The 57671-nt window shown below is 55.5% G+C and carries 48 protein-coding genes and 1 riboswitch (1 of these 49 running past the window's edge); of the genes, 28 read left to right on the plus strand and 20 right to left on the minus strand.

Features of this window, described 5'->3' with window-relative positions; translation table 11 throughout:
- The first annotated feature begins 379 nt into the window (after nt 1–379).
- The 3 genes from dapB to carB all read left to right on the plus strand — a co-directional run bounded on the left by dapB (nt 380) and on the right by carB (nt 6049).
- Nucleotides 380–1201: a 4-hydroxy-tetrahydrodipicolinate reductase gene (dapB, locus tag ACFL9S_RS20950; protein ID WP_405263784.1), complete on the plus strand. Its 822-nt coding sequence runs from the start codon at nt 380–382 to the stop codon at nt 1199–1201.
- A 468-nt stretch (nt 1202–1669) separates the two neighbouring features.
- Nucleotides 1670–2806 carry a glutamine-hydrolyzing carbamoyl-phosphate synthase small subunit gene (carA, locus tag ACFL9S_RS20955; RefSeq protein WP_405263785.1) on the plus strand — a complete coding sequence of 379 codons (1137 nt, stop codon included), beginning with the start codon at nt 1670–1672 and terminating at the stop codon, nt 2804–2806.
- Nucleotides 2807–2824: 18 nt separating this feature from the next.
- Nucleotides 2825–6049, plus strand: a complete 3225-nt coding sequence (gene carB / locus ACFL9S_RS20960; RefSeq protein ID WP_405263786.1) for a carbamoyl-phosphate synthase large subunit — start codon at nt 2825–2827, stop codon at nt 6047–6049.
- A 227-nt stretch (nt 6050–6276) separates the two neighbouring features.
- Here carB and ACFL9S_RS20965 read toward each other — a convergent pair whose 3' ends face one another.
- Complete coding sequence (locus ACFL9S_RS20965; protein ID WP_405263787.1) at nt 6277–6891, minus strand: LysE family translocator; 615 nt, start codon at nt 6889–6891, stop codon at nt 6277–6279.
- 190 nt (nt 6892–7081) lie between these two features.
- On the opposite strand from ACFL9S_RS20965, the gene folA reads away from it, so the two are divergent.
- On the plus strand, nt 7082–7564 hold the full coding sequence (folA, locus tag ACFL9S_RS20970) for a type 3 dihydrofolate reductase (RefSeq protein ID WP_405263788.1): 483 nt from the start codon (nt 7082–7084) through the stop codon (nt 7562–7564).
- A 45-nt stretch (nt 7565–7609) separates the two neighbouring features.
- Here folA and apaH read toward each other — a convergent pair whose 3' ends face one another.
- From apaH to lptD, 6 genes are read right to left on the minus strand one after another with little or no spacing between them, the layout of a single operon-like run.
- The gene (gene apaH, locus ACFL9S_RS20975; RefSeq protein WP_405263789.1) at nt 7610–8434 is read right to left on the minus strand and encodes a bis(5'-nucleosyl)-tetraphosphatase (symmetrical) ApaH; all 825 of its coding nucleotides are present in this window, start codon (nt 8432–8434) and stop codon (nt 7610–7612) included.
- Between the two features lie 14 nt (nt 8435–8448).
- A complete protein-coding gene (gene apaG, locus ACFL9S_RS20980) occupies nt 8449–8826 on the minus strand; it encodes a Co2+/Mg2+ efflux protein ApaG (RefSeq protein ID WP_405263791.1) in 378 nt (125 codons plus the stop codon).
- A gap of 2 nt (nt 8827–8828) precedes the next feature.
- The gene (rsmA, locus tag ACFL9S_RS20985; RefSeq protein WP_133842331.1) at nt 8829–9650 is read right to left on the minus strand and encodes a 16S rRNA (adenine(1518)-N(6)/adenine(1519)-N(6))-dimethyltransferase RsmA; all 822 of its coding nucleotides are present in this window, start codon (nt 9648–9650) and stop codon (nt 8829–8831) included.
- On the minus strand, nt 9643–10635 hold the full coding sequence (gene pdxA / locus ACFL9S_RS20990; RefSeq protein ID WP_405263792.1) for a 4-hydroxythreonine-4-phosphate dehydrogenase PdxA: 993 nt from the start codon (nt 10633–10635) through the stop codon (nt 9643–9645). The genes rsmA and pdxA overlap by 8 nt, the downstream gene beginning before the upstream one ends.
- Nucleotides 10625–11920 carry a peptidylprolyl isomerase SurA gene (surA, locus tag ACFL9S_RS20995; protein ID WP_405263793.1) on the minus strand — a complete coding sequence of 432 codons (1296 nt, stop codon included), beginning with the start codon at nt 11918–11920 and terminating at the stop codon, nt 10625–10627. Before surA ends, pdxA begins: the two co-directional genes overlap by 11 nt.
- Nucleotides 11921–11974: 54 nt before the next feature.
- Nucleotides 11975–14347, minus strand: coding sequence for an LPS assembly protein LptD (gene lptD, locus ACFL9S_RS21000; RefSeq protein ID WP_405263794.1), 2373 nt, complete (start codon nt 14345–14347; stop codon nt 11975–11977).
- Nucleotides 14348–14519: 172 nt separating this feature from the next.
- Here lptD and djlA point away from each other — a divergent pair, with 172 nt between their 5' ends.
- A complete protein-coding gene (gene djlA, locus ACFL9S_RS21005; protein WP_405263795.1) occupies nt 14520–15341 on the plus strand; it encodes a co-chaperone DjlA in 822 nt (273 codons plus the stop codon).
- 119 nt (nt 15342–15460) lie between these two features.
- Here djlA and rluA read toward each other — a convergent pair whose 3' ends face one another.
- The 3 genes from rluA to polB form a co-directional block, all read right to left on the minus strand.
- The gene (gene rluA / locus ACFL9S_RS21010; protein WP_405263796.1) at nt 15461–16114 is read right to left on the minus strand and encodes a bifunctional tRNA pseudouridine(32) synthase/23S rRNA pseudouridine(746) synthase RluA; all 654 of its coding nucleotides are present in this window, start codon (nt 16112–16114) and stop codon (nt 15461–15463) included.
- Nucleotides 16115–16154: 40 nt separating this feature from the next.
- Nucleotides 16155–19061, minus strand: coding sequence for an RNA polymerase-associated protein RapA (rapA, locus tag ACFL9S_RS21015; protein WP_405263797.1), 2907 nt, complete (start codon nt 19059–19061; stop codon nt 16155–16157).
- Nucleotides 19062–19202: 141 nt separating this feature from the next.
- Nucleotides 19203–21566 (minus strand): DNA polymerase II, encoded by a 2364-nt coding sequence (polB, locus tag ACFL9S_RS21020; RefSeq protein ID WP_405263799.1) that lies wholly within the window; start codon nt 21564–21566, stop codon nt 19203–19205.
- 170 nt (nt 21567–21736) lie between these two features.
- On the opposite strand from polB, the gene ACFL9S_RS21025 reads away from it, so the two are divergent.
- Complete coding sequence (locus tag ACFL9S_RS21025; RefSeq protein ID WP_405263801.1) at nt 21737–22498, plus strand: DedA family protein; 762 nt, start codon at nt 21737–21739, stop codon at nt 22496–22498.
- On the opposite strand, the gene thiQ is transcribed toward ACFL9S_RS21025, so the two are convergent.
- The 4 genes from thiQ to sgrR form a co-directional block, all read right to left on the minus strand.
- A complete protein-coding gene (gene thiQ, locus ACFL9S_RS21030) occupies nt 22475–23191 on the minus strand; it encodes a thiamine ABC transporter ATP-binding protein ThiQ (protein WP_339457050.1) in 717 nt (238 codons plus the stop codon). The two genes, ACFL9S_RS21025 and thiQ, sit on opposite strands and share 24 nt — an antisense overlap.
- On the minus strand, nt 23175–24785 hold the full coding sequence (gene thiP, locus ACFL9S_RS21035) for a thiamine/thiamine pyrophosphate ABC transporter permease ThiP (protein WP_405263802.1): 1611 nt from the start codon (nt 24783–24785) through the stop codon (nt 23175–23177). Before thiP ends, thiQ begins: the two co-directional genes overlap by 17 nt.
- Nucleotides 24761–25747: a thiamine ABC transporter substrate binding subunit gene (thiB, locus tag ACFL9S_RS21040; protein ID WP_405263803.1), complete on the minus strand. Its 987-nt coding sequence runs from the start codon at nt 25745–25747 to the stop codon at nt 24761–24763. The genes thiP and thiB overlap by 25 nt, the downstream gene beginning before the upstream one ends.
- Nucleotides 25748–25782: 35 nt before the next feature.
- A riboswitch (TPP riboswitch) is annotated at nt 25783–25911 on the minus strand.
- A 35-nt stretch (nt 25912–25946) separates the two neighbouring features.
- Nucleotides 25947–27608 (minus strand): HTH-type transcriptional regulator SgrR, encoded by a 1662-nt coding sequence (sgrR, locus tag ACFL9S_RS21045; RefSeq protein WP_405263804.1) that lies wholly within the window; start codon nt 27606–27608, stop codon nt 25947–25949.
- Between the two features lie 244 nt (nt 27609–27852).
- Here sgrR and ACFL9S_RS21050 point away from each other — a divergent pair, with 244 nt between their 5' ends.
- Nucleotides 27853–29037, plus strand: coding sequence for an MFS transporter (locus ACFL9S_RS21050; protein WP_405263805.1), 1185 nt, complete (start codon nt 27853–27855; stop codon nt 29035–29037).
- Between the two features lie 49 nt (nt 29038–29086).
- Here ACFL9S_RS21050 and leuD read toward each other — a convergent pair whose 3' ends face one another.
- The 5 genes from leuD to leuL form a co-directional block, all read right to left on the minus strand.
- Nucleotides 29087–29692 (minus strand): 3-isopropylmalate dehydratase small subunit, encoded by a 606-nt coding sequence (leuD, locus tag ACFL9S_RS21055; protein ID WP_405263806.1) that lies wholly within the window; start codon nt 29690–29692, stop codon nt 29087–29089.
- A 9-nt stretch (nt 29693–29701) separates the two neighbouring features.
- Nucleotides 29702–31099 carry a 3-isopropylmalate dehydratase large subunit gene (leuC, locus tag ACFL9S_RS21060; protein WP_405263808.1) on the minus strand — a complete coding sequence of 466 codons (1398 nt, stop codon included), beginning with the start codon at nt 31097–31099 and terminating at the stop codon, nt 29702–29704.
- A 4-nt stretch (nt 31100–31103) separates the two neighbouring features.
- Nucleotides 31104–32192, minus strand: coding sequence for a 3-isopropylmalate dehydrogenase (gene leuB / locus ACFL9S_RS21065; protein WP_405263809.1), 1089 nt, complete (start codon nt 32190–32192; stop codon nt 31104–31106).
- A gap of 1 nt (nt 32193) precedes the next feature.
- Entirely contained in the window at nt 32194–33762 is a 1569-nt protein-coding gene (gene leuA, locus ACFL9S_RS21070; RefSeq protein ID WP_405263810.1) for a 2-isopropylmalate synthase, read from the minus strand.
- A gap of 94 nt (nt 33763–33856) precedes the next feature.
- A complete protein-coding gene (leuL, locus tag ACFL9S_RS21075; protein ID WP_197931253.1) occupies nt 33857–33955 on the minus strand; it encodes a leu operon leader peptide in 99 nt (32 codons plus the stop codon).
- 458 nt (nt 33956–34413) lie between these two features.
- Here leuL and ilvI point away from each other — a divergent pair, with 458 nt between their 5' ends.
- The 19 genes from ilvI (at nt 34414) to lpxC (ending at nt 56174) form a co-directional block, all read left to right on the plus strand.
- A complete protein-coding gene (gene ilvI, locus ACFL9S_RS21080) occupies nt 34414–36138 on the plus strand; it encodes an acetolactate synthase 3 large subunit (protein WP_405263811.1) in 1725 nt (574 codons plus the stop codon).
- A gap of 2 nt (nt 36139–36140) precedes the next feature.
- Complete coding sequence (gene ilvN / locus ACFL9S_RS21085) at nt 36141–36632, plus strand: acetolactate synthase small subunit (RefSeq protein ID WP_405263812.1); 492 nt, start codon at nt 36141–36143, stop codon at nt 36630–36632.
- A 161-nt stretch (nt 36633–36793) separates the two neighbouring features.
- Nucleotides 36794–37804: a catabolite repressor/activator gene (gene cra, locus ACFL9S_RS21090; protein WP_405263813.1), complete on the plus strand. Its 1011-nt coding sequence runs from the start codon at nt 36794–36796 to the stop codon at nt 37802–37804.
- Nucleotides 37805–38320: 516 nt separating this feature from the next.
- A complete protein-coding gene (gene mraZ / locus ACFL9S_RS21095) occupies nt 38321–38779 on the plus strand; it encodes a division/cell wall cluster transcriptional repressor MraZ (RefSeq protein WP_405263814.1) in 459 nt (152 codons plus the stop codon).
- A 2-nt stretch (nt 38780–38781) separates the two neighbouring features.
- Nucleotides 38782–39723 (plus strand): 16S rRNA (cytosine(1402)-N(4))-methyltransferase RsmH, encoded by a 942-nt coding sequence (rsmH, locus tag ACFL9S_RS21100; RefSeq protein ID WP_405263815.1) that lies wholly within the window; start codon nt 38782–38784, stop codon nt 39721–39723.
- Nucleotides 39720–40040, plus strand: coding sequence for a cell division protein FtsL (ftsL, locus tag ACFL9S_RS21105; protein WP_133842308.1), 321 nt, complete (start codon nt 39720–39722; stop codon nt 40038–40040). The genes rsmH and ftsL overlap by 4 nt, the downstream gene beginning before the upstream one ends.
- Before the next feature lie 15 nt (nt 40041–40055).
- Nucleotides 40056–41822: a peptidoglycan glycosyltransferase FtsI gene (locus tag ACFL9S_RS21110; RefSeq protein ID WP_405263816.1), complete on the plus strand. Its 1767-nt coding sequence runs from the start codon at nt 40056–40058 to the stop codon at nt 41820–41822.
- Nucleotides 41809–43296 carry a UDP-N-acetylmuramoyl-L-alanyl-D-glutamate--2,6-diaminopimelate ligase gene (gene murE, locus ACFL9S_RS21115; protein WP_405263817.1) on the plus strand — a complete coding sequence of 496 codons (1488 nt, stop codon included), beginning with the start codon at nt 41809–41811 and terminating at the stop codon, nt 43294–43296. The genes ACFL9S_RS21110 and murE overlap by 14 nt, the downstream gene beginning before the upstream one ends.
- A complete protein-coding gene (gene murF, locus ACFL9S_RS21120; protein WP_405263818.1) occupies nt 43293–44654 on the plus strand; it encodes a UDP-N-acetylmuramoyl-tripeptide--D-alanyl-D-alanine ligase in 1362 nt (453 codons plus the stop codon). Before murE ends, murF begins: the two co-directional genes overlap by 4 nt.
- Nucleotides 44648–45730: a phospho-N-acetylmuramoyl-pentapeptide-transferase gene (mraY, locus tag ACFL9S_RS21125; RefSeq protein WP_405263819.1), complete on the plus strand. Its 1083-nt coding sequence runs from the start codon at nt 44648–44650 to the stop codon at nt 45728–45730. The genes murF and mraY overlap by 7 nt, the downstream gene beginning before the upstream one ends.
- Nucleotides 45731–45732: 2 nt before the next feature.
- Nucleotides 45733–47049, plus strand: coding sequence for a UDP-N-acetylmuramoyl-L-alanine--D-glutamate ligase (murD, locus tag ACFL9S_RS21130; protein ID WP_405263820.1), 1317 nt, complete (start codon nt 45733–45735; stop codon nt 47047–47049).
- Nucleotides 47049–48257, plus strand: coding sequence for a cell division protein FtsW (gene ftsW, locus ACFL9S_RS21135; protein WP_405263821.1), 1209 nt, complete (start codon nt 47049–47051; stop codon nt 48255–48257). The genes murD and ftsW overlap by 1 nt, the downstream gene beginning before the upstream one ends.
- A 3-nt stretch (nt 48258–48260) precedes the next feature.
- Nucleotides 48261–49319, plus strand: coding sequence for an undecaprenyldiphospho-muramoylpentapeptide beta-N-acetylglucosaminyltransferase (gene murG / locus ACFL9S_RS21140; protein WP_405263822.1), 1059 nt, complete (start codon nt 48261–48263; stop codon nt 49317–49319).
- A gap of 76 nt (nt 49320–49395) precedes the next feature.
- Nucleotides 49396–50871 carry a UDP-N-acetylmuramate--L-alanine ligase gene (murC, locus tag ACFL9S_RS21145; RefSeq protein ID WP_133842300.1) on the plus strand — a complete coding sequence of 492 codons (1476 nt, stop codon included), beginning with the start codon at nt 49396–49398 and terminating at the stop codon, nt 50869–50871.
- The gene (locus tag ACFL9S_RS21150; RefSeq protein WP_405263823.1) at nt 50864–51784 is read left to right on the plus strand and encodes a D-alanine--D-alanine ligase; all 921 of its coding nucleotides are present in this window, start codon (nt 50864–50866) and stop codon (nt 51782–51784) included. Before murC ends, ACFL9S_RS21150 begins: the two co-directional genes overlap by 8 nt.
- A gap of 1 nt (nt 51785) precedes the next feature.
- Nucleotides 51786–52643, plus strand: a complete 858-nt coding sequence (gene ftsQ / locus ACFL9S_RS21155) for a cell division protein FtsQ (RefSeq protein ID WP_405263824.1) — start codon at nt 51786–51788, stop codon at nt 52641–52643.
- Nucleotides 52640–53896, plus strand: a complete 1257-nt coding sequence (ftsA, locus tag ACFL9S_RS21160; protein ID WP_048914885.1) for a cell division protein FtsA — start codon at nt 52640–52642, stop codon at nt 53894–53896. The genes ftsQ and ftsA overlap by 4 nt, the downstream gene beginning before the upstream one ends.
- A gap of 102 nt (nt 53897–53998) precedes the next feature.
- Nucleotides 53999–55153, plus strand: a complete 1155-nt coding sequence (gene ftsZ, locus ACFL9S_RS21165; RefSeq protein ID WP_405263825.1) for a cell division protein FtsZ — start codon at nt 53999–54001, stop codon at nt 55151–55153.
- Between the two features lie 103 nt (nt 55154–55256).
- Nucleotides 55257–56174 carry a UDP-3-O-acyl-N-acetylglucosamine deacetylase gene (gene lpxC, locus ACFL9S_RS21170; RefSeq protein WP_405263826.1) on the plus strand — a complete coding sequence of 306 codons (918 nt, stop codon included), beginning with the start codon at nt 55257–55259 and terminating at the stop codon, nt 56172–56174.
- An 8-nt stretch (nt 56175–56182) separates the two neighbouring features.
- On the opposite strand, the gene ACFL9S_RS21175 is transcribed toward lpxC, so the two are convergent.
- Nucleotides 56183–56698, minus strand: a complete 516-nt coding sequence (locus tag ACFL9S_RS21175; RefSeq protein ID WP_405263827.1) for a DUF721 domain-containing protein — start codon at nt 56696–56698, stop codon at nt 56183–56185.
- A 21-nt stretch (nt 56699–56719) separates the two neighbouring features.
- On the opposite strand from ACFL9S_RS21175, the gene secM reads away from it, so the two are divergent.
- Nucleotides 56720–57217 (plus strand): secA translation cis-regulator SecM, encoded by a 498-nt coding sequence (gene secM / locus ACFL9S_RS21180; RefSeq protein ID WP_405263828.1) that lies wholly within the window; start codon nt 56720–56722, stop codon nt 57215–57217.
- 78 nt (nt 57218–57295) lie between these two features.
- On the plus strand, nt 57296–57671 hold the 5' portion of the coding sequence (gene secA, locus ACFL9S_RS21185; protein WP_405263829.1) for a preprotein translocase subunit SecA. The gene runs 2330 nt beyond the window's last position; only the first 376 of its 2706 coding nucleotides appear in the window; the start codon lies at nt 57296–57298; the stop codon falls past the right edge of the window.

Raw genomic sequence — 57671 nt, forward strand, 5'->3', positions numbered from 1 at the left:
TTAACATTCACAGCGAGCAACCGTTCTGTGGGGATGGGGCCAGTTTGAGGTAAGCCGGGCGGCACGCGACAGGACGTCGCGTGCCGAGGCCCGCATATATGCGGCCGTTGCCGTTCCGGCGTGCTCAAACTGGCCCCGGACCTGAAGCCAGACTGCCAGCCATTCATTTTTGTGGGTGTCCCTCAGAGGGCGACCCTTTTTTCACTCACCGCCCATCCCATTTTCCCTTCCCCAATCCTTACAAAATCTGTTTTACTGATAATCCTCACGCGCTGGCGTAAAATTCTTATTATCTGGTTTTAATTGTGGCGCAGACGTTAACCGGTGGTTAATCTGTATGCGGCTTGAATGAATAGAAATCTGTCAGGAATGAATAATTATGAGTAATGCAGAAATCCGTATCGCCATTGTGGGAGCCGCAGGGCGTATGGGGCGTCAGCTGATTCAGGCAACGGTTCAGGCTGAAGGTACGCGTTTGGGCGCAGCGCTGGTGCGTTCAGGTTCGTCGCTGACGGGCGCAGATGCCGGAGAACTGGCAGGTTGTGGTGTACTGGGCATTAAAGTGACGGATAACCTTGATGCAGTGGTGAATGATTTCGATGTCTTGATCGATTTCACCCGCCCGGAAGGCACGCTGCACTATCTGGAGTTTTGCCGTCAGCATAAAAAAGCGATGGTTATTGGTACCACCGGTTTCGATGAAGAAGGTAAAGCCGCCATCAAAGCCGCTTCTGCCGATATCGGCATCGTGTTTGCCGCCAACTTTAGCGTAGGTGTTAACCTGGTGCTGAAGCTGCTGGAGAAAGCCGCCAAAGTGATGGGTGACTACGCGGATATCGAGATCATCGAAGCGCATCACCGTCATAAAGTGGATGCACCATCGGGTACCGCGCTGGCGATGGGTGAAGCCATTGCTGATGCGATGAACTGGAACCTGAATGAGCATGCGGTCTATAGCCGCGAAGGTTACACCGGTGAGCGTGAAGCACAGACCATCGGTTTTGCCACTGTACGTGCCGGGGATATCGTTGGTGAGCACACGGCGATGTTTGCAGATATTGGCGAGCGGGTAGAGATAACCCACAAGGCTTCAAGCCGCATGACCTTCGCTAATGGCGCAGTTCGTGCAGCAGTATGGTTGAAAGCGCATAAAACAGGCCTTCATGATATGCGTAGCGTTCTTAATCTTGATGATTTATAAGTGTTGTGTACCATCGTGATGTGGTTATTTCAATCATAAGGTTCTGATTGGGTGGGCAATAATTTTATTGCCCTTTTTGTTTTTGTAATAATGACGGGTTAATCATTAATCTTTCGTGTTGTTGTTATATTTTGGTGTTATCACTGTTTTTATTCCTCGATAAACGCTATTTTTGACCATTTGGTCCACTTTTTCACTCTCTACCCCCTAAAATTATGCACAATCGTTCAGGCAACCGATTTTATGGCCAGGATGTGTCATGCTTTCAGGGTAAATCTTCCGGTTTTACGCTCAGTTAGTTAAAAAACGCAGAAAAACCTCCTCGCAGGGTAGACAATAGCGAGGGCTATCATTAGAATGCGCGCAATTTGCCAAAAACTGAGCAGTCAGGCAGTTTTTGCATTGATTTTGGGGTCATTCCTGAATTAATATGCAGATATTGTGACTGTTTATTCCCTGGAGGATGTTTTGATTAAGTCAGCGCTATTGGTTCTGGAAGACGGAACCCAATTCCACGGTCGGGCCATCGGGGCAATCGGTTCGGCAGTGGGAGAAGTTGTTTTCAACACGTCAATGACCGGTTATCAAGAAATCCTCACTGATCCCTCCTATTCCCGCCAGATCGTCACTCTTACTTATCCCCATATCGGCAATGTCGGCACCAACTCCGCTGACGCAGAATCTTCTCAGGTACATGCATCGGGTCTGGTTATCCGTGATTTACCGCTGATTGCCAGCAACTACCGCAATGAAGAAGGCCTGTCTGATTACCTGACTCGCCACAACATTGTCGCTATTGCCGATATCGATACGCGTAAGCTGACTCGTTTGCTGCGCGAAAAAGGGGCACAGAATGGCTGTATCATTGCGGGCGATGCGCTGGACGCCGCCGTGGCACTGGAAAAAGCCAAAGCCTTCCCTGGCCTGAAAGGCATGGACCTGGCGAAAGAAGTGACCACCCCGGATGCCTACCCATGGCAGCAGGGAAGCTGGACGCTGGAAGGTGAACTGCCTGCGCCGAAGACTGATGCAGAACTGCCGTTCCATGTTGTCGCTTACGACTACGGCGTGAAGCGTAACATTCTGCGTATGCTGGTTGATCGCGGCTGCCGCCTGACCGTTGTTCCGGCGCAGACTTCCGCTGAAGATGTGCTGAAGCTGAACCCGGACGGTGTGTTCCTCTCTAACGGCCCTGGTGACCCGGAACCGTGTGACTATGCGATTACGGCGATTAAACGCCTGCTGGAAACCGACATTCCGGTATTCGGTATCTGCCTTGGCCACCAGTTACTGGCGCTGGCCAGCGGTGCTAAAACCGTGAAGATGAAGCTGGGTCACCACGGTGGTAACCACCCGGTGAAAGATCACGATAACAATACTGTGATGATTACCGCCCAGAACCACGGTTTTGCCGTCGACGATAGCCAGCTGCCTTCAAATCTGCGTGTGACCCATACCTCTCTGTTTGACCATACGGTACAGGGTATTCACCGCACCGATAAAGCAGCCTTCAGCTTCCAGGGTCACCCGGAAGCCAGCCCAGGCCCGCACGATGCTGCCCCATTGTTCGATCACTTTATCGAACTGATTAAAGCTGCTAAATAAGATCGGGAGAGAAAGAAAATGCCAAAACGTACAGACATAAAAAGTATCCTGATCCTTGGTGCTGGCCCGATTGTAATCGGCCAGGCCTGCGAATTTGACTACTCGGGTGCCCAGGCGTGTAAAGCGCTGCGTGAAGAGGGCTACCGCGTTATCCTGGTGAACTCCAACCCTGCCACCATCATGACCGACCCGGATATGGCCGATGCGACCTACATCGAACCTATCCACTGGGAAGTGGTGCGCAAAATCATTGAGAAAGAGCGCCCGGATGCCGTGCTGCCAACGATGGGCGGCCAGACTGCGCTGAACTGTGCGCTGGAGCTGGAACGTCAGGGCGTGTTGGCTGAATTTGGTGTCACGATGATCGGCGCCACTGCGGATGCCATCGATAAAGCCGAAGACCGTCGTCGTTTCGACGTCGCGATGAAGAAAATCGGCCTCGACACCGCGCGTTCCGGTATCGCCCACACCATGGAAGAAGCGCTGGCGGTTGCCGCTGACGTGGGCTTCCCGTGCATTATCCGTCCGTCATTCACCATGGGTGGCACGGGCGGCGGTATCGCTTACAACCGCGAAGAGTTTGAAGAGATTTGCGAGCGCGGCCTCGACCTGTCGCCCACCAATGAGCTGCTGATTGATGAGTCGCTGATTGGCTGGAAAGAGTACGAGATGGAAGTGGTGCGTGATAAAAACGACAACTGCATCATCGTCTGCTCGATTGAAAACTTCGATGCGATGGGGATTCACACCGGTGACTCCATCACGGTTGCGCCAGCACAGACGCTGACCGACAAAGAGTACCAGATCATGCGTAACGCCTCGCTGGCGGTACTGCGTGAAATCGGTGTGGAAACCGGCGGTTCAAACGTACAGTTCTCGGTTAACCCGGAAAACGGTCGTCTGATTGTCATTGAGATGAACCCGCGCGTATCGCGTTCTTCCGCGCTGGCATCCAAAGCGACCGGTTTCCCGATTGCAAAAATCGCCGCCAAGCTGGCCGTCGGCTTTACGCTGGATGAGCTGACCAACGACATCACCGGTGGTTTGACTCCTGCCTCCTTCGAACCGTCCATCGACTACGTTGTGACGAAGATCCCGCGCTTTAACTTCGAGAAGTTTGCCGGTGCCAATGACCGTCTGACCACGCAGATGAAATCTGTCGGTGAAGTGATGGCGATTGGCCGCACCTTCCAGGAATCAATGCAGAAAGCTCTGCGCGGTCTGGAAGTGGGTGCCAACGGCTTTGACCCGAAAGTGAGCCTTGATGACCCGGAAGCGCTGACCACCATTCGTCGCGAGCTGAAAGATGCTGGCTGCGACCGTATCTGGTACATCGCTGACGCCTTCCGTGCTGCGATGAGTGTGGACGATGTGTTCGCGCTGACCAACGTTGACCGCTGGTTCCTGGTGCAGATTGAAGAGCTGGTGAAGCTGGAGCAGCAGGTTGCCGAGCAGGGCGTTAACGGCCTGAACTATGATTTCCTGCGCGCCCTGAAGCGTAAAGGGTTTGCCGATGCACGCCTGGCCGATGTGGCGGGTGTGCCTGAAGCAGAAATCCGTGCGCTGCGTGAGCAGCATAACCTGCACCCGGTCTACAAACGTGTTGATACCTGTGCGGCAGAATTCTCCACCAACACTGCCTACATGTACTCCACCTATGAAGAAGAGTGCGAAGCGAATCCTAACCAGGACCGTGACAAAATCATGGTGCTGGGCGGCGGTCCAAACCGTATCGGCCAGGGCATCGAGTTCGACTACTGCTGCGTACATGCCTCGCTGGCGCTGCGCGAAGACGGGTTCGAGACCATCATGGTCAACTGTAACCCGGAAACCGTCTCTACCGATTACGACACCTCAGACCGCCTCTACTTTGAGCCGGTGACCCTGGAAGACGTGCTGGAAATCGTGCGTATCGAGAAGCCTAAAGGCGTGATCGTGCAGTACGGTGGCCAGACGCCACTGAAGCTGGCGCGTGCGCTGGAAGCCGCAGGCGTGCCGGTAATCGGCACCAGCCCGGATGCCATTGACCGTGCAGAAGATCGTGAGCGTTTCCAGCAGGCGGTTGATCGCCTGGGCCTGAAACAGCCTGCAAACGCCACCGTGACCGCCATTGAAATGGCGGTCGAAAAAGCCGCGCTGATCGGCTATCCGCTGGTGGTGCGTCCGTCTTATGTGCTGGGCGGCCGTGCGATGGAAATCGTCTATGACGAAATCGACCTGAAGCGTTACTTCAACACGGCGGTGTCTGTGTCGAATGATGCGCCGGTTCTGCTGGACCGTTTCCTGGATGACGCCGTTGAAGTCGACGTGGATGCCATCTGTGACGGTGAGCAGGTACTGATTGGCGGCATTATGGAGCACATTGAGCAGGCGGGCGTTCACTCCGGTGACTCAGCCTGTTCACTGCCAGCGTATACGCTGAGCCAGGAAATCCAGGATGTGATGCGCGACCAGGTGAAAAAGCTGGCCTTTGAACTGGGCGTACGCGGCCTGATGAACGTGCAGTTTGCGGTGAAAGACAACGAAGTTTACCTGATTGAGGTGAACCCACGTGCTGCGCGTACCGTACCGTTTGTCTCCAAAGCGACCGGGATGCCGCTGGCGAAGGTTGCCGCACGCGTAATGGCGGGCAAAACGCTGGCTGCTCAGGGTGTGACGAAAGAGATCATCCCACCGTATTACTCGGTGAAAGAAGTGGTGCTGCCGTTTAACAAGTTCCAGGGTGTTGACCCTATCCTTGGCCCGGAAATGCGTTCGACCGGTGAAGTGATGGGCGTGGGCCGTAACTTTGCAGAAGCCTTCTGTAAAGCGATGCTGGGCGCACAGAGCAACATGAAGAAAAGTGGCCGTGCGCTGCTGTCAGTGCGCGAAGGCGATAAGAAACGCATCGTTGAGCTGGCACGCCGTCTGCTGGACTTTGGTTTCGAACTGGATGCCACCGCAGGTACTGCCGCTGTGCTGAAAGCGGCCGGAATTGAGGTGCGCCAGGTGAACAAGGTTCACGAAGGTCGCCCGCATATTCAGGATCGGGTGAAAAATGGTGAGTACGTTTATATCGTTAACACCACCGCAGGCCGCCAGGCGATTGAGGATTCCAAGCTGATCCGTCGCAGCGCGCTGCAGTACAAGGTGCATTACGACACCACGCTGAATGGTGCGTTCGCCACCACCACTTCACTGAATGCCAGCGCTATCGAGCAGGTGATCTCCGTGCAGGAAATGCACGCGCAGATCAACGCTTAACGCCGGTTTAGGTGACAGCAACAGACCCCGCTTCGGCGGGGTTTTTTTTTGGTTACGACTGGCAGAACGATGTCACCTGCGCTGTTGGGGGCGATCATTTCTCCGAACGCCCCGTGCTGACAGTGCGCACCAAGGGTAAGACCCGCGTCACTGACCGACTGAAAAAGAGGGGCGGCTACTACCGTTCTATTGTTCTGCCAGGGCCGAAGACTGGGCGTTCCTGACCCCTACGACAACGCCACCTTAATACCGAGCGCAATCAGCACGCCGCCCAGCAGTTTATCCACAATGCGTTGCGCTTTTGTCAGGCCACGACGTACCGGTGCGCTCTGGATCAGCACCACCAATAGCGGCCACCACAGCGTCGACAGGCCGAGGATAATACCTGCATACAACAGCTTTTCATGCACGCTGGAGTCAACGCTCAGTACCTGGGTAAAGATCGACAGGAAAAACAGCGTGGCTTTAGGGTTCAGCAGGTTGCACAGGTAACCCTGCATAAAGGCTTTCTTCAGCGAGGTCTGCTCAGGTGCTACGTTACTGAGATCCATTTTGCTGCTGCCACGGGAACGTAACGCCTGGATACCGATGTAGATCAGGTAACCGGCTCCGGCATATTTCAGCAGCATAAACAGCCACGGCGTGGTGGTGATCACCACCGCCAGCCCGGCAACGCAGTAAGCCATATGCGTGGCAACGGCGCAGTTCACGCCCATTGCGGTCATCATGGCCGCGCTGCGTCGGTAGCGGGCCGCATTTTTGATAATCAGGAAAAAGTCAGGGCCGGGAGAAAGCATCCCGAGCGCTGCAATAGTGGCGACAAATAAACTGGTTTCTAACATAACGACGGTCTGTAGCTGAGCGAGCCGCGGATTCTATCATGCCTCCTGGTTTAATGTGGGGAAAAAACAAGCAGAAGGTGACGCAACCGATAACCTGTAAAACCTTTACCGAATATCCTCCGGTTAGCTATCGACGAAAGTTTCGCCTTTCCGTATGATGGCGCCAATTTTACCCCCTGCTGAGTTTTATATGATGATTAGCCTGATTGCGGCCCTGGCGGCCGACCGTGTGATTGGGATGGAAAATGCCATGCCCTGGCATCTGCCGGCCGACCTGGCATGGTTTAAAAAGCATACCCTGAATAAACCCGTGATCATGGGCCGCCGTACCTGGGAGTCCATTGGACGTCCGTTGCCGGGCCGCCTGAATATCGTGATCAGCAGCCGTCCTGGTGATGCCGAAGGTGTGACCTGGGTGACCTCAATTGATGAGGCGCTAAACACTGCAGGTGATGTGGAAGAGCTTATGGTGATTGGCGGTGGGCGTATTTATGAGCAGATGCTGGCACGTGCTGACCGTCTGTATCTGACGCACATTGATGCGGAAGTGGAAGGGGATACGCATTTCCCGGACTACGAGCCGGATGAGTGGCAGTCAACCTTCAGCGAGTTCCACGACGCTGACGACAAGAACTCGCACAGTTTCTGCTTTGAGATTTTAGACCGCAGATAATCCGTAGGGGTCGATCATTTTTTCCGATCGACCCTTTCAATCAAGCTACATCTCTTTTTCGCGGTTCGATACCTGCACAAACACCCGCTTATCTTCCCAGCGCAACATCGTCAAGGTTCCTCCCCAGCAACAACCGGTATCCAGGGCGAGGATCCCGTCCGGCGTGCCTTTTCCTTCCAGCGATGCCCAGTGACCAAACGCGATGGTGTAATCATTCGACACCGGCCCGGGGATGGTGAACCAGGGTTTTAGCGGTGGGGGAGCGCTGTCCGGTGCTTCTTTTGCGATCATATCCAGCTGGCCGTTCGGAAAGCAAAAACGCATTCGCGTCAGGGCATTGGTACTGAAGCGTAAACGCGCCAGGCCGCTGAGTTCCGGCGTCCAGTTGTTGGGCATATCACCGTACATCGCATCCAGAAACAGCGGATAAGTATCGCTGCTGAGGACCGCTTCCACTTCACGCGCACAGCTTTTTGCCGTCTCGATATCCCACTGCGGGGTGATCCCGGCGTGGGCCATGACCAGCTTTTTTTCTTCATCAACCTGTAACAGCGGCTGGCGACGTAGCCAGTTGATCAGCAGATCAGCGTCAGGGGCTTCCAGCAATGGCGTAATGCGATCTTTGGGTTTGTTGCGGCTGATACCGGCGTAGACCGCCAGCAGATGCAGGTCATGATTGCCCAGCACCATTTTTACACAGTCGCCGAGGTAACGCACAAAACGCAGAACCTCAAGCGAAGCAGGCCCGCGCGCAACCAGATCGCCCGTCAGCCAGAGCTGATCAACCTGAGGGTCGAAGGCCACCTGGTTCAGAAGCGATCGCAATTCGTCGTAGCAACCGTGGACATCGCCGATTAAATAAGTGCTCATGCAAAAAGGCCGGATTAGTGAATATGGGTGGCAATCGCCAGGCGGAAGACCGGGATATCAACGGTGAACGGTTCGCCGTTGACATCGATCATCTGATAGTGACCTTGCATGGTGCCCATCGGGGTTTCGAGAACGGCCCCGCTGGTGTACTGAAACTCGTCGCCAGGCTCGATGTGCGGCTGTTCACCGACTACACCTTCGCCCTGAACTTCGGTTTCCCGGCCGTTACCGTTAGTGATGAGCCAGTAACGGCCAATGAGCTGAACCGGGATACGCCCCAGATTACGTATCGTGATGGTGTAAGCAAACACATAACGTTCTTCTTCAGGTGCAGACTGTGACGCAATATAGGCACTTTGTACCTGAACACAGACTTTGGGCGTATCGTTCATACTCAGTTCTCCTGCGGCTGAGGATGCGCAGTCAACCAGTTCGCCATACGGCAATATTGTGCAACGCTGATATTCTCTGCACGCAACGTCGGGTCAATCTCCATTTCTGCCAGTGCTTCTGCAGAGAAAAGATGGCCGAGGCTGTTGCGCAGAGTTTTACGGCGTTTACCGAAGGCTTCCGTGGTGATGCGGCTCAGGGCACGAATATCGTCAACCGGGTGTGGGATCTGTGCATATGGCATCAGACGCACCACGGCAGAGTCGACTTTCGGTGCCGGGGTAAAGGATTCAGGTGGGACTTCCAGCACCGGGATCACCTGGCAGTAATACTGCGCCATGACGGTCAGACGGCCGTAGGCTTTGCTGCCCGGCCCGGCAACCAGGCGGTTAACCACTTCTTTTTGCAGCATAAAGTGCATGTCCTGAATGGCACCGGTATAGCTAAACAGGTGGAACATCAGGGGCGTCGAGATGTTATACGGCAGATTACCAAATACGCGCAGCTTCTGGCCTTTTTCCTGCGCATACGCGGCGAAGTCAAAAGCCATCGCATCCTGCTGGAAAATGGTCAGCTTAGGGCCAAGGAACGGATGAGTTTGCAGACGCGCGGCAAGATCGCGGTCAATCTCAATCACTGTCATGGCATCCAGACGTTCGCCTACCGGCTCGGTAAGCGCAGCAAGGCCTGGACCGATTTCGACAACCGCCTCGCCCTTTTGAGGGTGGATGGCGTTGACAATGCTTTCGATAATGTACGGATCGTTAAGGAAGTTCTGTCCAAAACGTTTGCGGGCGAAGTGGCCCTGGTGAACGCGACTATTCATTACTGCTCTTAATCATGGTAATGGCGAGGTTAAGCGCCGTCATAAAGCTGCCCGCATCAGCCTGACCGCTTCCAGCCAGCTCGAGAGCTGTGCCGTGGTCAACAGACGTGCGGATAAATGGCAGACCGAGGGTGATATTCACCGCCCGACCAAAGCCCTGATATTTTAGCACCGGAAGCCCCTGATCGTGATACATCGCCAGCACCGCATCAGCATGTTGCAGATACTTGGGCTGGAACAGTGTATCCGCTGGCAGTGGCCCAGTCAGCTGTATACCGCGCTGGCGGAGTTCATCCAGCGCCGGGATAATCACATCGATCTCTTCACGGCCCATATGGCCGCCTTCCCCGGCATGCGGGTTCAGACCGCAAACAAAGATATGCGGTGACGCCAGACCAAACTTGCTTTGCAGGTCGGCGTGCAGGATCGTGATGACTTCATGCAGGCTGTCGCGGGTAATGGCGGCAGCGACATCTTTCAGCGGCAAATGGGTGGTCGCCAGCGCAACGCGCAGCTCCTCCGTTGCCAGCATCATCACCACGCGCTCACAGTCCGCGCGCTCGGCGAAGAACTCGGTATGCCCGCTAAACGGGATACCGGCGTCGTTGATGACACCTTTGTGTACCGGTCCGGTGATCAGGGCGGCGAATTCACCGCTCAGACAGCCGTCACAGGCACGGGCGAGGGTTGCCAGCACATAATGACCGTTATCGACGCAAAGCTCACCCGCCACCACCGGCTGTGCCAGCAGCACAGGTAGCACGGTGAGCGTCCCGGCCAGCTGAGGTTGCGCCGGGCTGCCCGGCAGATACTCGCGCAGGGTAAGGGGTAAATGCAAAGCTGCCGCGCGGGTGCGCAGCAGCTCGGGGTCAGCACAGACAACCAGTTCAACGGGCCAGGCAAGCTGTGCCAGTTGAACGAGTAAATCGGGACCAATCCCGGCGGGTTCGCCGGGGGTGATCACCACACGTTGATTACTGAGCATTCGCATCCAGAATTTTCACGTAGGCAGCAGCACGTTGTTCCTGCATCCAGGTTTGTGCTTCTTCCGAGAATTTACGGTTGAACAGCAGACGATAAGCACGCTCTTTTTTCGCCGCGTCGGTTTTATCCACCTTGCGGGTATCCAGCAACTGGATCAGATGCCAGCCGAAGGAAGAGTGAACCGGGCCGCTCACCTGGCCTTTTTGCAGACGCAGCAGGGCATCACGGAAAGCAGGATCGTACACTTCCGGTGAGCTCCAGCCCAGATCGCCACCCTGGTTCGCTGAACCCGGGTCCTGCGACAGCTGTTTAGCCGCGTCGGCAAAGGTCAGCTTGCCACTTTTGATCTCAGCAGCCACTTCCTGCAATTTCTGACGCGCCTGATCGTCAGTCATGATCGGTGATGGCTTCAGCAGGATATGACGTGCGTGAACTTCGGTTACCGAAATGCTCTGGTTATCACCGCGCATATCATTAACTTTCAGAATATGGAAACCCACGCCAGAACGGATTGGACCAATGATATCGCCTTTTTTCGCCGTCACCAGCGCCTGAGCAAACAGGGATGGCAGCTCCTGAATACGGCCCCAGCCCATGTTACCGCCCTTCAGTGCCTGCGGGTCAGCAGAGTAGGTGATGGCCAGTTTACCGAAATCGGCACCGGACTTGGCTTCACCTGCCAGCTGTTTCGCCAGACTTTCCTGATCGTCAACCTGCTGCTGCGTCGGGTTTTCCGGCAGCGGCAACAGGATGTGGCTGATGTTCAATTCAGTGCCTGCATCGTTCTGCGACGCCATCTGGGTTGACAGCTGATCCACTTCCTGCGGCAGGATGGTGACACGACGACGCACTTCGTTGTTACGCACTTCCGAGGTGGTCATCTCTTTGCGGATCTGCTCGCGGTAGGTGGCATAGTTCATGCCATCGTACGCCAGGCGGCTACGCAACTGGTCAACACTCATTTTGTTCTGCGCGGCGATGTTACCAATCGCCTGATCCAGCTGCGCATCACTCACCTGAATACCGGCCTGTTTGGCCATCTGTAGCAGGATATTGTCCATCACCAGACGTTCAACGATCTGGTGACGCAGGGTTTTATCATCCGGTAACTGCTGGCCGGCTTGCTGCGACTGGCCTTTAACGGACTGCATCATGCCGTCCACGTCACTTTCTAGCACTACACCGTTATTAACGATGGCGGCAACTTTATCAACAACTTGCGGGGCTGCGAACGCAGTGTTGGCTGTCAGGGCTGCACCGAGGATCAGCATTCTCCAGTTCTTCATACTTTTTCCATTCTTCTATCCGCACTGCGGGTTTGCATACCAAACATTACAACATCAGAAAGCGCGTTGATAAGGCAGGATGCCCTGACGCAGCATTTGACCGGTACCTAAGCCATAGCTTGGGCTGAGGCCACGCAGTTCAATGTTGAACGAGATTTTATTGTCATATTTACTGCTGTCGTTTTCCCAACTGGTGATTTTGCGTTCATAGCCCAGTCGGAGTGCATAACAACAAGAGCTGTACTGTACACCGAGCAGTTGATCGGCAGCCTGGTTAGCCTTGGTATCGTAATACCATGCACCGACGACTGACCATGCATCAGCGATAGGCCAGCTTGCTGTCGCGCCCACCTGCGAAATGCCTTTCTGGTATAACGCATTGTTGTACTGTGTCAGCGTCTGCTGAACATATTCCTCACTGGTATAGCGGTAGTTCAGCTGCACCATACGGTCAGCATCACGACGCCATTCCAGCACGGCATTACCCTGAGAAACGTTATTCAGTCGAGTGTCGTATTGCAGTCCACCGCGCGCTGACCAGTTGTCACTCACCCTCCAGTAGGTGTCGCCAGCCCACACCAGGCTGCCGCGATCGTCATCATCCGTGTTGTTCAACCCGGTACGAGCGGGGGTGAACGAGTAGATTTGACCAATGGAAGCATTAAAACGTTCAACCAGATCGTTATCAAAAATTCGCGAGGTCACGCCGGTGGTCACCTGGTTAGCTGAAGCGATGCGATCCAGGCCGCTATATGTCCGGTCACGGAACAGGCCCGTGTAGTCACTTTGCAGCAGCGTAGAGTCGTAGGCGCGGATGTCGCTTTGATCACGATAAGGGGTGTAAAGGTACTGCACACGCGGTTCCAACGTCTGCGTGTAGCCCGGTGACCAGTTCATATTCCGGTCGAACACCATCTTGCCGTCGACTTTAAACTGCGGCATCACGCGATTTACCGAGTTCTTTAACTGGTTATCACTGTTGCGCGCGTTGTAATAATCAATATCGTTCTGTTCGTAATGCGTGGCCAGCAGCTTGGCTTCGGTGTTGATACTGCCCCAGCCATTGGATACTGGCAGGCCAATGGTTGGCTCAAGATGCAGACGCGTAGCATCTGGCAGACGCTCGTTCACGTTGGTGAATTTCACTGCCTGCGCATAGAGATGCGTATCGAACGGTCCAACATCATTGTTGTAATAATTGACGTCGAGCTGTGGCTCGGCGCGATAGACATCGTTATTCGCATTGGTGGAGAAAATCTGGAACTGTTTGGTCGACAGGGTGGCATCCCAGTTTTGTTCCGAATAACCCACGCTGAACTTCTGCGTCACGTAGCCGTCGGTGGTCGAACCATACACCGAGTCGAGATCGGTGAAATAGTAAGGATCGCTGACCTTGGTGTAATCGGCGTTGAAACGCCAGTGCTGATCGTAAACGCCAGAATGCTTCCAGTAGAACAGCCAGCGATTGGCGTCTTTATCATCCGGGTGGTCACTGTTATAGACGCTGTCGGAATTCAGATAGTCGAACTCCATCAGGCCAGTGCCTGCGCCGGTCAGATAACGGAACTCATTCTGCCACTGCACGCCACGGCGGCTGATATAGTGCGGCGTCAGCGTAGCATCGGCCTGCGGTGCAATGTTCCAGTAGTACGGCAGCATAAATTCGAAGCCGCTGTTACTGCCGTATTTTGCATTCGGGATCAGGAAACCGGAGCGACGTTTATCACCCACCGGGAGCTGTAAATAAGGGCTGTAGAATATTGGCACCGGGCCCAGTTTAAAGCGGGCGTTCCAGATCTCAGCCAGCTGTTCATCGCGGTCATGAATGATTTCAGAGCCGACAACGCTCCAGCTGTTCTGCCCCGGAAGACATGAGGTAAAGGTACCGTTTTCCAGAATGGTATAACGGTTATCATCACGCAGTTTCATCTGGTCAGCCTCACCGCGCCCCTGGCGGCCGACCATCTGGTAATTACCATTCCACACGTTGGTGTCTTTAGTATTCAGGTTGGACCAGGCTTTCGGACCTTTCAGGATGACCTGGTTATCGTCATAGTGCACATTACCCAGAGCATCGACAGTACGCGTTGGCGTCGTCTGTCCATTGAGCATTTTCTGATGCAGCTGAACTTCATCAGATTGCAGACGGCCATTGCCCTGACGAACATCCACATTACCGGTAAAGACTGCGTCATCGGGATAATTGCCTTTGGCACTATCTGCATCAATCGTTACGGGTAATTGGTTTGTTGCCTTTCCCTGTACCAGCGGACGGTCGTAACTGGGCACCCCAAGCATACATTGGGATGCGAGGTCATCAGCCAGCCCTTGATGGCTGTAGAGTGCTGAACCAATCAAGGTGGCCAGCAACGTAGGTAGTCTTTTATTCATACGCGGTATCGAGAATTCCGTAATCACTGGCATCATGCCGACAAACGGTCAGAGACTAACGTACTGAACTGCATTGCGCTAGTCATACCCTGCATCTTTTATGACAGGTATACTTCTGGTTGTCTGGCCGCGTACCAATAGGCTATGAGAGAAATGACAGGTATGATAATGCAATTTTTAGCCTTCAGCATGGCGAATTGAGGAGTATATGCGCTATTGGGGAAAAGTATTGGGTCTTGTGTTGGGTTTATTGTCCGGCGCAGGCTTCTGGGGTGCACTTTTTGGCCTTCTGGCCGGGCACCTGATTGATAAAGCGCGTTCGCCTGCCCGTCAGGGGTATTTCGCCAACCAGCAAACCCGTCAGGCGCTGTTTTTCCGCACCACCTTCCAGGTGATGGGACATCTGACAAAGTCAAAAGGCCGCGTCACGGATGCTGATATTCAGATGGCGTCGTTGCTGATGGATCGCATGCAGTTGGACAGCGATGGCCGTATTGCCGCGCAGCAGGCTTTCCGCGAAGGCAAAGAGGGCGATTATCCTCTGCGTGACAAACTGCGTGAGCTGCGGAGCGCTTGTTTTGGTCGTTTCGACCTGATCCGTATGTTCCTGGAAATTCAGATTCAGGCGGCGTTTGCCGACGGTTCGTTGCACCCCAATGAGCGTCAGGTGCTGTATGTGATTGCCGAAGAACTGGGTATTTCGCGTGCGCAGTTCGATCAGTTCCTGCGCATGATGGCGAGCGGCCAGCAGTTTGGCGGTGGTTCCCAATACAGCGGATCGTCGCAGGGCGGGTTTGCTGGCGCGCAGCGTGGACCAACGCTGGAAGACGCCTGTAGCGTGCTGGGGGTGAAAAGCACCGATGATGGCACCACCATTAAACGCGCCTATCGCAAGCTGATGGGAGAACATCACCCGGATAAACTGGTGGCAAAAGGGTTACCGCCAGAGATGATGGAGATGGCGAAGCAGAAAGCGCAGGAGATTCAGGGAGCTTACGACCTGATCAAACGCGAAAAAGGATTCAAATAGTCGGTGAAAGCGGGCTGATCGAAAAAGAAGGTCAGCCCCTTATATCTTGATCGTTACCCAGTATCGCGTAGGGGGCGACCATTTTTTCCGGTCGCCCCGTGTCGATGATGGGCAATAAATCAAAAATCCGCTGGTTGCCGGAACGTCATCGGCGTACCGAACTGTGGATGGGTAATGCTCAGGCTTTCCGCGTGCAGCTGCAGGCGAGGTGCCATCGCTTTTGCTTCGTCGTGCGCATAGAAGTTATCACCGAGGATCGGATGGCCGAGCGCCAGCATATGCACACGCAGCTGGTGAGAGCGCCCGGTAATCGGTTTTAACTGTATGCGGGCGCTGTTATCACTGGCGTAATCCAGCACCTGATATTCTGTTTGCGCAGACTTACCGGTTTCAAAACAGACCTTCTGCTTCGGCCGGTTCGGCCAGTCACAAATTAACGGTAAATCGACCAACCCTTTCTCTGGCAGCGGGTGCCCGAAGACGCGCGCCACATAAGTTTTCTGCGGTTCACGCTCGCGGAACTGCCGCTTCAGCTCACGCTCGGCGGCCTTAGTCAGCGCCACCACAATCACACCGCTGGTCGCCATATCCAGGCGATGCACCGATTCTGCCGCCGGATAATCACGCTGAACGCGCGTCATCACGCTGTCTTTGTGTTCTTCCAGGCGACCGGGAACGGAAAGCAGTCCACTGGGTTTATTCACCACCATGATGTGATCATCCTGATAGAGAATATGCAGCCAGGGTTCTTGTGGTGGGTTGTAGGGTTCCATAACTCTCTCGTAAGGGCCGGCGAGCGCCGGCCCTGTCTCATTACTGATGTGTGACAACGATCAGACGCAGCGCATCCAGGCGCCAGCCTGCTTCGTCCAGATTAGCCAGAACCTGCTCGCGGTTGTTTTCCAGCGCATCCATTTCATCCTGACGGATGTTCGGGTTAACGGCGCTTAGCGCTTGCAGACGTGACAGCTCGGCACTCAGTTTTTCATTGGCTTCCACGCGTGCTGCATCGATCAGCTTGCGGGCTTCAACGGCCGCCTCATCTTCCGACAGCTTGATGATCTCATGGACATCCTGCTGTACGGCATTGACCAGCTTGCTGCCGGTGTGGCGGTTCACTGCGTTAAGCTGACGGTTGAAGCTTTCGAACTCCACTTTCGCGGCCAGGTTGGTGCCTTTGCGGTCAACCAGCATGCGCACCGGCGTAGGCGGCAGGAAGCGCGTCAGTTGCAGATGCTTCGGCGCCTGAGCTTCCACCACGTAGATCAACTCCAGCAGCAGTGTCCCCACCGGCAGCGCTTTGTTTTTCAGCAGTGAAATGGCGCAGCTTCCGGTATCACCGGAGAGGATCAGATCCAGACCGTTACGGATGATCGGGTGCTCCCAACTGACATACTGGGCATCTTCACGCGACAGCGCCTGGTTGCGGTCGAAGGTGATGGTGCAACCATCTTCCGGCAGGCCTGGGAAGTCCGGCACCAGCATATGATCGCCCGGCGTCAGGATAATCAGGTTATCACTGCGATCTTCCTGATTAATACCAACGATATCGAACAGGTTGAGTGCGAAGTTCACCAGTTCAATGTCGTTATCCTGCTCGGAAATCAGGTTGGCCAGCGCCTGGGCTTTCTCGCCGCCGTTAGAGTTCAGTTCCAGCAGGCGGTCGCGGCCCTGTTCCAGCTGTATTTTCAGGGCATCATGCTGTTTACGGCACTGATGGATAAAGTCATCCAGCCCTTCGGTATTTTCTGGCGCGGCCAGGTACTCAATCAGTGGCGCATAAACGCTGTCGTAAACGGTACGACCGGTCGGGCAGGTGTGTTCAAACGCATCCAGCCCTTCGTGATACCACTGCACCAGCACCGACTGCGCCGTTTTTTCCAGGTAAGGAACATGGATCTGAATATCGTGCGCCTGACCAATACGGTCAAGACGGCCGATACGCTGCTCCAGCAGGTCCGGGTTAAACGGCAGGTCAAACATCACCATCTGGCTGGCGAACTGGAAGTTACGGCCTTCTGAACCGATTTCCGAGCACAGCAGCACCTGAGCGCCGTCTTCTTCCGAAGCAAACCAGGCTGCCGCGCGGTCGCGTTCGATGATTGACAGACCTTCGTGGAACACGGCGGCACGGATGCCTTCGCGCTCACGCAGCACCTGCTCCAGTTGCAGGGCGGTGGCTGCCTTGGCGCAGATCACCAGCACTTTTTTGTCGCGGTTGCTGGTCAGGAAGCCCATCAGCCAGTCGACACGCGGGTCGAAGTTCCACCAGGTGCCGCTGTCGCCTTCAAATTCCTGATAAATCTGCTCCGGGTAGAGCATGTCGCGTGCGCGCTCATCCGCTGATTTACGGGCGCTCATAATGCCGGAGACTTTGATCGCCGTCTGATACTGCGTTGGCAGCGGCAGGCGGATCTGATGCAGTTCGCGTTTCGGGAAGCCTTTTACACCGTTACGGGTGTTACGGAACAGCACGCGGCTGGTGCCGTGGCGGTCCATCAGCATGCTGATCAGCTCCTGACGGGCTTCCAGCTTGCCTTCGCGATCGCTGTTGGCGGTTTGCAGCAGCGGCTCAATATCCTGTTCACCCATCAAATCGTTGAGCAGATTCAGCTCATCGTTACCGATGGTTTTGTCGGCCAGCAGCATCGCAACGGCATCGGCAATCGGACGGAAGTGCTTCTGTTCTTCAACAAACTGGGCGAAGTCGTGGAAACGGTTGGAGTCCAGCAGGCGCAGACGCGCAAAGTGACTTTCCATCCCCAGCTGTTCCGGGGTAGCGGTCAGCAGCAGAATGCCCGGGATCTGCTCGGCCAGTTGTTCAATCACCTGATACTCACGGCTTGGCGCGTCTTCGGACCAGACGAGGTGATGAGCTTCATCCACCACCATCAGATCCCACTCGGCGTCGGCCAGTTTTTCCAGGCGCTGCTTGTTACGGCGGACAAAGTCGAGCGAACAGATAATCATCTGCTCGGTTTCAAACGGGTTATCGCTGTCGTGCTGGGCTTCGGCGTAGCGGTCATCATCAAACAGGGCAAAGCGCAGGTTGAAGCGACGCAGCATTTCGACCAGCCACTGATGCTGCAACGTTTCGGGTACCACGATCAGAATACGCTCGGCACGACCCGCCAGCAGCTGCTGGTGGATGATCATCCCGGCTTCAATGGTTTTCCCTAAGCCCACTTCATCGGCCAGCAGCACGCGCGGCGCATGACGGCGGCCGACATCGTGAGCGATATGCAACTGGTGAGGGATCAGGCTGGTACGCATACCGCGCAGGCCGCTGGTGGCCAGGCGATACTGCTCACTCTGATATTTACGCGCGCGAAAACGCAGGGCGAAACGGTCCATGCGGTCCAGTTGTCCGGCAAACAGGCGATCCTGTGGTTTGCCAAACACCAGTTTGCTGTCGAGCATCACTTCACGCAGGACGACGTTTGCTTCTTCGGTATCAAGCCGGGTTCCGACATAGCTGACCACGCCATTGTCGGTTTTTACTTCGCCAACTTCCATTTGCCAGCCTTCATGGCTGGTAATGGTGTCGCCAGGATTGAACACCACACGAGTGATGGGAGAATCGTTTCTGGCGTAGAGACGGTTTTCGCCCGTGGCAGGAAAGAGCAGGGTGACCATTCGTGTATCTACGGCAACCACAGTTCCCAATCCCAGTTCGCTTTCCGTATCGCTTATCCAGCGTTGACCAAGTGTAAAAGGCATAAATATTCGGCTCGATTCTCGTCTAGTTTGTTTCAGGCAATAGCACTGCTGCCCGGTAAAAAAGTACCTGGCGGTGAATTCAGAACGATTGATGCTTAGGAGGAGCGCTATGGTACTGGAAGGCCGCCCATTCGTCACCTGTCAAAAAAGCCCCAGCTGTCCTGTTACCAGTGTAGCAAAGTCATCCTGCATAAACGGCAGGATACCATCGGCCACCGGTTGTAACTGGCGCGTCAGGTAGTGATCGTAGTCCAAGGGCGTAATCCGCGCTTCCAGCGGTTCCGGGCCTGAAGTGGCAATCACATAACGGATCTTCCCGCCTTTCTGGTAGAGCAACGGCCGGCCAAGCTTCTGGTTGTGTTCATCAGCGATACGGGCGGCACGCACGTGTGGGGGCACATTACGCTGGTATTCGCCCAGCGGGCGACGCAGCCGTTTACTGTAAGTGAGCTGATCGTCCAGTTCACCCTCCAGCAGCTGGCGCACGGTTTCCCGGATATAGTCCTGATAGGGTTGCCCGGTAAAAATACGCAGATAGAGTTCCTGCTGAAACTTTTGTGCCAGCGGCGTCCAGTCGGTGCGCACCGTTTCTAATCCTTTAAATACCATACGCGGCTTGTCACCGCTGCGGATCAGCCCCGCATAGCGCTTCTTGCTGCCCTGTTCGGCACCCCGGATGGTCGGCATCAGAAAACGGCTGAAGTGGGTTTCATACTCCAGCTCCAGCGCGCTTTCCACGTTGAACTCTTTGCGCAGATGCTGTTGCCACCATTGATTCACGGTGGCCACAAGATGGCGGCCAATCTCCGCTGCGCGCGCTTCATCGTGAGCCGATTTCAGCCAGACGAAGGTGGAATCGGTATCGCCATAAATCACATCAAACCCTTCGGCTTCAACCAGCTCGCGGGTCTGGCGCATAATATCGTGGCCTCGCATGGTGATGGAGGAGGCGAGACGCGGATCAAAGAAACGGCAGGCGCTGGTGCCCAGTACGCCATAAAAGGCATTCATAATGATTTTCAGCGCCTGTGACAGCGGCTTGTTGCCCTGTCGTTTGGCCTCTTCACGCCCCTGCCAGATCTGATTCACAATGGCCGGCAGGCAGTGGTTGGTGCGTGAGAAACGTGCGCCGCGATAGCCCGCGACAGAGTGCGTGTCATCCGGCTGCGCCATGCCTTCAACCAACCCTACCGGGTCAATTAAAAAGGTGCGGATGATCGACGGATACAGGCTTTTATAATCCAGCACCAGCACGGAGTCATACAGGCCGGGCTGTGAATCCATCACGTAACCGCCCGGGCTGGCTTCCGGGGCCACATCGCCCAGATTCGGGGCAACAAAACCTGCGCGATGCATACGCGGCAGGTAGAGGTGACCAAATGCAGCCACCGAGCCGCCGTGGCGATCAACGGCCAGACCATTCACCGATGCGCGTTCCAGCAGGAAGGGCATCAGTTCCGTGTGCTGGAAAATACGCGTCACCAGTTCGCAGTCTTTCAGGTTGTAGTGCGCCAGCGCGGGCTTATCTTCCGCAAAGCGCTGATCAATCTCTTCCATACGCTGCCAGGGATTATTAATGGCCTTACCTTCCCCCAGCAGCTCACGTGAAACTGCTTCAAGGCTGAAGGATTCAAAGTTCCAGAAGGCAGATTTCAGGGCTTCAATGCCGTCAATAATCAGCCGACCGCTGGCCTGGGCGAAGAAAATACCCGGCTTAAACCCGTGTTCGCGCCACTCCAGCGCCGGGCTGTTACCCCGCCCCAGATTCAGCGGAATGCCGTAACGGTCGGCATGTTTTTGCAGCACACGCAGGTCAAACTGCACCACATTCCAGCCGATCAGTACATCGGGATCGTGACGGGCAAACCAGGCGTTGAGTTTCTCCAGCAGCTGCGGGCGGCTGGCGACATATTCCAGATTAAAATCGAGCTGGCTGGCATCGCCGTTTTCCGGGCCAAGCATGTAGACATCACGCTGGCCGCAGCCTTCAAGGCCAATGCAGTACAGCTCGCCGTGGCGCGTCGTTTCAATGTCCAGCGAGACCCATTTCAGCGGTGGGCGGTAATCCGGGTGCGGTTTCAGACGGGTTTGGGTCAGCCGGTCCCCAGAGGGTTGGCCGCTGAACCAGACGGGCGCGGTAATAAAACGCTCCATCAGGAAACGCTCCGGCGGGCGTACATCCGTTTCATACAGCGTGATGCCATTTTCACGCAGCAGCTTATCCAGCTTTTGCAGCTGGCGTTGCTGTCGGCAATACAGGCCAACCACCGGGCGCTGGCGGAAATCTTTCAACTCAAGCGGGGCAAAACGCCAGTCGCGCTCACCCGCTAACAGGCGGGTGGCGGCGGCCTGCTGCTCGGCAGGAATAAACGCCACGGACTCCTGCGGTGGCAGAACCACCCTCTGCGGCCCGGCGTCCGTCGCCAGCCACAGCGTGATTTCGCTGCCTGCTGGCGTATCCCGCCAGTGGCGAGTTAACAGAAAGCCTGCGCGTGCGTTATCCACTCTATTTCCTCGGCATCATAATGAGTAAATATTAGCATGTTTATTTATACAGTGTTCGCCTGTTAAACCCGGAGCGTTACTCTGCTGCTACGTTCCCATACAAAACAGGCCTTGACGCTTTCCTGCCGCCTCTGGACAATCCGGGGTTCTGCTCATTTTTTTGGAATGTTATGGAAGCCTGGCTACAACATTTAATCACTCAATCTTTGGCCTGGTCACTGCTGGCCGTTGGACTGGTGACCTTCTTTGAGTCGCTGGCGCTGGTCGGGTTGCTGTTACCGGGTACGGTATTGATGGCGTCGTTCGGCGCACTGATCGGCAGCGGGCAGATTGGTCTGTACCCCGCCTGGGCCGTCGGCACGCTGGGTTGCCTGCTGGGCGACTGGATTTCCTATTTTATTGGCTGGCAGTTCAAAGGGCCGCTGCACCGCTGGTCGTTTATTAAAAGACATCAGAAGCTGATGGATAAAACGGAACACGCGCTGCATGAGCACAGCATGTTTACCATCATTGTTGGCCGCTTTGTCGGGCCGACACGCCCACTGATCCCGCTGGTTGCCGGGATGCTGGAACTGCCAGTACGAAAGTTTATTCCCCCCAATATCATCGGCTGCATTCTGTGGCCGCCCCTCTATTTACTGCCGGGGATCCTCGCCGGGGTGGCAATTGATGTACCAAAGGAAGCCAGCAGCGGTCTGTTTAAATGGCTGCTGTTGGGCGTCGCGATTCTGGTGTGGCTGGGATGCTGGCTGGGCTGGCGCTGGCTGCGTTCAAAGAAGCAGCACGACTGGGCGACACCTTATCTGCCGCTGACGCGTCTGCGCTGGCTGGCACCGCTGATGATCGTGCTGGCGGTGGCCAGTTTCACCGCGATTCAGTTCCATCCGATGATGCCGATTTTCCGCCACTTACTGTGGGATGTGTTCTTCTAAGGCGATGCCCAATACCGCCGCTTCCGGCACCGCACCGCGCTGTAACTGTGCGGTGCTGCCATCCCAGTAAACCCGTCCATCAACAATCAGCAAACTGCGCGGCGCAATGTGCGCGGCATCTTCAATACTGTGTGACACCATCAGCAGGGTGATATTGCGTTCGGTGCAGACGTCATCCACCAGGCCCAGCATCTCTTTGCGCAGCGCCGGGTCCAGCGCCGAGAAAGGTTCGTCCAGCAGCAGGATCGGCTGCTGACGCACCAGACAGCGGGCGAGGGCCGCACGCTGGCGCTGACCGCCTGAAAGCTGATGGGGCAGACGCTGTAAATGGTCCGTCAGCCCAACGCGCTGGGCAATATTCTGCAACTCATGCTTCTGCTGGTGGTTGAGCTTCAGGCCGGGGTGCAGCCCCAGCCCGATGTTCTGCGCCACGGTCAGATGAGGGAACAGGTTATTCTCCTGAAACAGCATCGATACCGGGCGTTGCGCGGGCGCGCTGTCGCGATGTTCGCTGCCGTTCAGCTGTAGTTCACCACTTTTCACCGGCAGAAACCCGGCGACCAGGCTCAGTAAGGTGCTTTTTCCCGCCCCGCTGGGGCCGAGGATCGCCAGGCGTTCGCCCGCCTGCACGCTGAAGGTAAAGCGCATCGGCAGGTGGTGATACAGATAAGTCAGATTAGTCAGGTTTAACATGGCGCCCCGGCAGTTTTTCAATCAGGGTAAACAGCAGGAAACAGAGCAGCAGCAGTAACAGCGCGGTGACGGCACCGTCGCTGCTGCGATACGATCCTATCTGCTGATAAAGGTAAAAAGGCAGGGTGCGGAAGTTTTCATTACCGAACAGCGCCACCACGCCAAAATCACCAATCGACAAGACGCAGGCAAAGGCCAGCGCCTGTGCTAACGGGCGTTTCAGCGCGCGCAGCTCAATCAGCCTCAGGCGGTTCCAGCAGCGAATATCCAGCGACAGGCACAGCAGGTTATAACGCCCGGCAATATCGCGCAGCGGATTTTCCAGCACTTTCATCGCATAGGGAACGGCCATCAGCGCATTGGTGGCGATGACAATCCCCTCCGCTGACTCGGGCAGCCCGACGGTCTGATTAAGTAACAGGAAAAAGCCGGTCGCCAGCACAATCCCCGGCATCGCGAGGATCAGCATGCCGCTCATTTCCAGCGTTTGCCCCCACAGTGGGCGCTGCCGCAGACGCAGCTCACGACTGCTCCACAGCAGCATCATTGTCAGCACGACGCTGAGGATCCCCGCCCCCAGCGCAATACGCAGGGAGGTTAACATCGCCTGCCACAGTGCTGACTGACGCAGTACCGTGCTGAACCCCTGATTCAGCCCGTCGGTCACCACGGCCAGCAGCGGTGGCAGGATCAGCAGTAATACGGCGGCGATCAGCAACGAATCCAGCACCAGGGCGCGGCCGCTGTCCTGCGGATTGCGCCAGCCGCCGAGGCTGTCGCTGCCCGCCGGGATCGCTTTACTCAGGCGCTGGCTGAGCATCACCAGGCCCAGACAGCACAGCATCTGTAACAGCGCCAGCAAGGCCGCGCGCCCGGGATCGTAATCGAAACTCAGTGCCTGGAAGATAGCCAGCTCAATGGTGGTTGCCTGCGGACCGCCGCCCAGCGACAGCACAGTGGCAAAGCTGGCAAAGCACAGCATAAAGATTAGCGCGGCGGCGGGCAGGATCTGGCGCCGCAGCCACGGCCATTCAACGATGCGAAAATGCGCCCAGCCACGAAGACCAAGCTGCGCGGCAATCTGCCGCTGTTCGCCGGGGATCTGTTGCAGTGCCTGGAGCAGCAGGCGGGTGGCCAGCGGCAGGTTGAAAAAGACGTGGGCCAGCAGGATGCCTTGCAGGCCATACGGCGAGAATGTGTAGTCGATGCCAAGCAGGGCGCACAGCTGCGCCAGCCAGCCGCTGCGGCCATATACGCTGAGAATGCCAAATACCGCCACCAGTACCGGCAACACCAGCGTCATGGCACACAACCGCAGTAGCGTGCTGCGGCCAGGGAAGCGGCGGCGGTACAGGGCGCGGGCCAGCGGGATCGCCGGGAGCACCGAGAGCAGCGTAGAGAGCAGTGCCTGCCAGAAGGAGAAGCGCAGCACGTGCCACAGATAGCTATCCTGCCAAAGGCCGCGCCAGTCGGTCGCGGGCGCATTCTGCCACAGGGCAAAAAACGCCAGCGAGGCCACGCTGACCAACAGCAGCGCGGCCAGCAAGCCGGGCACTAACCAGCCGGGAATTAGCGGCTGACGGCGCGTTGCCATGCACTGATCCAGCTGCTGCGCTGTGTGGCCACATCCTGTGGGCTGTATTGCAATGAGGTGGTGGGTACGGTCAGGGTAGTGAAGCCCGCAGGCAGCGTGGTGCTGATGGCCGGGTACATCCAGTTGCCGGTGGCGATGGTATCCTGGAACGGTTTAGTCATCACAAACTGCATAAACTGCTGTGCCAGCTTCGGCTGCTTGCTGGCCTTCAGTTGACCGGCGACTTCCACCTGCAAATAGTGGCCTTCGCTAAAGTTGGCGGCGGCGTACTGATCTTTCTTCTCTTCAATCAGATGATAAGCGGGGGAGGTCGTATAGCTGAGCACCATGTCGCTTTCACCCTTGAGGAACAGGCCATACGCCTCGCTCCAGCCTTTGGTGACGGTTACGGTTTTCTTTGCCAGCTTCTGCCAGGCTTCCGGGCTTTTATCGCCAAACACCTGCTGCATCCACAGTAGCAGGCCAAGGCCTGGGGTGCTGGTGCGCGGATCTTCGTAGATCACTTTCAGCGGGCGGTCGCTCTCTACCAGTTCTTTCAGGCTTTTCGGTGGGTTTTGCAGTTTGGTTTTGTCATAAACAAAGGCAAACCAGCCGTAGTCATAAGGGACAAACGTGGTGTTCTTCCAGCCGCCGGGAACGGTACTGTGGGAGGTGTCGGTGTTTGAGGCGGCGAACAGTCCGGTTTTTTCTGCCGCATCCAGCAGGTTGTTATCTAATCCCAGCACCACGTCCGCTTTGCTGTTTTTGCCTTCCATGCGCAGCCGGTTTAGCAACGATACGCCGTCTTCCAGCGCCACGAATTTCAGTTCACAGTTGCACTGGGCTTCAAAAGCTTTCTTGATGGCAGGCCCCGGTCCCCACTCGGCAGAGAAGGAGTCGTAGGTGTAAACCGTCAGGGTCTCTTTGGCTGCGAGGGCAGGCAGGGAAAACAGCACCAGCAGGGGTAAATATTTTTTCAACACTTTGCGTTCCTTGAAGGTATGCGCAAAGGATCTGAGTCAGTGACACTCTCAAATCCCTACGCCGGTATGATCCGGGTCAGGTTCGACGGGTTTTATCTCAGCGAAAACGCGCTGCGCAGGCATAGATCCGGCACTGCAGGGTTTCCGCACCCCGTTGAGAACGGCTCATTCTAGTGGTTTCGTCTTTGTTACGAAAGCGTCATGATTCGGGTGGGGCGAACCAGGCTGATTTAAAGTCGAACCAGCCCAGCGTGTTCATGCGTACCCCGCGCATACTGCGCTGTCCGTGCAGCAGAAGCCAGTGGTGGAACAGCGGGTGCAGGAAGTTGCTCTCAATCAGCTGCTTGCTCCAGTCGGCCAGCGGGAGCTTCTGCTCGCGCCATGCGCGTGCGTCGCTTTCCCAGTCGGTGGGCACGCAGTGGTGCATCAGCGGGATCTCATACAGCAGGGCAAACAGGGAGAACTCCAGCGGCAGGGTAAAGTTAGCGCTGCCCAGCCAGATATCGCTTTCGGCTTCGCCGCGATACCAGCTTTCATAATCGATTTCCTGCGTGATCAACTCAACACCGTGCGCGGCGAGGATTGGCCCGAGCGCGTTGGCGATGCCCTGGTGTTCAATATGATCGCTGTACCAGGTGATGGTCAGCGAGGTCAGCCCGGCAGGTTTCTCGGCAATCGCCATATCGCGGCGATGATGCCAGCGCGGCAGCAGGCCGTAGGCCGGGAACCAGTAGCGCTGATAGGCAATGCCACTGTGGTTCAACAGGGCGATAGGGTTGAAAATGGTGCTGATCCAGCGGCGCAGCTGCTCGTTACGTCCGTGCGCCGAACGCTGGTCAAACATCAGGAAATAGCAGCCCTCTTCCAGGCGACTCTCTTCAGATTTCTCATCGGTGCTTTCGCTTTGCAGTTTGACACCGGAGTAGACCAGTTCGTCGCTGATCTCCGGCAGCACCCAGATATTGACCTCATCGATCAGCGCACGATAGCCAAAGTAGTCATCAAAAGCGGCAATGCGCAGCTGACTGTGTTGGTTGCGTTCCACCTCGTAGGCTCCGGTGCCCACCGGCTGACGCGCAAAGTTACGCATATGCGGCCACTCCTTCGGCAGGATCATGGCACTGACGCTGCCCAGCAGCCAGGGGAGCCAGTTATCCGGCTGGCTGAGATGGATATCCAGCGTCCAGGGTGTGTGGCATTCAATCCGTTCGAGGTGGCTGAACAGCGGTTGCTCTTTTAAGCGCTCAAGCGTGGCAATGACGTCCTCGACCTCCAGCTCACGACCGTGATGAAAGTGGATGGCCGGGCGCAAAAAAAACCGCCAGTGCAGCGGGGAGATCTGTTGCCAGTGGTGGGCAATGTCCGGCTCGATTTCCCCGTTTTCCTCATTTATCCGTGCCAGCCCGTTGAAGATTTGCCGCGCGAGGTGCGTCTCCGAGCGGCGTAGCGGCGTACCGGGCAGCAGATTCAGCAGCGGGCGGTAGTAGAGCACGCGCAGAATGTGTTTCCCCTGGCGGAAACTGCGGCCTAAATGGGAGAGCAGCATCTGACGGACGCGGTTTTTATCTCCCACCAGCTGCACCAGCTGGTCAATGCGGTCCTGTTCCAGTAAGTCCTCTGCCCGCTGCTGCTGTAACGCCAGCCCGGTGTAACGGAAGGTGAGGCGGGAACGTTTACCGCGTCCTGCCTCTGCCTGCCACTCCAGCCAGCCCTGATCCTGCATTGCATTCAGCAGGTTACGCATATGTCGCCGTGAACAGCTGAGCTGTACCGCCAGATCGCTAAGCGTGGTTTCCTGAGGCTGGCCGTCGCAACACTGCCAGAGCCGGATAAATTGCTGCTGTAAACGGGGTGAGGACATAAAAGAGGAACCCTGTGTTAAAAGCTGTCTGTTTTTCCTGCCTTATATTACGGCGATAATGGCAGCAGATGAAAGAGCGGGAGGCATTCTTCGGAATGGCGTTCAATCATTTACAGCGGCGTAAGCCCTGTTTCTGAGTATGGTGCTTTTCACCAGCCAGCGGTAAGCCGCTGGCTTTTTTCGTCGGTTTTCTTTTAAGCTTCGTGTGTATTCTCTCTTATTCCAGCCAGTCGAGGCATCAGTCATGAAATCGCACCAACGCCGCCGTATTCATCCGATCTATCTGGCTTTTATGGCGGTTTCTTTTATGGTCGGCATTGCCGGTGCGTTGCAGGCCCCCACGCTTAGCCTGTTTCTGAGCCGTGAGGTGGCAGTGCGTCCCTTCTGGGTTGGGTTGTTTTATACGGTGAATGCGGTGGCGGGAATTGTGGTCAGCCTGCTGCTGGCCAAACGTTCGGACAGCCGTGGCGATCGTCGCATGCTGATCCTGTTTTGCTGCGCGATGGCGATAGGTAACGCGTTGTTATTCGCCTTCAATCGTCACTATCTGACGTTAATCACCGCCGGGGTTTTCCTGTCTGCGGTCGCCAGCGTGGCGATGCCGCAAATTTTTGCCCTGGCACGCGAATATGCTGACAGCTCTGCCCGTGAAGCAGTGATGTTCAGTTCGGTGATGCGCGCCCAGCTGTCGCTGGCGTGGGTGATTGGGCCGCCGCTCTCTTTTGCCATTGCGCTGAACTATGGTTTTACCGCCATGTTTCTTTTAGCGGCGCTGCTGTTCGTGGTCTGCGTGGCGTTAGTCTGGTTTACCTTGCCGTCGGTGCCGCGCGCACCGGCCGCGACAGCTGATGTGCCGATCACTGATATCAGCGGCTGGAAGAGCCGTGATGTGCGTATGTTGTTTATCGGATCGGTTCTGATGTGGACCTGCAACACGATGTATATCATCGATATGCCGTTGTATATCAGCAGTGTGCTGGGGATGCCGGATACGCTGGCCGGGCTGTTGATGGGGACGGCGGCGGGGCTGGAGATCCCGGTGATGCTGCTGGCCGGGCACTACGTGAAACGCTTCGGTAAGCGCAATATGATGCTGCTGGCGGTGGCCTGTGGGGCGCTGTTTTATCTTGGGCTGGTGCTGTTCCAGAGTCGTAGCGCACTGATGATATTGCAGCTGTTTAATGCGGTGTATATCGGCATTATTGCCGGGATTGGTATGATCTGGTTCCAGGATTTGATGCCGTCGCGGCCCGGTGCGGCCACCACGCTGTTTACCAACAGTATCTCCACCGGTGTGATCCTGGCCGGAGTGGTGCAGGGGGCGCTGGCGGAAACGTACGGGCATCACGCCGTTTACTGGGTGGCATTCGCGCTGGCGCTGGTGGCATTCGGCTTGTCATGGCGGGTAAGAGAGAAAACGGTGGCATGAGTGATTGGGGATGCAGGGGCGAACCTTCTTTTTCGGTCCGCCCGCAATATCAACGTAAAAACGCGTGCTGTTTTTGCTCATACACGGTGATATCGGCATCGTGCTGCAAGGTCAGACCAATCGCATCCAGCCCGTTAATCAGGCAGTGGCGGCGGAAGCTGTCGATCTCAAACGGGTAGGTTTTATCCCCGGCCCGCACCTGCTGATTTTCCAGATCGACGGTGAAACGCATGCCCGGTTCCGCTGCCACTAACTGGAACATCTCATCCACTTCTGCCTCGCTCAGCGTGACTAACAGCAGCTGGTTATTGAATGAGTTATTCGCAAAGATATCGGCAAAACCGGAACCGACAATCGCCTGAATGCCGTAATCGGTCAGCGCCCAGGGCGCATGTTCGCGTGAGGAACCGCAGCCAAAGTTTTCCCGTGTCAGCATAATGCTGGCCCCGCTAAATTCGGGCTTGTTCAGCACGAATTCCGGGTTGGAAATCTGCCCTTCCGGGTCGGTATAACGCCAGTCATAAAACAGGTTGCGGCCGAAACCGGTGCGCGTCACCATCTGCAAAAACTGCTTAGGGATAATCGCATCGGTATCAACGTTAGCCGCATCCAGCGGCACCACGATACCGCTGTGTTGCGTGAATTTTTTCGCCATAACAGTTCCTTAAATCAGCTCGCGGATATCAGCAAAGTGACCGGCGACCGCTGCGGCGGCAGCCATGGCCGGGCTGACCAGATGGGTACGTCCGCCGCGCCCCTGGCGACCTTCAAAGTTACGGTTGCTGGTGGATGCACAGCGCTCTCCGGGGCTGAGGCGATCGTTGTTCATCGCCAGGCACATGGAACAGCCCGGCAAACGCCACTCAAACCCGGCGTCGATAAAGATCTTATCCAGGCCTTCTTCCTCGGCCTGCGCTTTGACCGGGCCAGAACCCGGCACCACGTAACCCTGAACACCCTGAGCAATTTTATGCCCTTTCACCACCGCTGCGGCTGCGCGTAAATCTTCAATGCGTGAGTTAGTGCAGGAGCCGATAAACACTTTATCCACCGGCACCTCGGTCAGGCGGATACCGGGTTTCAGGTCCATATACGCCAGCGCTTTTTCTGCTGAGGCACGTTCCACTGGGTCGCTGAACGAAGCCGGATCGGGGATCGGGTCACTGACGGCAATCACCTGACCGGGGTTGGTTCCCCAGGTCACCTGCGGCGCAATCTCTGCCGCGTCCAGCGTGACCACTTTGTCGAAGTGCGCGCCGTCATCGGTTTTCAGCGTACGCCAGTAGTCGACGGCCTGCTGCCATGCGTCACCTTTAGGGGCAAAACGGCGGCCGTTGACGTAACTAAAGGTAGTGTCATCGGGCGCAATCAGCCCGGCTTTAGCACCCAGTTCAATCGCCATATTGCACAGGGTCATACGACCTTCCATGCTCAATGCTTCCACGGCAGCACCGCAGAACTCCACGACGTGGCCGTTGCCGCCGCCGCTGCCGGTTTTACCGATGATCGCCAGCGCGATATCCTTGGCGGTAATGCCTGGCGCCGTCTTGCCGCGAACCTCAACCTTCATGGTTTTCGCCCGTGACTGTTTCAGCGTCTGCGTCGCCAGCACGTGCTCCACTTCGGACGTACCGATACCAAAGGCCAGCGCACCGAGTGCGCCGTGGGTGGAGGTGTGGGAATCACCGCAAACAATCGTCATGCCAGGCAGTGACAATCCCTGCTCTGGTCCCATCACATGCACAATGCCCTGGAACTGATGGCTGAGGTCAAACAGCTGAACGCCAAAGGCCTCACAGTTTTTGATCAGCATCGACATCTGGATGCGGGCCATCTCGCCGCTGGCGTTGATATCACGCGACTGAGTGGAGACGTTGTGATCCATCGTGGCAAAGGTTTTTGACGGCTGGCGCACCGGGCGACCGTGTGCGCGCAGGCCGTCAAAGGCCTGCGCTGACGTCACCTCATGCACGAGGTGACGATCGATATAGATCAGCGGCGTCTCATTGGGTGCTTCGTGCACGACATGGGCATCAAACAGCTTCTCGTACAGTGTTTTCATATTATTATGCTTCGCGAATAAACCGGGCAATCACGCTGCCCATTTCATCGGTGCCGATCGCCTTGCCGCTGCCTGCCAGATCGCCGGTGCGGAAACCTTCTTCCAGCGCGCGGTTAATAGCCTGCTCAATCGCATCAGCGGCATCGGCCGCATTCAGGCTGTAGCGCAGCAACAGGGCCAGCGACAGGATTTGTGCCACCGGGTTAGCAATATTTTTGCCCGCAATATCCGGGGCCGATCCGCCTGCCGGTTCAAACAGACCAAAGCCTTTTTCGTTCAGGCTGGCTGACGGCAACATGCCCATCGAGCCGGTGATCATGGCACATTCATCAGACAGGATGTCACCGAACAGGTTAGAGCACAGCATCACGTCAAACTGTGACGGTGCCTTGATCAGCTGCATGGTGGCGTTGTCGATATACATATGGCTTAACTCGACGTCCGGGTAGTCCTGCGCCACTTCATTGACAATCTGGCGCCAGAGAATGGAGGATTGCAGCACATTGGCTTTATCAATCGAGGTGACTTTGTTACGGCGTTTACGTGCGGATTCAAAGGCGATACGCGCAATGCGTTCGATCTCGAAACGGTGATACACCTCGGTGTCAAAAGCGCGTTCATGCATACCGCTGCCTTCGCGGCCTTTCGGCTGGCCGAAGTAGATCCCACCGGTCAGTTCACGCACCACCAGGATATCAAACCCCTGATCGGCAATATCACGGCGCAGCGGGCAGAAATCTTCCAGTCCCTGATACAGGCTGGCCGGGCGCAGGTTGCTGAACAGCTGGAAATGTTTGCGCAGGGGCAGCAGGGCGCCGCGCTCAGGTTGCTCGGTTGGTGGAAGGTGTTCCCATTTTGGGCCGCCAACAGAACCGAACAGAATCGCATCCGCCTGTTCACAGCCTTTGACGGTGGCTTCAGGCAGTGGCACGCCGTGGCGGTCAATGGCGATGCCGCCAACGTCATACTCGCTGGTGGAGATGCGCAGATCAAAACGCTGGCGAATGGCGTCCAGCACTTTGCTGGCCTGTGCCATCACTTCCGGGCCGATGCCATCACCGGGTAACACTGCAATATGGTAAGTGCGGGACATGTTATACGGCTTCCTTTTGGTCTTTGATCTGAGACTTACGCTGTAATTCCTGTTCAACCTGGCGAGCGCGCCAGATGGTGTTCAGTGCGTTTACCATCGCTTTAGCCGAGGATTCGACGATATCCGTCGCCAGGCCCACGCCGTGGAATTTGCGGCCGTTGTACTGCACCACGATATCCACCTGACCCAGTGCATCTTTACCGTGACCTTTGGCGGTCAGCTGATAGTTGATCAGCTCGGTATCGAAGCTGGTGATGCGGTTAATCGCCTGATAGACCGCATCTACCGGACCGTTACCGGTTGCCGCTTCTGTTTTCTGCTCGTCACCGCAGCCCAACTGCACGGTGGCGGTGGCAATCACGCTGGAGCCGGACTGCACATTGAAGGTATCCAGCGTGAAGTATTCTGGCTCTTCAGACTGCTTGTTGATAAATGCCAGCGCTTCCAGGTCGTAATCGAATACCTGACCTTTCTTATCGGCCAGCGCCTTGAACGCGTCGTACAGCGTATCCATGTTGTATTCGCTGTCGGTATAACCCATCTCTTCCATGCGGTGCTTCACGGCAGCACGTCCGGAACGTGAGGTCAGGTTTAACTGCACCTGTTTCAGGCCGATGGATTCCGGCGTCAGGATTTCGTAGTTTTCGCGATTCTTCAGCACGCCATCCTGGTGGATACCGGAAGAGTGAGCGAACGCGTTGGAGCCGATAATCGCTTTGTGTGCCGGGATAGGCATATTGCAGATTTTGCTGACGGTCTGGCAGGTGCGATAGATCTCCTGATGATTAATCCGCGTCTGCAGGTTCATCATCTGCCCGCGAGTTTTAATCGCCATAATCACTTCTTCCAGCGCACAGTTACCGGCGCGCTCACCCAGACCATTCATAGCGCCTTCAATCTGGCGGGCACCCGCGTTAACGGCGGCCAGCGCATTACCGACTGCCATCCCCAGGTCATCGTGGGTGTGAACAGACAAAATGGCTTTATCGATATTCGGCACGCGCTCACGCAGTGCGCTGAAGATGTTGGCATATTCGTACGGCAGCGTGTAGCCAACGGTATCAGGGATGTTGATGGTGGTGGCACCGGCATTGATAGCGGCTTCCACGACGCGGCACAGGTCATCAATCGGGGTACGTCCGCCATCCTCGCACGAGAATTCCACGTCATCCGTATAGTTACGTGCGCGTTTCACCATTTTGACCGCACGCTCAATCACTTCTGGCAGGGTACTGCGCAGTTTGGTGGCGATATGCATCGGTGAGGTGGCGAGGAAGGTGTGAATACGGTAGGCATCTGCAACGCGCAGCGCTTCATAGGCCGCGTCGATATCTTTTTCTACACAGCGTGCCAGGCCACAGACCCGGCTGTTTTTGATCTGACGGGCAATGGTCTGGACGGACTCAAAATCACCAGGAGACGACACCGGGAAACCGACCTCCATCACGTCAACACCCATGCGCTCGAGTGCCAGGGCAATTTGCAGTTTTTCTTTCACACTCAGGCTGGCCTGTAATGCCTGCTCGCCATCGCGCAGAGTGGTATCGAAAATAATGACTTGGTCGCTCATGGAATAGTTCCTTGTCTGGTTTACGTCGCCTGCTGCTGCGAGCATAAAAAAACCCGCGCATCGGCGCGGGTTTCTTAGGTTTTACAGGCCTGAATCAGTGATTGATTCCGCCCACCAGTCTACCGCGCAAAGAGGATGCGTTTAGTAGTAGACCGAGTAGGCGGTGGGTACGGATCATTGATTCAAACCTCATTAAATTCTTGCAGTGACTTTATTGATACCTGATAAATACCGGGGCTGTCAACCATCAATAACAATCCCCGGAGCGTGGAAATTATTTGGCTAGCCGGGCATTAAATGCCGCAGAGTTTTAATAACAAAACGATCACAATGCATATTTCTTCGTCGCAGAATAATCCGCTTTTAGAACGGGAAATAGTCAGTGTAATTGTCGATGGCAAGGGTCGGGGGGCAGAGGCTTAATTATCACTTTCCGCACATGTCGCAGGGTTTGTCGTTTGCCTGCCAACTTTTCTACGGTTATGGTATTTGCCATAACCTCAAAAAACTGGGGCTTTGCCCTGTACCTGGATTTTGGAAATGACTTCCACTATCTGAGCATAAAAAAAACAGGTTTTGACCTTATCTGCCGTCCGGTAACGTTATGCTGCCCGTGTCAGATAAATCAGCACCTTAAGCCTGGAGGCAAAAATGGAGATGTTGTCAGGAGCCGAGATGGTGGTCCGATCGTTAATCGATCAGGGCGTAAAACATGTATTCGGCTATCCCGGCGGAGCGGTCCTCGATATCTATGACGCTCTGCAAACCGTTGGTGGTGTGGATCATATCCTTGTCCGTCACGAGCAGGGCGCTGTGCATATGGCCGACGGCTACGCACGTGCAACCGGCGATGTTGGTGTGGTGCTGGTCACCTCAGGACCCGGTGCAACCAATGCCATTACTGGCATCGCTACCGCTTATATGGACTCCATCCCGATGGTGGTGCTATCCGGCCAGGTGATGTCTTCCCTGATCGGCTACGACGCCTTCCAGGAGTGCGACATGGTGGGTATTTCCCGCCCGGTGGTCAAACACAGCTTTATGGTGAAACGGGTAGAAGATATCCCGACCATTATGAAGAAAGCGTTCTGGCTGGCAGCCAGTGGTCGTCCCGGCCCGGTGGTGGTTGACCTGCCTAAAGATATGATGAGCCCGGCGAATAAGCTGCCGTATGTCTGGCCTGATGAAGTCAGCATGCGTTCATACAACCCGACGACTCAGGGCCACAAAGGCCAGATTAAACGCGCGCTGCAAACTCTGCTGGCCGCGAAAAAGCCAGTAATCTATGCCGGTGGCGGTGTGATTAATGCGGTTTGCCATGACGAACTGCGCCAGCTGGCTGAAACGCTGAATATTCCGGTAACCACCTCACTGATGGGCCTGGGCGCATTCCCAGGTACGCACCGCCAGTGTGTGGGCATGCTGGGCATGCATGGCACCTATGAAGCCAACATGACAATGCACAACTCCGATGTGATCTTCGCGGTAGGTGTGCGTTTTGATGACCGTACCACTAACAATCTGGCGAAATACTGCCCGAATGCTACGGTGCTGCATATCGATATCGATCCGACGTCGATCTCGAAAACAGTTCCTGCGGATGTGCCGATCGTGGGTGATGCCAAACTGGTTCTGCAACAGATGCTGGAACTGTTGGCACAAAGCGATGTGCAGCAGAATTACGACAGCGTTCGTGACTGGTGGCAGAGCATCGATCAATGGCGTTCACGTCAGTGCCTCGAGTTCGACCGCACCAGCGATAAGATCAAACCGCAGGCGGTTATCGAAACGATTTGCCGCCTGACAAACGGCGAGGCTTACGTTACGTCTGACGTGGGTCAGCACCAGATGTTTGCTGCGCTCTATTATCAGTTTGATAAACCACGTCGCTGGATCAACTCCGGTGGCCTGGGCACGATGGGCTTTGGCCTGCCGGCTGCGCTGGGCGTGAAGCTGGCTCTGCCGCAGGAAACCGTGGTGTGTGTCACTGGCGATGGCAGTATTCAGATGAATATCCAGGAGCTGTCTACCGCGTTGCAGTACGGCATTCCGGTACTGGTGCTGAATCTGAACAACCGTGTCCTGGGCATGGTGAAGCAGTGGCAGGACATGATTTATTCCGGTCGCCATTCACAGTCTTATATGGAATCGCTCCCTGATTTTGTTCGCCTGGCGGAAGCTTATGGTCACGTAGGTATCTCCATCAGCCATCCTGACGAACTGGAATCGAAGCTGGCAGAAGCGCTGGAGCATCTGGGCCGCGAACGGCTGGTGTTTGTTGACGTTAACGTTGACGGTACGGAACACGTTTACCCGATGCATATTCGCGGTGGCGGTATGGACGAAATGTGGTTGAGCAAAACGGAGAGGACGTAACTATGCGTCGTGTATTATCGGTTCTGCTGGAAAACGAATCCGGCGCATTGTCCCGCGTGGTAGGCCTTTTCTCCCAGCGCGGCTACAACATTGAAAGCCTGACCGTGGCACCGACGGACGATCCGACGCTGTCGCGCATGACGATTCAGACCGTGGGTGACCAAAAGGTACTGGAACAGATCGAGAAGCAGCTGCACAAGCTGGTTGATGTGCTGCGCGTGAGTGAACTCGGGCAGGGCGCCTTCGTCGAGCGTGAGATCATGCTGGTGAAGATCCAGGCCAGCGGCTACGGCCGTGAAGAGGTCAAACGCTGTGCTGATATTTTCCGTGGTCAGATTGTCGATGTTACGCCATCGCTTTACACGGTTCAGCTTGCGGGCACCAGCGACAAGCTGGACGCTTTCCTTAGCGCCGTACGTGAAGTCGCGGAAATCGTTGAAGTTGCGCGTTCAGGTATTGTTGGTGTGGCGCGCGGCGAGCGCATTATGCGCTGATTGCTTCCGACCCGAATCCCGATTGTTTGTTAACCCGGCGTAATGCCGGGTTTTTTTATTTTGTCACAAAGCCCCTGTCGCAGATGAAAAGCGGTTGCTCGCTAAACTATTCTGCGGTTAGATGTTACAAATACTAATCCATAGCGAATTGTGGGGTTATTGTGAAACTGGATGAAATTGCGCGCCTCGCGGGTGTTTCGCGCACAACGGCCAGCTACGTCATTAATGGCAAGGCCAAGCAGTATCGTGTCAGCGATAAAACCGTCGAGAAGGTTATGGCGGTGGTGCGTGAGCATAATTACCATCCGAATGCAGTGGCTGCGGGGTTACGTGCCGGGCGCACACGTTCGATAGGGCTGGTTATTCCTGATCTGGAAAATACCAGCTACACAAGGATTGCGAACTATCTGGAGCGTCAGGCGCGCCAGCGTGGCTACCAGTTGCTGATCGCCTGTTCGGAAGATCAGCCTGATAACGAAATGCGCTGCGTTGAACACCTGCTGCAACGCCAGGTCGATGCCATTATTGTTTCTACCTCTTTGCCGCCGGAGCACCCGTTTTATCAGCGCTGGATTAACGATCCACTGCCGATCATTGCTCTGGACCGTGCGCTGGATCGTGAGCACTTTACCAGCGTGGTGGGTGCCGATCAGGATGATGCCGAAGCACTGGGCGCGGAATTGCGTAAGCTGCCCGCAAAATCCGTGCTGTTCCTGGGCGCGTTGCCGGAACTTTCCGTCAGCTTCCTGCGTGAGTTAGGCTTTCGTGATGCGTGGAAAGGCGATGAACGGCCGATCGACTACATCTATGCCAACAGTTTCGAGCGCAGTGCCGCCGCCGCATTATTTGAGAAATACCTGGAAACCCATGAGATGCCTGAGGCGCTGTTTACCACCTCTTTCGGCCTGTTGCAGGGCGTGATGGATGTGACGCTGCGTCGCGAAGGGCGGCTTCCGCAGGATTTGGCCATCGCCACGTTTGGCGATCATGAGCTACTGGACTTCCTCGACTGCCCGGTGCTGGCCGTAGGTCAGCGGCACCGCGATGTTGCCGAGCGTGTACTTGAGTTGGTGCTTGCCAGCCTGGATGAACCGCGTAAACCTAAACCAGGCCTGACGCGAATCCGCCGTAATCTTTATCGCCGTGGGCGTTTAAACCGTAAAGCAAACTGAAAAACCAGGGCAGCGAAAGCTGCCTTTTTCTTATCTGTCTAAAATGTTGGGTACAATTTAGCCATGATGGTGGAGAGCGGTCAGGTAAATAAAAGTAAAAAGATCGGTGGAATGTCAGTATCTGATTATAAAGCCTGACGTTTATAAATACTCTCTTACCTGAGTTGTCACGGTTCCTGCGCTGTAACTGGGGCTGTGCTGGGAAAGTTTTAAGAAATAACTTAAAATGCCGCCCACGTCGCAAAGCGGGCAGCTTATTTTTTGGCGATGAGAAAGTGGTAAGTTTTTGAGAAATTGACAAGCCCGTGAGAATTTCCTGCCATTATTCATTAGTTTATTTTTAAATTTCCTCTTCAGGTCGTTTGTTTTTAACTTCTCCGCATTTTACCTCACGAAGAAATAATGCCAATCAGCCATTGCTGCGGCTTGACAATGTTTTCCTCTGCTCCGTACACTCTTTGGTGGGAATTTGTGGAGTTAAGTGGTGAACTTGGTTAACTGGGGGGTGAGGCTGGCATGTTCCGAGGAGCAACGTTAGTCAATCTCGACAGCAAAGGGCGGCTTGCCGTGCCAACGCGTTATCGCGAAACGCTGATCGGGGAATCACAAGGGCAAATGGTTTGTACCATTGACCTCCACCAGCCATGCCTGTTGCTTTACACTCTGCCCGAATGGGAAGTTATTGAACAAAAGCTGTCTCGTTTATCCAGCATGAACCCAGCGGAGCGCCGTGTACAACGCCTGTTGTTGGGGCACGCCAGTGAATGCCAGATGGATAACGCAGGACGCCTACTGCTGGCGAATACCCTTCGTCAACACGCGAGCCTGACAAAAGAAGTGATGCTGGTTGGACAGTTCAACAAGTTTGAACTGTGGGATGAACAGACTTGGTATCAACAAGTCAAGGAAGATATTGACGCAGAGCAGTCCTCTCAGGCGCCTTTGTCTGACCGGCTACAGGATTTGTCTTTATAGTTATGCAGGATACTTTTAAACACACCACAGTGCTGTTAGACGAGGCGGTAAACGGCCTCAATATTCAACCTGACGGCATCTACATTGATGGCACCTTTGGGCGCGGTGGACATTCACGCCTGATCCTCTCCCAACTGGGTGAGCAGGGACGTTTGTATGCCATCGACCGCGATCCGCAGGCTATTGCAGCCGCTGCTGAGATCACCGACCCACGCTTCAACATTATTCATGGCCCTTTTTCCGCGCTGGCAGAGTATGCCGAAGAGCGTGGGCTCACCGGGAAAATCGATGGGATCCTGCTTGATCTCGGGGTTTCGTCACCGCAGCTGGATGATGCCGAACGTGGCTTCTCCTTTATGCGCGACGGGCCACTGGATATGCGTATGGACCCAACGCGCGGTCAGTCGGCGGCCGAATGGCTGCTGAAAGCAGAAGAAACAGACATTGTCTTTGTGCTGAAAACCTTTGGTGAAGAGCGTTTTGCCAAGCGTATCGCGCGCGCCATTGTTGAGCGTAACCGCGAACAGCCAATGACCCGAACCAAAGAGTTGGCCGACGTGATCTATGCGGCAACGCCGGTGAAAGACAAGTTTAAACACCCTGCCACGCGTAGCTTCCAGGCGATCCGTATCTGGGTGAACAGTGAGCTGGAAGAGATTGAGCAGGCGCTGAAAGGTGCGCTGAGTGCGCTATCACCCGGTGGACGATTGTCGGTGATCAGCTTCCACTCTCTGGAAGACCGCATTGTGAAGCGTTTTATGCGCGAGCAGAGCCGTGGTCCTCAGGTGCCTCACGGTATCCCGATGACCGAAGCGCAGCTGAACAGCCTGGGCGGACGTCGTCTGAAAGCCTTGGGGAAAATGATGCCTGGCGATGCTGAAGTCGGTGAGAACCCGCGCGCGCGCAGTTCCGTACTGCGTATTGCGGAGCGCACGGAGTCATGATCGGCAACGAGCGTCACAGCTTGCCAGGTGTGATCGGTGGGGACCTGCTGCGCCATGGCAAGATCCCATTGATCCTTCTGGTTGCTTCGCTGGTTTCAGCCGTGCTGGTGGTGACGACGGCGCACAAAACGCGCCTGCTGACCGCACAGCGTGAGCAGCTGGTGCTGGAACGTGACGCTCTTGATATCGAGTGGCGCAACCTCATCCTTGAAGAGAATGCACTGGGCGATCATAGCCGGGTGGAGCGCACAGCAACGGAAAAACTTCAGATGCAACACGTTGATCCTTCCCAGGAAAATATTGTGGTACAGCAATAAGGACACACGGACTTAATGAGAGCAGCAACCAAGACGCAAAAGTCGAAACGCCCGGAAGATCAGGCCAGCTTTGTAAGCTGGCGTTTTGCGTTGCTGTGTGGCTGTATTTTTCTGGCGTTGGCAGGTTTGCTACTGCGGGTTGCGTATCTTCAGGTTATTAACCCTGACCGCCTGGTACGCGAAGGGGATATGCGCTCGCTGCGCGTTCAGGCCATCCCGACCTCGCGCGGCATGATCAGCGACCGTGCAGGCCGACCACTGGCGGTCAGCGTGCCGGTCAATGCTATCTGGGCCGATCCGAAAGAACTGCATAACAAAGGCGGTATTACGCTCGACAGTCGCTGGAAAGCCCTGTCCGATGCGCTCTCTATCCCCCTTGACCAGCTGGCGGCACGTGTTAATGCCAACCCGAATGGCCGCTTTGTGTATCTGGCTCGTCAAGTGAATCCTGCCATTGGCGATTACATCAAAAAACTCAAACTGCCGGGTATCTTCCTGCGTGAAGAGTCACGCCGCTATTACCCTGCCGGGCAGGTTACCTCCCATCTGATTGGTTTCACTAACATCGATGGACAGGGTATTGAAGGCGTTGAGAAAAGTTTTGATAAGTGGCTCACCGGTCAGCCGGGTGAACGTACGGTGCGTAAAGACCGTTTCGGCCGTGTGATTGAAGATATTTCCACGGTAGACAGCCAGGCGGCACATAACCTGGCGTTGAGCATCGACGAACGCCTCCAGGCCCAGGTCTATCGCGAGCTGAATAATGCTGTGGCGTTTAACAAAGCGGAATCAGGTACGGCGGTGCTGGTGGATGTAAACACGGGCGAAGTGCTGGCGATGGCAAACAGCCCGGCCTACAACCCCAATAACCTGGCTGGCACCACCAAAGATGTGATGCGTAACCGCGCTATCACCGATATTTTCGAACCGGGTTCAACCGTCAAACCGATGGTGGTGATGGCCGCGCTGCAACGTGGCGTCGTGCGTGAAGGCAGCGTATTGAACACGGTACCTTACCGGATTAACGGCCATGAGATTAAAGACGTGGCGCGTTACAGCGAATTGACCCTGACCGGGGTACTACAGAAGTCGTCTAACGTCGGTGTTTCACGACTGGCGTTAGCGATGCCGTCCAGCGCGTTAGTGGATACTTACTCACGTTTTGGGTTAGGCAAAGCGACCAATTTGGGGTTGGTCGGAGAAAGCAGTGGCTTATATCCTCAAAAACAACGGTGGTCTGACATAGAGAGGGCCACCTTCTCTTTCGGCTATGGGCTAATGGTAACGCCGTTACAGTTAGCGCGAGTCTACGCAACAATGGGCAGCTACGGCATCTATCGCCCATTGTCGATTACCAAAGTTGACCCGCCAGTGGCGGGTCAACGCATTTTCCCTGAATCGCAGGTGCGCACCGTATTGCACATGATGGAAAGCGTTGCTCTGCCCGGTGGCGGTGGCGTGAAAGCCGCGATCAAGGGTTACCGTATTGCCATTAAAACCGGTACAGCGAAGAAAGTTGGCCCGGATGGTAAGTACGTGAACAAATACATTGCTTATACCGCTGGTGTTGCACCAGCCAGCAACCCTCGTTTTGCACTGGTGGTGGTGATTAACGATCCCCAGGCGGGCAAATATTACGGCGGTGCGGTATCTGCACCCGTGTTTGGCGCCATCATGGGCGGTGTATTGCGCACCATGAACGTTGAACCGGATGCGCTACCCACCAGTGACAAGAACGAGATGGTAACTAACAAGAATGAGGGATCGAGTGACCGATCGTAATCTGCGCGACTTACTGGCCCCCTGGGTGCCTGGCGCACCGGAGCTCCCACTGCGTGAAATGACGCTGGACAGCCGTATTGCGGCATCCGGCGATTTGTTTGTGGCGATAAAAGGCCACGCGGCCGACGGGCGCCGTTTTATTCCTCAGGCGATTGCCCAGGGCGTGGCGGCAGTGATTGCCGAAGCCGAAGGTGAAGCAGAAGACGGACAGATCGTGCAGATGCACGGTGTGCCGGTGATCTTCCTCGCACAGCTTTCTCAGCGTCTGTCGGCGCTGGCCGGGCGTTTTTATCAGCAGCCGGGTGAGAAACTGAAGCTGATTGGCGTCACGGGCACGAACGGAAAAACCACCATCACTCAATTGCTGGCTCAGTGGGCGCAGTTGCTGGGCGAAACCGGTGCGGTGATGGGTACGGTAGGTAACGGCGTCTACGGACAGCTTGCGCCTGCGGAAAATACCACGGGCTCGGCGGTGGATGTACAGCACCTTCTGGCCTCGCTGGTGAGCAAAGGCGCCACGCTGGCAGCGATGGAAGTCTCTTCACATGGCCTGGTGCAGCACCGTGTGGCTGCTCTGCCGTTTGCGGCGGCCGCGTTCACTAACCTGAGCCGCGATCACCTCGACTATCACGGTGATATGACGCGCTACGAAGCGGCTAAATGGCTGCTGTTCTCCGAGCATCAGGTGGGCCAGGCGATCATCAATGCTGACGACGAGGTGGGTCGCCGCTGGTTGGAAAAACTGCCGGATGCCGTTGCGGTCACGATGGAAAATAATTTACAGCCGGCTTGCCGTGGGCGCTGGCTGAAAGCAACAGACGTTCATTACCACGATGGTGGTGCCTCCGTGCGCTTTGAATCCAGCTGGGGTAACGGCGAAATTGAAAGCCGCCTGATGGGCGCATTTAACGTCAGCAATTTGCTGGTGGCACTGGCGACGTTGCTGTCTCTGGATTATCCGCTGGCGGCACTGACCTCTACAGCCCGGCAGCTGCTGCCAGTGACCGGGCGTATGGAAGTGTTCAGCGCACCGGGCAAACCGACGGTGGTGGTGGATTATGCCCACACGCCAGATGCGCTGGAAAAAGCGCTGGCAGCCGCGCGTTTGCACTGTAAAGGCCAGCTGTGGTGCCTGTTTGGCTGCGGTGGTGACCGTGACAAAGGTAAACGTCCGCTGATGGGGGCGATTGCTGAGCAGTTTGCCGATGTCGTGGTGATTACTGACGACAACCCGCGCAGTGAAGATCCGGCGGCGATTGTTGCGGATGTACTGAGTGGGCTGCTGGATGCGGGTCGTGCACGCGTGGTGATGGGACGTGCGCAAGCCGTCACTAACACCGTGATGCAGGCGCAGGAAGGCGACATTGTACTGGTGGCCGGTAAAGGCCATGAAGATTATCAGATCATCGGCAACCAGCGTTTTGATTACTCCGACCGTGTGACCGTCGCCCGTCTGCTGGGGGTGCTCGCGTGATTGCTTTTACGCTGCAGCAACTGGCAGACATCACTGGCGGCACGCTGTATGGCGGCGATCTGACGATCGATGCGGTCACCACGGATACCCGCAAGGTCACCGCAGGCTGCCTGTTTATCGCCCTGAAAGGCGAGCGATTTGATGCGCATGACTTTGTTGCTGATGCGCTCACTGCCGGGGCACTGGCGCTACTGGTGAGTAAACACTTACCTGCCGCTGTGCCGCAGGTGGTGGTGGCGGATACCCGCATTGCACTGGGTCAGCTGGCTGGCTGGGTGCGCCAGCAGTCAGGTGCCCGCGTTGTGGCGCTGACCGGCTCTTCTGGCAAGACCTCTGTCAAAGAGATGACGGCCGCTATCCTGCGTGAATGCGGCGAGACGCTGTATACCGCTGGAAACCTGAATAACGATATCGGCGTGCCGCTGACCTTGCTGCGTCTGACAACCGATCATCAGTATGCGGTGATTGAACTGGGGGCTAACCACCAGGGCGAGATCGCGTACACCACCGAGCTGACCCGCCCGGAAACGGCGCTGGTAAATAACCTTGCTGCCGCGCACCTGGAAGGTTTCGGATCGCTGGCGGGCGTGGCGAAAGCCAAAGGTGAAATTTTTAACGGTCTGCCGCTTCATGGCACAGCCATTATCAACAGCGACAGCAATGACTGGCCGCACTGGCAGCAGACGCTGCATGCCAAAACGGTCTGGCGTTTTTCGCCAGAGCAGCAGGCTGACAGTGATTTTTATGCCACGGATGTGACGTTTAGCACCCAGGGCACGCATTTCACCCTGCACACCCCGCAAGGTGATGTGGGCGTTATGCTGCCGCTGCCGGGGCGTCACAATATTGCTAATGCGCTTGCCGCCAGTGCGCTGGCGTTATCGGTTGGCGCACCGCTGAGTGCGGTACAGCAGGGGCTGAGTTCGCTGAAAGCTGTTCCGGGGCGTTTGTTCCCGGTGGCATTGAATGCAGAGCAGTTACTGCTGGACGACAGCTACAACGCCAACGTGGGTTCCATGACAGCCGCAGCACAGGTACTGGCTGAGATGCCGGGCTATCGCGTGATGATTGTCGGCGATATGGGCGAGCTGGGCGCTGAGGCCGCAGAGTGCCACCGCCAGGTGGGCGCAGCCATACAGGCTGCAGGTATCGACAAAGTATTAAGTGTAGGTTCACTCAGCCAGGGCATCTCTGATGCCAGCGGTGTCGGTGAACACTTCCGCGATAAGACGGCACTCAGCGCACGTGCACGTGAGCTGCTGTCACAACATCAACAGATTACCGTATTGGTTAAAGGTTCGCGCAGTGCTGCGATGGAGCAGGTTGTGCAAACCTTACAGGAGAAAGGCGCATGTTAGTCTGGCTGGCCGAGCATCTGGTCACATTTTATTCTGGCTTTAACGTCTTTTCATATCTGACGTTTCGCGCCATCGTCAGCCTGCTGACCGCGCTGTTTATCTCCTTGTGGATGGGGCCGCGTATGATCGCCCGTCTGCAGGAAATGTCTTTTGGTCAGGTTGTGCGTAATGACGGCCCTGAATCCCATTTCAGCAAGCGCGGTACGCCGACGATGGGCGGGATTATGATCCTCACGGCCATCACGATTTCCGTGCTGCTGTGGGCCTATCCTTCCAATCCGTATGTCTGGTGCGTGCTGTTCGTGTTGTTAGGCTATGGCGCCGTTGGCTTTGTGGATGACTATCGTAAAGTCGTGCGTAAAGACACCAAGGGTCTTATTGCCCGCTGGAAATACTTCTGGCAGTCGGTGATTGCGCTGGCTGCGGCTTTCGTGATGTACATGATCGGCAAGGATACCCCGGCGACCGAGCTGGTGGTGCCGTTCTTTAAAGACGTGATGCCACAGCTGGGGCTGATGTATCTGCTGCTGGCTTACTTTGTGATTGTCGGCACCAGCAACGCGGTCAATTTGACCGATGGCCTGGATGGCCTGGCGATTATGCCGACCGTATTCGTTGCTGCGGGCTTTGCCCTTGTGGCCTGGGCGACGGGTAACGTCAAGTTTGCTGAGTACCTGCATATCCCGTATCTGCGCCATGCCGGTGAGCTGGTGATTGTTTGTACCGCGATTGTCGGTGCGGGCTTAGGTTTCCTGTGGTTCAACACCTACCCGGCACAGGTCTTTATGGGTGATGTGGGTTCACTGGCGCTGGGTGGCGCGCTGGGAACCATCGCCGTGCTGCTGCGCCAGGAGTTCCTGCTGGTGATTATGGGCGGTGTGTTTGTGGTGGAAACCCTGTCGGTGATCCTGCAGGTCGGGTCGTTCAAATTACGCGGGCAACGTATTTTCCGCATGGCGCCGATCCACCATCACTATGAATTGAAAGGCTGGCCAGAACCTCGTGTCATCGTGCGCTTCTGGATCATTTCTCTGATGCTGGTGCTGATTGGCCTGGCAACACTGAAGGTGCGTTAATTATGGCTGACTATCAGGGTAAAAAAGTGGTCATTATCGGGTTGGGCCTGACGGGTCTCTCCTGTGTTGATTTCTTTGTCTCACGCGGCGTAACGCCACGCGTGATGGATACCCGTGTCGTGCCTCCAGGGTTGGAAAAACTACCGGAAAATGTCGAGCGCTGGTTGGGATCGTTAAATGACGACTGGCTGCAAAGTGCCGATCTGATTGTTGCCAGCCCGGGTATGGCGCTGGCCCATCCGTCGCTGATGGATGCGGCAGATGCCGGTGTGGAAATCGTTGGCGATATCGAGCTGTTCTGTCGTGAAGCGCAGGCACCGATTGTCGCTATCACCGGTTCCAATGGTAAAAGCACCGTCACAACGCTGGTCGGAGAAATGGCGAAAGCGGCGGGCTGGCAGGTTGGCGTCGGTGGCAATATTGGTCTGCCGGCGTTGATGCTGCTGAACAACCCCGCGCAGCTGTATGTGCTTGAACTTTCGAGCTTTCAGCTGGAAACTACCCACAGTCTGCAGGCGGCGGCGGCCACGATCCTTAACGTCACTGAAGATCATATGGATCGCTATCCGCTGGGCATGCAGCAGTATCGCGCCGCCAAATTACGCATTTATGAAAATGCCGCCGTCTGCGTGGTTAACGCTGATGATGCGATGACCATGCCGGTACGCGGAGCGGATAAACGTTGTGTCAGTTTTGGTGCTGATGTGGGCGATTATCATCTTAACCGCCAGCAGGGGAGTATCTGGCTGCGAGTGAAAGGCGAGAAAGTCTTAAACACCGACGAAATGCACCTCGTCGGTCAGCATAACTATACCAATGCCCTGGCGGCACTGGCGCTGGCCGATGCTGTTGGCCTGCCGCGTGCTACCAGCCTGAAAGCGTTAACCACCTTTGGTGGCCTGCCACACCGCTTCCAGCTGGTGCATGAGCACAACGGCGTACGCTGGATTAATGATTCCAAAGCCACCAATGTCGGCAGTACAGAAGCTGCGCTGAATGGTTTACAGGTGAAAGGAACGCTCTGGTTGCTGCTGGGGGGGGATGGCAAGTCGGCTGACTTCAGCGCGCTGAGTCGCTATTTGCAGGGCGACCGTATCCGTATTTATTGCTTTGGCCGTGACGGTGAGGCGCTGGCCGCCTTGCGCCCGGAAATTGCCGTGCAGACGGACACGATGGCTGAAGCGATGCAGCAGATCGCCAACAACGTTCAGCCTGGCGATCTGGTGCTGCTCTCTCCGGCCTGCGCCAGTCTCGATCAGTTTAAGAACTTTGAGCAGCGTGGTGACCTCTTCGCTCAACTGGCGCGGGAGGCAAACTGATGCGTGTTCCGGGTCTGAGCCTGGCCGGTGGCCTGTCCGAACGCCTGAAGTCCTGGGTAATGGGATCGCGTGAAAGTGATACCAACTCTATTGTGCTGTATGACCGTACTCTGCTGTGGCTGACGTTTGGCCTGGCGATTATTGGTTTCGTGATGGTGACGTCCGCGTCGATGCCGGTAGGGCAGCGCCTGTCTGACGACCCGTTCTATTTTGCCAAGCGTGACGCCTTCTATCTGCTGCTGGCGCTGGGGATGTCACTGGTCACCCTGCGTGTCCCGATGGATTTCTGGCAGCGTTACAGCAACATCATGCTGCTGGCCTCCGTGTTGATGCTGCTGATCGTGCTGGTGGTGGGTAGCTCAGTTAACGGGGCATCGCGCTGGATTGCTCTTGGACCACTGCGTATTCAGCCTGCGGAATTATCGAAGCTGACGCTGTTCTGTTACCTCGCCAGCTACCTGGTGCGCAAGGTAGAGGAAGTGCGTAACAACTTCTGGGGCTTCTGTAAGCCAATGGGCGTGATGGTGGTGCTGGCCGTGTTGCTGCTGGCTCAGCCTGATCTCGGTACGGTGGTGGTGCTGTTTGTCACTACGCTGGCCATGCTGTTCCTGGCGGGGGCGAAACTGTGGCAGTTCCTGGCGATTATCGGCTCCGGTATTTTTGCCGTCTGCCTGCTGATTGTTGCTGAACCTTACCGAATGCGTCGCGTGACCTCTTTCTGGAACCCCTGGGAAGATCCGTTCGGCAGTGGTTACCAGTTAACCCAATCGCTGATGGCTTTTGGTCGAGGCGAGTTCTGGGGGCAGGGATTAGGTAACTCTGTGCAAAAACTGGAGTATTTACCGGAGGCACACACCGATTTTATCTTCTCGATTCTCGGCGAAGAACTGGGTTATATCGGTGTGGTTTTAGCTCTGTTAATGGTATTCTTCGTCGCTTTTCGCGCGATGTCCATCGGACGTCGTGCGCTAGAGCTCGATCAGCGGTTTTCGGGCTTTCTGGCCTGTTCTATCGGTGTCTGGTTTAGCTTCCAGGCGCTGGTGAATGTTGGGGCCGCCGCGGGCATGTTACCGACCAAAGGTCTGACGTTGCCGCTGATCAGCTACGGTGGTTCGAGTTTGATTATTATGTCGACCGCTATCGTATTTTTATTACGTATAGATTATGAAACGCGTCTGGCGAAAGCGCAGGCGTTTAGCAGAGGGTAGTCGATGAGTGGAAAGCGACTGATGGTGATGGCTGGCGGTACCGGAGGGCATGTATTTCCCGGGCTGGCAGTGGCACATCATCTGATGGCACAGGGCTGGCAGGTGCGCTGGCTGGGTACCGCTGACCGAATGGAAGCGGACTTAGTGCCGAAGCATGGTATCGACATTGATTTTATCCGCATCAGCGGACTGCGTGGCAAAGGGTTTAAAGCATTACTTGCTGCGCCATTGCGTATCTTCAACGCCTGGCGTCAGGCGCGGGCGATTATGAAAGCCTGGAAGCCGGATGTCGTACTGGGAATGGGCGGTTATGTTTCCGGTCCCGGTGGCCTGGCGGCCTGGAGTTGTGGCATCCCGGTGGTGCTACACGAACAGAACGGCATTGCCGGATTAACCAACAAATGGCTGGCAAAGATTGCCACCACCGTGATGCAGGCGTTTCCTGGCGCATTTCCTCAAGCGGAAGTGGTGGGTAACCCGGTGCGGACCGATGTGCTGGCACTGCCGTTACCAGCAGTGCGTTTAGCCGGGCGCGAAGGCCCAACCCGCATACTGGTTATCGGCGGCAGTCAGGGCGCACGTGTGCTCAACCAGACGATGCCTCAGGTGGCAGAGTTGCTGGGCGATGACATCAGCTTGTGGCATCAGGTGGGCAAGGGCGCGCTTGACGCAGTGAATCAGCATTACGCGCGTGTGAACCAGACGCAACATCGGGTGTCGGAGTTTATCGACGATATGGCGAGTGCTTACGCCTGGGCCGATGTTGTGGTCTGTCGTTCCGGCGCGTTGACCGTCAGTGAAGTGGCGGCAGCAGGGTTACCGGCGGTCTTCGTGCCATTCCAGCATAAAGATCGTCAGCAGTACTGGAATGCCCTGCCGCTTGAGCAGGCCGGGGCGGCCAAAATTTACGAGCAGCCGGAGTTCACCGCTGAGGTGGTGGCTGCGACGCTGGCACGCTGGGATCGTGCAACGTTATTGCAGATGGCTGAAAAAGCTCGCGCGGTGGCGATCCCGGATGCCACTGAGCGTGTCGCGGCTGAAGTTAGCAAAGCGGCAAAATGATTTCCAGAGGGCGGGTCAACCCGACCCAAAATTGTAAGGGTTGGTTACGCCCAACCCGCAGCAACACAGGTAAGAGATGAATACACAGCAACTGGCAAAACTGCGTTCGATCGTGCCCGAGATGCGTCGCGTCCGGCACATTCACTTTGTTGGCATCGGTGGTGCTGGCATGGGTGGTATTGCCGAAGTGTTAGCGAACGAAGGTTATGAAATCAGTGGGTCAGATCTGGCACCGAATGCGGTGACGCAGCATCTGAGCGCACTGGGGGCGACCATTTACTTTAACCATCGCCCGGAAAACGTCAGTGATGCCAGCGTCGTGGTTGTGTCCACCGCGGTATCGCAGGACAACCCGGAAGTGGTGGCTGCACGTGAAGCTCGTATCCCGGTGATCCGCCGCGCGGAAATGCTGGCTGAACTCATGCGCTTTCGTCATGGGATTGCGATTGCCGGTACGCATGGCAAGACGACCACCACTGCGATGGTGTCGAGCATTTACGCTGAAGGCGGCCTCGACCCGACGTTTGTTAATGGTGGCCTGGTAAAAGCGGCTGGGACGCATGCGCGCCTTGGCAGCAGCCGCTACCTGATCGCAGAAGCCGATGAGAGCGATGCGTCGTTCCTGCATTTGCAGCCGATGGTGGCGATTGTCACGAATATCGAAGCCGATCATATGGATACCTACCAGGGCGACTTCGAAAATTTAAAGCAGACGTTTATAAATTTTCTGCATAATTTGCCGTTTTATGGACGCGCCGTGTTGTGTGTCGATGATGCGGTGATCCGTGATTTGATCCCACGCGTGGGTCGCCAGATCACCACTTACGGCTTTAGCGATGACGCCGATGTGCGCGTTGAGAACTACGAACAGCGCGGTGCACGCGGGCACTTTACCCTGGTGCGCCATGATAAACCGCTGATGCACGTTACGCTGAATGCGCCGGGCCGACACAATGCGCTGAATGCAGCAGCTGCGGTGGCAGTGGCGACCGAAGAGAACATTGAGGATGAAGATATTCTCAGTGCGCTGGAGAGCTTCCAGGGTACCGGACGTCGCTTTGACTTCCTGGGTGAGTATCCGGTGACTGACGCGAAGGGCCAGAGCGGTACCGCGATGCTGGTGGATGATTATGGCCACCATCCAACGGAAGTGGACGTCACGATCAAAGCAGCACGTGCGGGATGGCCGGATAAAAATCTGGTGATGATCTTCCAGCCGCACCGCTATACCCGTACTCGCGATTTATACGATGATTTTGCTAATGTTTTGTCGCAGGTTGATGTGTTGTTGATGCTCGATGTCTATGCGGCTGGCGAATCGCCGATCCCTGGTGCAGACAGCCGCTCCCTGTGCCGCACGATCCGTGGTCGTGGCAAGGTTGACCCTATCCTGGTCTCTGACCACGATGCGGTATTGGAAATGCTGTTGCCAAAACTGTCCGGCAACGATCTGATTCTGGTCCAGGGGGCCGGTAACGTTGGGCGTATTGCCCGCACTTTGTCCGAGCAAAAGTTACAACTGCAGACGATTAATGAGGAACATCATGGCTGAGAAAGTAGCGGTATTGCTGGGTGGAACCTCCGCAGAACGTGACGTATCGCTGTTATCTGGCGCTGCGGTACTGAAAGGTTTGCAGGAAGCGGGCATTGATGCACATCCGGTCGATATCCGTGACGTCCCTGTTTTACAACTGAAAGAACAGGGCTTTGATAAAGCCTTTATCGCCCTGCATGGCCGTGGCGGTGAAGATGGAACATTGCAGGGCGTGTTGGAATTTCTCAACATTCCTTACACCGGCAGTGGTGTTATGGCGTCGGCTATCACCATGGACAAACTGCGCAGTAAGTATCTGTGGCAGGGCTGTGGTTTACCGGTTTCGCCATTTGTCGCCCTGACGCGTAAACAGATGGATGAAGGCCTGACGCCTGAGGAACTGGCCAGCATCGATGCGCTGGGCCTGCCGCTGTTCGTCAAGCCGAGCCGTGAAGGTTCGAGCGTAGGTATCTCGCGGGTAAATGAAGCGTATCAATTCCCTGCTGCGCTGGATGAAGCTTTCCGTCATGACGATGAAGTGCTGGTAGAAGCATTTCTTAGCGGGCCGGAGTATACGGTGGGCGTGATTGGTGAAGAAATCTTACCGTCTATCCGTATTCAGACTGCCAGTGAGTTCTATGACTATGAGGCAAAATACATTTCTGACGATACTCAATACTTCTGTCCATCTGGGCTGAGTGCGGAGCAGGAAGTGGAATTAAGTGAACTGGTGACTGCGGCATGGCGTGCACTGGGTTGCAGCGGCTGGGGCCGTGTTGATGTGATGATGGGTGGCGACGGGCGTTTCTACCTGCTGGAAGTGAATACTTCCCCAGGAATGACCAGCCACAGTCTGGTGCCAATGGCGGCAAAACAGGCTGGCATGAGCTTTTCACAGTTGGTGACGCGCATTTTGGAACTGGCCGACTGATATGTCTCAGGCTGCTCTGAATGTCCGCAACCGTGAAGCGCAGGAAAATGCACGCACCGGGACCGGGCGCAGTAACGGTTCGCGCCTTGCCGGGATCGTTTTCCTGCTGATGGTCATCGGTGTGATGCTGGCGGGTGGTTTTGTGGTGCTGAAGTGGATGAACGATGCTTCCAGGCTTCCGCTGTCGAAGTTGGTGGTCACCGGACAGACGCATTACACCACTAACGATGACATCCGCCAGGCGATTTTGTCGCTGGGTGAACCCGGCACGTTTATGTCACAGGATGTGGACGTTATTCAGCAACAGATTGAACGCTTACCGTGGATCCAACAGGTGAGTGTACGTAAGCAGTGGCCGGACGAATTAAAAATTCATCTGGTTGAGTATGTCCCGGTTGCACGCTGGAATGATGTGCATATGGTTGATGCAGAGGGGAAATCGTTTAGCGTCCCGGCCAGTCATATCGGCAAAGAAGTGATGCCGATGCTATATGGCCCTGAAGGCAGCGAGTCCGAAGTGTTAACCGGCTTCCACCAGATGAGTGATGTTCTGGCGGCCAGTAAATTGAAATTGAAAGCGGCATCCATGACCGCACGGCGTTCATGGCAGTTGGTGTTACAGGATGATATCCGGCTTGAGCTGGGGCGAAACGAAGACATGAAGCGGCTGCAACGCTTCATCGAGTTATACCCTACTCTGCAAAAGCAGGCCCAGTTGGATAACAAGCTTATTACCTACGTTGATCTGCGTTATGACTCGGGCGCAGCAGTAGGATGGGCACCGGCACCTATCGCGGCCGCTGACAGTAATCAGCAACAGCAACAAACTCAGGCACAGGCACAGGCTAAACAACAATGATCAAGTCGACGGACAGAAAACTGGTAGTTGGACTCGAGATAGGCACCGCGAAGGTGGCCGCCCTGGTAGGGGAAGTTCTGCCTGATGGCATGGTGAATATTATCGGGGTGGGCAGTTGCCCGTCTCGTGGGATGGATAAAGGCGGGGTCAATGACCTGGAGTCGGTAGTCAAATGCGTTCAGCGTGCTATCGACCAAGCCGAACTGATGGCTGATTGCCAGATTTCGTCGGTTTACCTTGCATTATCGGGCAAACATATCAGTTGTCAGAACGAAATAGGGATGGTTCCTATTTCCGAAGAGGAAGTGACACAGGAAGATGTGGAGAATGTGGTACACACCGCGAAATCCGTCCGTGTTCGTGATGAACACCGCATCCTCCATGTTATTCCGCAAGAATATGCGATCGACTATCAGGAAGGGATCAAAAATCCGGTTGGATTATCCGGGGTGCGCATGCAGGCGAAAGTGCATCTGATCACCTGTCACAATGATATGGCGAAGAACATCGTCAAAGCGGTAGAACGCTGTGGTTTGAAAGTAGATCAGTTGATTTTCGCCGGGTTGGCTTCCAGCTTTGCCGTGTTGACTGAAGATGAGCGCGAGCTGGGCGTCTGCGTCGTTGACGTGGGTGGCGGCACAATGGATATCGCCGTATATACCGGTGGTGCATTGCGCCACACCAAAGTTATTCCGTACGCGGGTAACGTGGTCACCAGCGATATCGCCTACGCCTTCGGCACGCCGCCGACCGACGCAGAAGCGATTAAAGTGCGCCACGGCTGTGCGCTGGGTTCCATTGTCGGTAAAGACGAAAATGTGGAAGTGCCAAGTGTGGGGGGCCGTCCGCCACGTAGCCTGCAACGTCAAACGCTGGCAGAGGTCATTGAACCGCGTTACACCGAGCTGCTTAATCTGGTTAACGACGAAATCCTGCAATTGCAGGAGCAGCTTCGCCAGCAGGGCGTTAAACATCACCTCGCGGCCGGTATCGTACTGACCGGCGGCGCGGCACAGATTGAAGGATTGGCGGCTTGCGCACAGCGTGTGTTCCACACGCAGGTACGCATCGGACAGCCGCTGAATATCACGGGATTAACGGATTACGCGCAGGAGCCTTACTACTCAACGGCGGTTGGCTTACTGCACTACGGAAAAGAATCTCACCTTAACGGTGAGGCAGAAGTAGAAAAAAGAGCCTCAGTGGGTAATTGGTTCAAGAAAATCAACAGCTGGCTGAGAAAAGAGTTTTAATTTTTACCAAAGGGGATCATGCTGTACCTAAGCAATTATTAAGTTGCAGGTATAGACTTTTTAGTGATCTCCAGGCGAACAGGCACATAACGGAGAGAAATTATGTTTGAACCTATGGAATTAACCAACGATGCGGTGATTAAAGTCATCGGCGTCGGCGGCGGCGGCGGTAACGCTGTTGAGCATATGGTGCGTGAGCGTATTGAAGGCGTTGAGTTCTTCGCGGTAAATACTGATGCACAGGCACTGCGCAAAACGGCAGTAGGCCAGACCATTCAGATTGGTAATGGCATTACTAAAGGCCTGGGTGCGGGTGCAAACCCGGAAGTGGGCCGTAACTCTGCAGAAGAAGATCGTGAAGCATTGCGTCAGGCACTGGAAGGTGCAGACATGGTGTTTATCGCCGCAGGTATGGGTGGTGGTACCGGTACGGGTGCTGCGCCGGTTGTGGCGGAAGTGGCTAAAGAACTCGGCATCCTGACCGTTGCTGTGGTGACTAAGCCCTTCAATTTTGAAGGCAAGAAGCGCATGGCGTTTGCCGAGCAGGGTATCGCAGAGCTGTCTAAGCATGTCGATTCTCTGATCACTATTCCAAACGACAAACTGCTGAAAGTGCTGGGGCGTGGGATTTCACTGCTGGATGCATTCGGCGCGGCTAACGACGTGCTGAAAGGTGCAGTGCAGGGTATCGCAGAACTGATTACTCGCCCTGGCCTGATGAATGTCGACTTTGCTGACGTGCGCACCGTGATGTCCGAAATGGGCTACGCGATGATGGGTTCTGGCGTGGCGTGCGGCGAAGACCGTGCGGAAGAAGCGGCTGAAATGGCGATTTCCAGCCCACTGCTGGAAGATATCGATCTGTCAGGCGCTCGTGGTGTGTTGGTTAACATCACGGCTGGCTTTGACCTGCGTCTGGATGAGTTCGAAACTGTGGGTAACACTATCCGTGCTTTCGCCTCTGACAACGCCACCGTGGTTATCGGTACATCCCTTGACCCGGAAATGAACGACGAGCTGCGTGTCACCGTCGTGGCAACCGGCATTGGCATGGACAAACGTCCAGAAATTACGCTGGTTACCAGCAAACAAACCCCCCAGCCGCTGATGGATAACCGTTATCAGCAGCATGGAATAGCCCCGTTGTCACAGGAACAAAAACCTGCTGCTAAAGTGGTGAATGATCCGGGTGCACAGACGAACAAAGAGCCTGACTATCTGGATATTCCAGCCTTCCTGCGTAAGCAGGCAGACTAAGAATAACCCGAGAAATTGGGATTCTTCGCTCTTTGTGTTAAAGTGTTTGCCCGTCAGTGAAGTAGACTGACGGTCGGATGACTAATTTTTGCGAGATAATACGATGATCAAACAACGGACATTAAAACGTATTGTTCAGACGACTGGCGTCGGTTTACACACCGGCAAAAAAGTCATGCTGACGTTACGCCCTGCGCCGGCTAATACCGGGGTCATCTATCGTCGCACTGACTTGAATCCACCGGTTGATTTCCCGGCTGATGCCAAATCCGTGCGTGATACCATGCTCTGTACTTGCCTGGTTAATGAGCATGACGTACGTATTTCAACGGTCGAACATCTGAATGCAGCCCTTGCGGGACTCGGCATTGATAATATCGTGGTGGAAGTGAACGCGCCTGAAATTCCTATTATGGATGGCAGCGCCGCACCCTTTATTTATCTGCTGATGGACGCGGGTATTGAAGAACTGAATAGCGCTAAGAAATTTGTTCGCATCAAGCAGCCTGTCCGGGTTGAAGATGGCGACAAATGGGCTGAGCTTACGCCGCACAATGGTTTCTCACTGGACTTCACCATTGATTTTAACCACCCGGCAATTGACTCCAGCTCGCAGCGCTACCGCATGGACTTCTCTGCAGACGCCTTTGCGCGTCAGATCAGCCGTGCTCGTACGTTTGGCTTTATGCGTGACATCGAAGCATTGCAGTCCCGTGGCCTGTGCCTTGGTGGCAGCTTTGACTGTGCAATCGTGGTGGATGATTACCGCGTATTGAACGAAGATGGTCTGCGCTTTGAAGACGAGTTCGTCCGTCACAAAATGCTGGATGCGATCGGCGACCTGTACATGTGTGGCCATAACATCATTGGTGCGTTTACCGCATTCAAATCGGGTCATGCGCTGAACAACAAGCTGTTACAGGCTGTTCTGGCGAAACAGGAAGCCTGGGAATGGGCAACGTTTGAAGACGAAGCTGCACTCCCGGTGAAATTCAAGGCACCAAATCTGGTTCTGGCGTAAGCCTGAGCCTACTTATTACGACTGGTTGAGCTGGTACCTTCTCCGGCCAGTGAGGCCAGTCGTTCTAATATTTTCTTCAGCTTTTCCGGGCTCTGGCTCGCGACACTTCGTAAAATTTCTGCACTGTGCTCACTAATCTGCCGTATCGGCGGTTTTTCTGCGTCCTTTGCCTGATTGCTTCTTTCTTGTACATATTCCTGACCTTTTGCCGCCAGCGAAGGATTTATCCTGATGTCGATTGACGTCAATGATGGTAATATTTGCGCACGTAATGCTGACAGCAGACTGGATTGTTCATAGCGTAAGCGCATTAACCAGCTGGCGTTGGCTGTTTCGATGACCAGAATCCCCTGACGGAAGTTTGCCACACGGCACCAGGGATGCAGTTGAGCGGGGATAATACCCTGCACTGCGCGATTCAACTTGTTCAGGGCGATGGCACGTTGCTGCACGTTTTGTAGCACGCTCTGGTCCTGAGCCATATCGAAAAAACTTTCAATTGATTGTGGGCGACTATCTCGCATAGCAAACTCCGGCGGAACACAGTGATCGGTATTCTTAATCGTTGGCGACAATTTGGCATACGGTATTTCTGGCCGCATCTCCTGTTGGGGATGGTCGCGGCGAGTCTTGGCCTGCCTAACGCATCAGCGCACGATCGCACTACCTTAGCAGAAACCTCTGCGCGAAGCCTGGATATTGGCCCCGCTGCGCGCTTTGACAGCCAGGCGCTGCTTGAGAGCGTCCGTCGTCCATCACTCAGCGTTGACTACTGGCATCAGCATGCGATTCGTACGGTCATCCGCCACCTCTCATTTACGCTGACAACGTCGGTGTCACCAGTCGTTACCGAGCAACCCCATCAAGCCCATAAACTGGCGCTGCTGGATACGCTGAATGCACTGCTGACCCACGAAGCAAAACCGCCAGTCATTATTCGCTATACGGCACAGCGTCAGGTTGAAGCCGCACCTCGTCATCAAACCGGCCTGTGGCTGGCCCAGGTTCAGGGAATCCGTGCCGGACCCGTTCTCATCTCTTAATTCATAAAAATCTGTCTGTTTAAAATCAAACATTAAGTGTCCATCGTTATTCACGGTGGCTGAGAGAAATTATTTATTATGTTAACCAAATTATTAACCAAAGTTTTTGGTAGCAGTAACGACCGCACGCTGCGTCGTATGCGCAAATCTGTAGACCTGATCAATAAGATGGAACCGGATTTCGAGAAGCTGTCTGATGAAGAGCTGAAAGCGAAAACCGTTGAGTTCCGTGCGCGTCTGGAAAAAGGCGAAGAGCTGGACAGTCTGATCCCGGAAGCTTTTGCGACCGTGCGTGAATCCAGTAAACGTGTGTTCGGTATGCGTCACTTCGACGTGCAGCTGCTCGGTGGTATGGTTCTGAACGATCGCTGCATCGCGGAAATGCGTACCGGTGAAGGTAAAACCCTGACCGCAACCCTGCCTGCTTACCTCAACGCGTTAAGTGGCAAGGGCG

It is taken from the genome of Erwinia sp. AnSW2-5, from assembly GCF_045107195.1.
Classification (GTDB): domain Bacteria; phylum Pseudomonadota; class Gammaproteobacteria; order Enterobacterales; family Enterobacteriaceae; genus Erwinia.

Coding starts and splice junctions, on each gene's coding strand:
- dapB (WP_405263784.1), top strand. CDS start 380: ATGAGTAATGCAGAAATCCGTATCGCCATTGTGGGAGCCGCAGGGCGT.
- carB (WP_405263786.1), top strand. CDS start 2,825: ATGCCAAAACGTACAGACATAAAAAGTATCCTGATCCTTGGTGCTGGC.
- ACFL9S_RS20965 (WP_405263787.1), bottom strand. CDS start 6,891: ATGTTAGAAACCAGTTTATTTGTCGCCACTATTGCAGCGCTCGGGATG.
- folA (WP_405263788.1), top strand. CDS start 7,082: ATGATGATTAGCCTGATTGCGGCCCTGGCGGCCGACCGTGTGATTGGG.
- apaH (WP_405263789.1), bottom strand. CDS start 8,434: ATGAGCACTTATTTAATCGGCGATGTCCACGGTTGCTACGACGAATTG.
- apaG (WP_405263791.1), bottom strand. CDS start 8,826: ATGAACGATACGCCCAAAGTCTGTGTTCAGGTACAAAGTGCCTATATT.
- rsmA (WP_133842331.1), bottom strand. CDS start 9,650: ATGAATAGTCGCGTTCACCAGGGCCACTTCGCCCGCAAACGTTTTGGA.
- pdxA (WP_405263792.1), bottom strand. CDS start 10,635: ATGCTCAGTAATCAACGTGTGGTGATCACCCCCGGCGAACCCGCCGGG.
- surA (WP_405263793.1), bottom strand. CDS start 11,920: ATGAAGAACTGGAGAATGCTGATCCTCGGTGCAGCCCTGACAGCCAAC.
- lptD (WP_405263794.1), bottom strand. CDS start 14,347: ATGATGCCAGTGATTACGGAATTCTCGATACCGCGTATGAATAAAAGA.
- djlA (WP_405263795.1), top strand. CDS start 14,520: ATGCGCTATTGGGGAAAAGTATTGGGTCTTGTGTTGGGTTTATTGTCC.
- rluA (WP_405263796.1), bottom strand. CDS start 16,114: ATGGAACCCTACAACCCACCACAAGAACCCTGGCTGCATATTCTCTAT.
- rapA (WP_405263797.1), bottom strand. CDS start 19,061: ATGCCTTTTACACTTGGTCAACGCTGGATAAGCGATACGGAAAGCGAA.
- ACFL9S_RS21025 (WP_405263801.1), top strand. CDS start 21,737: ATGGAAGCCTGGCTACAACATTTAATCACTCAATCTTTGGCCTGGTCA.
- thiQ (WP_339457050.1), bottom strand. CDS start 23,191: ATGTTAAACCTGACTAATCTGACTTATCTGTATCACCACCTGCCGATG.
- thiP (WP_405263802.1), bottom strand. CDS start 24,785: ATGGCAACGCGCCGTCAGCCGCTAATTCCCGGCTGGTTAGTGCCCGGC.
- sgrR (WP_405263804.1), bottom strand. CDS start 27,608: ATGTCCTCACCCCGTTTACAGCAGCAATTTATCCGGCTCTGGCAGTGT.
- ACFL9S_RS21050 (WP_405263805.1), top strand. CDS start 27,853: ATGAAATCGCACCAACGCCGCCGTATTCATCCGATCTATCTGGCTTTT.
- leuD (WP_405263806.1), bottom strand. CDS start 29,692: ATGGCGAAAAAATTCACGCAACACAGCGGTATCGTGGTGCCGCTGGAT.
- leuC (WP_405263808.1), bottom strand. CDS start 31,099: ATGAAAACACTGTACGAGAAGCTGTTTGATGCCCATGTCGTGCACGAA.
- leuB (WP_405263809.1), bottom strand. CDS start 32,192: ATGTCCCGCACTTACCATATTGCAGTGTTACCCGGTGATGGCATCGGC.
- leuA (WP_405263810.1), bottom strand. CDS start 33,762: ATGAGCGACCAAGTCATTATTTTCGATACCACTCTGCGCGATGGCGAG.
- leuL (WP_197931253.1), bottom strand. CDS start 33,955: ATGAGGTTTGAATCAATGATCCGTACCCACCGCCTACTCGGTCTACTA.
- ilvI (WP_405263811.1), top strand. CDS start 34,414: ATGGAGATGTTGTCAGGAGCCGAGATGGTGGTCCGATCGTTAATCGAT.
- ilvN (WP_405263812.1), top strand. CDS start 36,141: ATGCGTCGTGTATTATCGGTTCTGCTGGAAAACGAATCCGGCGCATTG.
- mraZ (WP_405263814.1), top strand. CDS start 38,321: ATGTTCCGAGGAGCAACGTTAGTCAATCTCGACAGCAAAGGGCGGCTT.
- rsmH (WP_405263815.1), top strand. CDS start 38,782: ATGCAGGATACTTTTAAACACACCACAGTGCTGTTAGACGAGGCGGTA.
- ftsL (WP_133842308.1), top strand. CDS start 39,720: ATGATCGGCAACGAGCGTCACAGCTTGCCAGGTGTGATCGGTGGGGAC.
- ACFL9S_RS21110 (WP_405263816.1), top strand. CDS start 40,056: ATGAGAGCAGCAACCAAGACGCAAAAGTCGAAACGCCCGGAAGATCAG.
- mraY (WP_405263819.1), top strand. CDS start 44,648: ATGTTAGTCTGGCTGGCCGAGCATCTGGTCACATTTTATTCTGGCTTT.
- murD (WP_405263820.1), top strand. CDS start 45,733: ATGGCTGACTATCAGGGTAAAAAAGTGGTCATTATCGGGTTGGGCCTG.
- ftsW (WP_405263821.1), top strand. CDS start 47,049: ATGCGTGTTCCGGGTCTGAGCCTGGCCGGTGGCCTGTCCGAACGCCTG.
- murG (WP_405263822.1), top strand. CDS start 48,261: ATGAGTGGAAAGCGACTGATGGTGATGGCTGGCGGTACCGGAGGGCAT.
- murC (WP_133842300.1), top strand. CDS start 49,396: ATGAATACACAGCAACTGGCAAAACTGCGTTCGATCGTGCCCGAGATG.
- ACFL9S_RS21150 (WP_405263823.1), top strand. CDS start 50,864: ATGGCTGAGAAAGTAGCGGTATTGCTGGGTGGAACCTCCGCAGAACGT.
- ftsQ (WP_405263824.1), top strand. CDS start 51,786: ATGTCTCAGGCTGCTCTGAATGTCCGCAACCGTGAAGCGCAGGAAAAT.
- ftsA (WP_048914885.1), top strand. CDS start 52,640: ATGATCAAGTCGACGGACAGAAAACTGGTAGTTGGACTCGAGATAGGC.
- ftsZ (WP_405263825.1), top strand. CDS start 53,999: ATGTTTGAACCTATGGAATTAACCAACGATGCGGTGATTAAAGTCATC.
- lpxC (WP_405263826.1), top strand. CDS start 55,257: ATGATCAAACAACGGACATTAAAACGTATTGTTCAGACGACTGGCGTC.
- ACFL9S_RS21175 (WP_405263827.1), bottom strand. CDS start 56,698: ATGCGAGATAGTCGCCCACAATCAATTGAAAGTTTTTTCGATATGGCT.